At 37.0% G+C, this 57,671-nt stretch carries 52 protein-coding genes (2 of these 52 running past the window's edge); 35 read left to right on the top strand and 17 right to left on the bottom strand.

Annotation, left to right across the window (positions count from 1 at the left end):
• Nucleotides 1-551, bottom strand: the 5' portion of a protein-coding gene (locus tag GQR44_RS06345; protein WP_166370416.1) for a hypothetical protein. Its footprint begins 367 nt before the window's first position; 551 of the gene's 918 nt are visible here — the first part of the coding sequence; its start codon is at nucleotides 549-551; its stop codon lies off the left edge, out of view.
• Between the two features lie 147 nt (nucleotides 552-698).
• Between GQR44_RS06345 and GQR44_RS06340 the strand changes: the two genes are divergently transcribed.
• Nucleotides 699-1,655 (top strand): S49 family peptidase, encoded by a 957-nt coding sequence (locus GQR44_RS06340; protein WP_166370414.1) that lies wholly within the window; start codon nucleotides 699-701, stop codon nucleotides 1,653-1,655.
• A gap of 815 nt (nucleotides 1,656-2,470) precedes the next feature.
• Here the strand turns inward: GQR44_RS06340 and GQR44_RS06335 are convergent.
• A complete protein-coding gene (locus tag GQR44_RS06335) occupies nucleotides 2,471-3,928 on the bottom strand; it encodes an aminoacyl-histidine dipeptidase (protein ID WP_166370412.1) in 1,458 nt (485 codons plus the stop codon).
• 584 nt (nucleotides 3,929-4,512) lie between these two features.
• On the opposite strand from GQR44_RS06335, the gene carA reads away from it, so the two are divergent.
• The 11 genes from carA (at nucleotide 4,513) to GQR44_RS06280 (ending at nucleotide 17,793) form a co-directional block, all read left to right on the top strand.
• Nucleotides 4,513-5,661 carry a glutamine-hydrolyzing carbamoyl-phosphate synthase small subunit gene (carA, locus tag GQR44_RS06330; protein ID WP_205962982.1) on the top strand — a complete coding sequence of 383 codons (1,149 nt, stop codon included), beginning with the start codon at nucleotides 4,513-4,515 and terminating at the stop codon, nucleotides 5,659-5,661.
• Between the two features lie 54 nt (nucleotides 5,662-5,715).
• On the top strand, nucleotides 5,716-8,946 hold the full coding sequence (carB, locus tag GQR44_RS06325) for a carbamoyl-phosphate synthase large subunit (protein ID WP_166370408.1): 3,231 nt from the start codon (nucleotides 5,716-5,718) through the stop codon (nucleotides 8,944-8,946).
• A gap of 373 nt (nucleotides 8,947-9,319) precedes the next feature.
• Nucleotides 9,320-9,679 carry a hypothetical protein gene (locus GQR44_RS06320; RefSeq protein WP_166370406.1) on the top strand — a complete coding sequence of 120 codons (360 nt, stop codon included), beginning with the start codon at nucleotides 9,320-9,322 and terminating at the stop codon, nucleotides 9,677-9,679.
• A 3-nt stretch (nucleotides 9,680-9,682) separates the two neighbouring features.
• Nucleotides 9,683-10,714: a hypothetical protein gene (locus tag GQR44_RS06315; RefSeq protein WP_166370404.1), complete on the top strand. Its 1,032-nt coding sequence runs from the start codon at nucleotides 9,683-9,685 to the stop codon at nucleotides 10,712-10,714.
• 15 nt (nucleotides 10,715-10,729) lie between these two features.
• Nucleotides 10,730-10,900 (top strand): hypothetical protein, encoded by a 171-nt coding sequence (locus GQR44_RS06310; RefSeq protein WP_166370402.1) that lies wholly within the window; start codon nucleotides 10,730-10,732, stop codon nucleotides 10,898-10,900.
• Nucleotides 10,901-11,094: 194 nt separating this feature from the next.
• Nucleotides 11,095-11,499 carry a hypothetical protein gene (locus tag GQR44_RS06305; protein WP_166370400.1) on the top strand — a complete coding sequence of 135 codons (405 nt, stop codon included), beginning with the start codon at nucleotides 11,095-11,097 and terminating at the stop codon, nucleotides 11,497-11,499.
• Nucleotides 11,500-12,549: 1,050 nt separating this feature from the next.
• The gene (locus tag GQR44_RS06300) at nucleotides 12,550-13,116 is read left to right on the top strand and encodes a PepSY domain-containing protein (RefSeq protein ID WP_166370398.1); all 567 of its coding nucleotides are present in this window, start codon (nucleotides 12,550-12,552) and stop codon (nucleotides 13,114-13,116) included.
• Nucleotides 13,117-13,726: 610 nt separating this feature from the next.
• A complete protein-coding gene (locus GQR44_RS06295; RefSeq protein WP_166370396.1) occupies nucleotides 13,727-14,797 on the top strand; it encodes an extracellular solute-binding protein in 1,071 nt (356 codons plus the stop codon).
• Nucleotides 14,798-14,893: 96 nt separating this feature from the next.
• A complete protein-coding gene (locus tag GQR44_RS06290; RefSeq protein ID WP_166370394.1) occupies nucleotides 14,894-16,039 on the top strand; it encodes an ABC transporter ATP-binding protein in 1,146 nt (381 codons plus the stop codon).
• A gap of 4 nt (nucleotides 16,040-16,043) precedes the next feature.
• Nucleotides 16,044-16,919: an ABC transporter permease gene (locus GQR44_RS06285; RefSeq protein ID WP_166370392.1), complete on the top strand. Its 876-nt coding sequence runs from the start codon at nucleotides 16,044-16,046 to the stop codon at nucleotides 16,917-16,919.
• Between the two features lie 10 nt (nucleotides 16,920-16,929).
• Entirely contained in the window at nucleotides 16,930-17,793 is an 864-nt protein-coding gene (locus GQR44_RS06280) for an ABC transporter permease (protein ID WP_166370390.1), read from the top strand.
• Nucleotides 17,794-18,123: 330 nt separating this feature from the next.
• Here GQR44_RS06280 and GQR44_RS06275 read toward each other — a convergent pair whose 3' ends face one another.
• Together GQR44_RS06275 and GQR44_RS06270 are read right to left on the bottom strand one after the other, a co-directional pair.
• The gene (locus tag GQR44_RS06275; RefSeq protein WP_166370388.1) at nucleotides 18,124-18,702 is read right to left on the bottom strand and encodes a hypothetical protein; all 579 of its coding nucleotides are present in this window, start codon (nucleotides 18,700-18,702) and stop codon (nucleotides 18,124-18,126) included.
• Nucleotides 18,703-18,937: 235 nt separating this feature from the next.
• The gene (locus tag GQR44_RS06270) at nucleotides 18,938-20,485 is read right to left on the bottom strand and encodes an alanine/glycine:cation symporter family protein (protein WP_166370386.1); all 1,548 of its coding nucleotides are present in this window, start codon (nucleotides 20,483-20,485) and stop codon (nucleotides 18,938-18,940) included.
• A gap of 891 nt (nucleotides 20,486-21,376) precedes the next feature.
• On the opposite strand from GQR44_RS06270, the gene GQR44_RS06265 reads away from it, so the two are divergent.
• The 10 genes from GQR44_RS06265 (at nucleotide 21,377) to GQR44_RS06220 (ending at nucleotide 32,860) form a co-directional block, all read left to right on the top strand.
• Nucleotides 21,377-22,759, top strand: a complete 1,383-nt coding sequence (locus GQR44_RS06265) for a uracil-xanthine permease family protein (protein ID WP_166370384.1) — start codon at nucleotides 21,377-21,379, stop codon at nucleotides 22,757-22,759.
• Between the two features lie 588 nt (nucleotides 22,760-23,347).
• Complete coding sequence (potA, locus tag GQR44_RS06260) at nucleotides 23,348-24,454, top strand: spermidine/putrescine ABC transporter ATP-binding protein PotA (RefSeq protein WP_166370382.1); 1,107 nt, start codon at nucleotides 23,348-23,350, stop codon at nucleotides 24,452-24,454.
• Entirely contained in the window at nucleotides 24,438-25,310 is an 873-nt protein-coding gene (potB, locus tag GQR44_RS06255; protein ID WP_166370380.1) for a spermidine/putrescine ABC transporter permease PotB, read from the top strand. Before potA ends, potB begins: the two co-directional genes overlap by 17 nt.
• Nucleotides 25,294-26,064 (top strand): spermidine/putrescine ABC transporter permease PotC, encoded by a 771-nt coding sequence (gene potC / locus GQR44_RS06250; protein ID WP_166370378.1) that lies wholly within the window; start codon nucleotides 25,294-25,296, stop codon nucleotides 26,062-26,064. Before potB ends, potC begins: the two co-directional genes overlap by 17 nt.
• 2 nt (nucleotides 26,065-26,066) lie before the next feature.
• Nucleotides 26,067-27,098 carry an extracellular solute-binding protein gene (locus GQR44_RS06245; protein ID WP_166370376.1) on the top strand — a complete coding sequence of 344 codons (1,032 nt, stop codon included), beginning with the start codon at nucleotides 26,067-26,069 and terminating at the stop codon, nucleotides 27,096-27,098.
• A gap of 369 nt (nucleotides 27,099-27,467) precedes the next feature.
• A complete protein-coding gene (locus GQR44_RS06240) occupies nucleotides 27,468-28,865 on the top strand; it encodes an MBL fold metallo-hydrolase (protein ID WP_166370374.1) in 1,398 nt (465 codons plus the stop codon).
• Between the two features lie 380 nt (nucleotides 28,866-29,245).
• A complete protein-coding gene (locus tag GQR44_RS06235) occupies nucleotides 29,246-30,454 on the top strand; it encodes an acetate kinase (RefSeq protein WP_166370372.1) in 1,209 nt (402 codons plus the stop codon).
• A 625-nt stretch (nucleotides 30,455-31,079) separates the two neighbouring features.
• Nucleotides 31,080-31,799, top strand: coding sequence for a divalent cation transporter (locus tag GQR44_RS06230; RefSeq protein WP_166370370.1), 720 nt, complete (start codon nucleotides 31,080-31,082; stop codon nucleotides 31,797-31,799).
• Nucleotides 31,800-31,965: 166 nt separating this feature from the next.
• The gene (locus GQR44_RS06225; protein WP_166370368.1) at nucleotides 31,966-32,238 is read left to right on the top strand and encodes an acylphosphatase; all 273 of its coding nucleotides are present in this window, start codon (nucleotides 31,966-31,968) and stop codon (nucleotides 32,236-32,238) included.
• Nucleotides 32,239-32,269: 31 nt separating this feature from the next.
• The gene (locus tag GQR44_RS06220) at nucleotides 32,270-32,860 is read left to right on the top strand and encodes an AAA family ATPase (RefSeq protein ID WP_166370366.1); all 591 of its coding nucleotides are present in this window, start codon (nucleotides 32,270-32,272) and stop codon (nucleotides 32,858-32,860) included.
• A gap of 43 nt (nucleotides 32,861-32,903) precedes the next feature.
• On the opposite strand, the gene GQR44_RS06215 is transcribed toward GQR44_RS06220, so the two are convergent.
• Nucleotides 32,904-33,818, bottom strand: a complete 915-nt coding sequence (locus GQR44_RS06215) for an EamA family transporter (protein ID WP_166370364.1) — start codon at nucleotides 33,816-33,818, stop codon at nucleotides 32,904-32,906.
• A gap of 231 nt (nucleotides 33,819-34,049) precedes the next feature.
• On the opposite strand from GQR44_RS06215, the gene GQR44_RS06210 reads away from it, so the two are divergent.
• Nucleotides 34,050-34,538 carry a MarR family transcriptional regulator gene (locus tag GQR44_RS06210; RefSeq protein ID WP_166370362.1) on the top strand — a complete coding sequence of 163 codons (489 nt, stop codon included), beginning with the start codon at nucleotides 34,050-34,052 and terminating at the stop codon, nucleotides 34,536-34,538.
• Nucleotides 34,539-34,907: 369 nt separating this feature from the next.
• On the opposite strand, the gene GQR44_RS06205 is transcribed toward GQR44_RS06210, so the two are convergent.
• From GQR44_RS06205 to GQR44_RS06180, 6 genes are all read right to left on the bottom strand, one after another.
• A complete protein-coding gene (locus tag GQR44_RS06205) occupies nucleotides 34,908-36,632 on the bottom strand; it encodes an ABC transporter substrate-binding protein (RefSeq protein WP_166370360.1) in 1,725 nt (574 codons plus the stop codon).
• A 182-nt stretch (nucleotides 36,633-36,814) separates the two neighbouring features.
• Nucleotides 36,815-37,087: a DUF2160 domain-containing protein gene (locus GQR44_RS06200; RefSeq protein WP_166370358.1), complete on the bottom strand. Its 273-nt coding sequence runs from the start codon at nucleotides 37,085-37,087 to the stop codon at nucleotides 36,815-36,817.
• 9 nt (nucleotides 37,088-37,096) lie between these two features.
• Entirely contained in the window at nucleotides 37,097-37,897 is an 801-nt protein-coding gene (locus GQR44_RS06195; RefSeq protein WP_166370356.1) for a carbohydrate ABC transporter permease, read from the bottom strand.
• Nucleotides 37,898-37,916: 19 nt separating this feature from the next.
• Nucleotides 37,917-38,780, bottom strand: coding sequence for a sugar ABC transporter permease (locus GQR44_RS06190; protein ID WP_166370354.1), 864 nt, complete (start codon nucleotides 38,778-38,780; stop codon nucleotides 37,917-37,919).
• Nucleotides 38,773-39,876, bottom strand: a complete 1,104-nt coding sequence (locus GQR44_RS06185; protein WP_166370352.1) for an ABC transporter ATP-binding protein — start codon at nucleotides 39,874-39,876, stop codon at nucleotides 38,773-38,775. Before GQR44_RS06185 ends, GQR44_RS06190 begins: the two co-directional genes overlap by 8 nt.
• The gene (locus GQR44_RS06180; RefSeq protein ID WP_166370350.1) at nucleotides 39,869-40,969 is read right to left on the bottom strand and encodes an ABC transporter ATP-binding protein; all 1,101 of its coding nucleotides are present in this window, start codon (nucleotides 40,967-40,969) and stop codon (nucleotides 39,869-39,871) included. Before GQR44_RS06180 ends, GQR44_RS06185 begins: the two co-directional genes overlap by 8 nt.
• Nucleotides 40,970-41,550: 581 nt before the next feature.
• On the opposite strand from GQR44_RS06180, the gene GQR44_RS06175 reads away from it, so the two are divergent.
• Together GQR44_RS06175 and GQR44_RS06170 are read left to right on the top strand one after the other, a co-directional pair.
• On the top strand, nucleotides 41,551-43,452 hold the full coding sequence (locus GQR44_RS06175; RefSeq protein WP_166370348.1) for a sigma-54-dependent Fis family transcriptional regulator: 1,902 nt from the start codon (nucleotides 41,551-41,553) through the stop codon (nucleotides 43,450-43,452).
• 374 nt (nucleotides 43,453-43,826) lie between these two features.
• Nucleotides 43,827-44,357 carry a hypothetical protein gene (locus GQR44_RS06170; RefSeq protein ID WP_166370346.1) on the top strand — a complete coding sequence of 177 codons (531 nt, stop codon included), beginning with the start codon at nucleotides 43,827-43,829 and terminating at the stop codon, nucleotides 44,355-44,357.
• 111 nt (nucleotides 44,358-44,468) lie between these two features.
• On the opposite strand, the gene ald is transcribed toward GQR44_RS06170, so the two are convergent.
• Entirely contained in the window at nucleotides 44,469-45,587 is a 1,119-nt protein-coding gene (ald, locus tag GQR44_RS06165; RefSeq protein ID WP_166370344.1) for an alanine dehydrogenase, read from the bottom strand.
• Between the two features lie 173 nt (nucleotides 45,588-45,760).
• On the opposite strand from ald, the gene lrp reads away from it, so the two are divergent.
• Nucleotides 45,761-46,225, top strand: coding sequence for a leucine-responsive transcriptional regulator Lrp (lrp, locus tag GQR44_RS06160; protein WP_166370342.1), 465 nt, complete (start codon nucleotides 45,761-45,763; stop codon nucleotides 46,223-46,225).
• A gap of 58 nt (nucleotides 46,226-46,283) precedes the next feature.
• Here lrp and GQR44_RS06155 read toward each other — a convergent pair whose 3' ends face one another.
• Entirely contained in the window at nucleotides 46,284-46,919 is a 636-nt protein-coding gene (locus tag GQR44_RS06155; protein ID WP_166370340.1) for a hypothetical protein, read from the bottom strand.
• Nucleotides 46,920-47,324: 405 nt separating this feature from the next.
• Here GQR44_RS06155 and GQR44_RS06150 point away from each other — a divergent pair, with 405 nt between their 5' ends.
• Complete coding sequence (locus GQR44_RS06150) at nucleotides 47,325-48,965, top strand: bifunctional diguanylate cyclase/phosphodiesterase (RefSeq protein WP_166370338.1); 1,641 nt, start codon at nucleotides 47,325-47,327, stop codon at nucleotides 48,963-48,965.
• Nucleotides 48,966-49,011: 46 nt separating this feature from the next.
• Here the strand turns inward: GQR44_RS06150 and GQR44_RS06145 are convergent, their stop codons facing one another.
• Nucleotides 49,012-49,386, bottom strand: coding sequence for a VOC family protein (locus GQR44_RS06145; protein WP_166370336.1), 375 nt, complete (start codon nucleotides 49,384-49,386; stop codon nucleotides 49,012-49,014).
• Between the two features lie 1,007 nt (nucleotides 49,387-50,393).
• Between GQR44_RS06145 and GQR44_RS06140 the strand changes: the two genes are divergently transcribed.
• The 5 genes from GQR44_RS06140 to GQR44_RS06120 all read left to right on the top strand — a co-directional run bounded on the left by GQR44_RS06140 (nucleotide 50,394) and on the right by GQR44_RS06120 (nucleotide 53,537).
• Nucleotides 50,394-51,275 (top strand): GGDEF domain-containing protein, encoded by an 882-nt coding sequence (locus tag GQR44_RS06140; RefSeq protein ID WP_166370334.1) that lies wholly within the window; start codon nucleotides 50,394-50,396, stop codon nucleotides 51,273-51,275.
• Nucleotides 51,276-51,524: 249 nt separating this feature from the next.
• Entirely contained in the window at nucleotides 51,525-51,926 is a 402-nt protein-coding gene (locus GQR44_RS06135; RefSeq protein WP_205962987.1) for a phosphate-starvation-inducible PsiE family protein, read from the top strand.
• A gap of 63 nt (nucleotides 51,927-51,989) precedes the next feature.
• Nucleotides 51,990-52,457, top strand: coding sequence for a GNAT family N-acetyltransferase (locus tag GQR44_RS06130; RefSeq protein ID WP_166370330.1), 468 nt, complete (start codon nucleotides 51,990-51,992; stop codon nucleotides 52,455-52,457).
• A gap of 13 nt (nucleotides 52,458-52,470) precedes the next feature.
• Nucleotides 52,471-52,716: a Rho-binding antiterminator gene (locus GQR44_RS06125; RefSeq protein WP_166370328.1), complete on the top strand. Its 246-nt coding sequence runs from the start codon at nucleotides 52,471-52,473 to the stop codon at nucleotides 52,714-52,716.
• Between the two features lie 50 nt (nucleotides 52,717-52,766).
• The gene (locus GQR44_RS06120; protein WP_166370326.1) at nucleotides 52,767-53,537 is read left to right on the top strand and encodes a hypothetical protein; all 771 of its coding nucleotides are present in this window, start codon (nucleotides 52,767-52,769) and stop codon (nucleotides 53,535-53,537) included.
• A gap of 11 nt (nucleotides 53,538-53,548) precedes the next feature.
• Here the strand turns inward: GQR44_RS06120 and GQR44_RS06115 are convergent, their stop codons facing one another.
• Complete coding sequence (locus tag GQR44_RS06115; protein WP_240923572.1) at nucleotides 53,549-54,433, bottom strand: OmpA family protein; 885 nt, start codon at nucleotides 54,431-54,433, stop codon at nucleotides 53,549-53,551.
• A gap of 124 nt (nucleotides 54,434-54,557) precedes the next feature.
• Between GQR44_RS06115 and rnt the strand changes: the two genes are divergently transcribed.
• Both rnt and GQR44_RS06105 read left to right on the top strand, forming a co-directional pair.
• Nucleotides 54,558-55,166, top strand: coding sequence for a ribonuclease T (rnt, locus tag GQR44_RS06110; RefSeq protein WP_166370324.1), 609 nt, complete (start codon nucleotides 54,558-54,560; stop codon nucleotides 55,164-55,166).
• A 325-nt stretch (nucleotides 55,167-55,491) separates the two neighbouring features.
• Nucleotides 55,492-55,911, top strand: coding sequence for a fibronectin type III domain-containing protein (locus tag GQR44_RS06105; RefSeq protein ID WP_166370322.1), 420 nt, complete (start codon nucleotides 55,492-55,494; stop codon nucleotides 55,909-55,911).
• Between the two features lie 123 nt (nucleotides 55,912-56,034).
• Here GQR44_RS06105 and grxD read toward each other — a convergent pair whose 3' ends face one another.
• A complete protein-coding gene (gene grxD / locus GQR44_RS06100; RefSeq protein WP_028869912.1) occupies nucleotides 56,035-56,367 on the bottom strand; it encodes a Grx4 family monothiol glutaredoxin in 333 nt (110 codons plus the stop codon).
• Nucleotides 56,368-56,573: 206 nt separating this feature from the next.
• On the opposite strand from grxD, the gene sodB reads away from it, so the two are divergent.
• The gene (sodB, locus tag GQR44_RS06095; protein WP_028869913.1) at nucleotides 56,574-57,158 is read left to right on the top strand and encodes a superoxide dismutase [Fe]; all 585 of its coding nucleotides are present in this window, start codon (nucleotides 56,574-56,576) and stop codon (nucleotides 57,156-57,158) included.
• A 248-nt stretch (nucleotides 57,159-57,406) separates the two neighbouring features.
• Here sodB and cysZ read toward each other — a convergent pair whose 3' ends face one another.
• Nucleotides 57,407-57,671: the 3' end of a sulfate transporter CysZ gene (gene cysZ, locus GQR44_RS06090; RefSeq protein ID WP_166370320.1), read on the bottom strand. The gene runs 503 nt beyond the window's last position; only the last 265 of its 768 coding nucleotides appear in the window; its start codon lies beyond the right edge, outside the window; its stop codon occupies nucleotides 57,407-57,409.

Raw genomic sequence — 57,671 nt, 5'->3', positions numbered from 1 at the left:
AACCATAGATTGTGTATTTCATTTATTTTTTCAATTTCAATGTGGTTATCTGCAATGCGTAATGTTTTTCTGCGTAACTCTTTCTCTAATCGTTGAAACTTTTCTTCATAAGATTCTGCAATCATTTTAATTTGAGTATTTGCTTTCTTGGTGGTGTTAACGCGGATCTCATGTAATGATTTCCAACCAAATAATGCAACTAATGATGCGACACCAGCAATAACATAGAAGAAAAAGTTAACAGTTTGTTCTGCATAACTTAATGATTTATCAGCAACATTTAATTCTCTATCGGTAATTTCAATGGTGAGGCGACGTTCTAAATCTTGTAAATCATGTCGAGTGGCTTTTAGCTCATCAAGAATATAGCGTTCGACCAAGGCTTTTTCAGAAAAGCTAGGGGTTGCGGTATTATTGGTTTTTGATGCGACGGCAGCCAATGATTGCTCTTGTATTTCATTCACAGAGGCTTCATCTACTGATTTCACGTCCGCCCAGCTAACAGTTGAAATGATGCTGCAGAATGACAGTAACAGTGCTTTTCTTGACATGATTTCTTATTCCTTTGGATCTCTTTAAGTAATCTGAAAGTATGACCTATGTCTATATTTTTACAATAGCCAAGGGTAACATTTATCTTGAATTTACGATTAATTACGGGTTGAATAGCTAACCCATTCCTATAGTGAGAATCAACAATGCAAGAGCCTGAAAATAATCAACAAAAGTGGCTATCTGGTTTTATGAAAGAAACCTTCAAAGAGCAAAAAAGAACCCGTCGTTGGGGGATATTTTTTAAACTGTTAACTTTTACCTATTTATTTGTCGCACTTTTTTTATTTATGAACACGGGAGTGTTGGATAAAGAGAAGAAGAATCAACAACCTCATACCGCGATGGTGGTGGTGAATGGTGTTATTGCTGCTGATGAAGAAGCCAACGCTAATAATATTGCGAGTGCCTTAAGAGCGGCTTTTAAAAATGAACAATCAAAAGCGGTAATGTTAGTGATTAATAGTCCCGGCGGTAGTCCAGTGCAATCGGGTTATGTTAACGATGAAATAAAACGCTTACGTGGCATTTATCCTGATAAAAAACTATATGCTGTGATTGCTGAGTTAGGTGCGTCGGGTGGTTATTACATGGCGGTAGCAGCGGACCAAATTTATGCTGATAAATCTAGTTTAGTGGGTTCTATTGGTGTGACTGCATCGAGTTTTGGATTTGTTGACTTGATGGAGAAAGTGGGCGTTGAACGTCGTCATTATACTTCTGGTGAACATAAAGCATTTTTGGACCCTTTTTCACCGGCTAAAGCGGAGGAAGCTGAGTTCTGGCAAGGGGTGTTAGATAGTACGCATAAACAGTTTATTAAAGTAGTAGAAGAAGGCCGTGGCGACCGTTTAGTTAAGGATAATAAAGATCTTTATTCTGGTTTGATTTGGAATGGTGAACAAGCTTTAGCATTAGGGTTAATTGATGGTTTAGGTAGCCCCGGTTATGTTGCAAGAGAGGTGATTAAAGCGGAAGAGATTGTTGATTATTCATTTAAGGAATCAAAATTAGAAAGCTTTACTAAAAGCCTTGGTTTATCAATCGGTGAAGGTTTAGGAGAATTGCTTAGCACATCAAGCGGTTCGCTAACGTTAAGGTAAAGTGATTTTTAAACATAAAGCTAAAAGTGGCAAGGTTAAAATAACAAGCAATTAACCACGAAGGCAAGAAGAGTAAAGAAGGTAAGATCAAAGCCTTTATAAGTATTGCATTGATATTTAAGTCCGTTAGTTGTTTGGCCTTTATTTTTTAGCTTTTCTTCGAGCTCTCTGTGCAGTGCAGCGGCTTCGTGGTTGCTTTGGTTTTAAGATAAAAGCGAAAATCAAAAGATAAAGGCAATTAACCACGAAGGCACGAAGGGTGAAGAAGGTAAAATCAAAAGGTCAGTAATAAAAGCATTTAAGCTTTTTATACTTACTTAAGTTTTTTCACTGTTTAGCTTTTCTTCGTGCTCTCTGTGCAGCGGAGCGGCTTCGTGGTTGCTTTGGTTTTTAAGGTCAAAAGCGGTTGACCACGAAGGCACGAAGGGTGAAGAAGGTAAGATCGAAACCTTTTAAAGAATAAAAAAACTTACATCTTTTATATCCATTACTTTGAGGTTGTATCTTATTTTTGCTGTTTTAGCTTTTCTTCGTGCTCTTTGTGCAGCGTAGCGGCTTCGTGGTTGCTTTTGTTTTAAGATAAAAGCGAAAATCAAAAGATAAAGGCAATTAACCACGAAGGCACGAAGGGTGAAGAAGGTAAAATCAAAAGCTTTGTAAATAATGAAAAAGTTAAAGTTTTATATTTAATATCTTAGTTTTTTCAGCTTTATCCTACCTTTATTATTTAGCTTTTCTTCGTGCTCTCTGTGCAGCGTAGAGGCTTTGTGGTTGCTTGAGTCTTTTGAATCTAAACCAAGCAACCGCTTACTTATTTAATCAATAGCTTTTAGAGTGGCTTTTAATAGTGACCAGTAATTATCTACTGAGGCTATGTGTACTTTCTCATCGGGGCTGTGTGGGAATTTAATCGTCGGACCAAATGAAATCATATCCCAGTACGGGTATTTGTCGCTGAATAAACCACATTCCAATCCTGCGTGTATGACCATTGTTTTAGGCTTTTTATCAAATAAGCGTTGATACTCGTTCTCCATGGTTTTATATATTGTCGATTGCTTATTGGGTGTCCAACCTGGGTAATTTCCTTCCTTTGCTACGCGAGCATTGAACTGTTGAAAATGCTCTGCCATTAAATCGGCTTGATGTTGCTTGTCAGCTTCTACTTGTGAACGAACTAATACTTGAATGGCAAAATGATTCACCGCACCGGTTTTTTGTGTGATCACGCCTAAGTTACTTGACGTTTCTACTACATTAGGAAAGTTATCATCCATCGCAAATACGCCGTTTCTACAGGTCAGTAATGCTTTTAGTAAATTTTCATGACTACTGTGTGTTAAAACTGAACTCGGTAAAGCGCAAGATTTAATACTAAGTGTAAAATTACTCTCACTTTCTTTGAATTTATCATTAAGTTTAATTTTTAAGGTACTGATTACTGTATCAATACTATTTTGATATTGCTGATCACAAACTATTACTGCGGTCGCTTCACGAGGAATCGCATTGCGTAAGCTACCGCCGGAAAATGAAGAGATTAAAAAGGGTGCTGCGTCTAAGTCATCAAGTATCGATGCTAATTCTTTAATCGCATTGGCACGGCCTAAATTGATATCTACGCCGGAATGGCCGCCTTTAAATCCTGAAATAGTGATTTCATAAGCACTGTCTGCACTATCTGGTTCCATTTTTTCAAAGGGGAGCAATACGTTAACATTTACACCGCCTGCACAGCCCACGTATAATTCACCTTCTTGCTCTGAATCGGTGTTGATTAAAATTTTTCCGTTCAATACGCCTGCTTCTAAACCAAATGCACCGGTCATGCCTGTTTCTTCATCGGTGGTGATCAATACTTCAATAGGACCATGTTCTAAGCTGTCATCATCTAAAACAGCTAAACAAGAGGCCATACCTACGCCATTGTCTGCACCTAAAGTTGTATTGTCTGCACGTAACCATTCTCCATCTACAATTGGAATGATTGGATCGGTTAAAAAATCATGCACTTTATCGTTATTTTTTTGCGGCACCATATCTAGGTGACATTGTAGGATTACAGGGGTCTTGTCTTCAAACCCTTTAGAAGCTGATTTTTTAAGTATTAAATTGCCTATTTTGTCCATTTTACAGTCAATATTTTTTGATTGTGCCCAATTAGTAATCCAATCAGTTAATTGCTTTTCATGCTTAGAAGGATGAGGGATTTCGCATATTTTTTCAAAGAATGACCAGACTGGTGCAGCGTGATGTGATTGTAATTGTTGCATAAATAGACCTTTTACCACTTTAAAGAAGAATAACCTCAGTTTTACTTAGTTTGATTTTCAATCAATTTACGTTACAATAACATTGATCTAAATCAATTTATCTATTTTAAGTTAAGGAAGTTACCGTGTCAGAAGAAAATTTTAAAGACCCATATAGCCTACGTCATTTTCTTGGTTTATTGGTTGTGTTTTTGATCCCAACCTTGCCAGCTACTTTAACTTTAATTAAAGTACTGTCTTAAAAATCAAACGGTTATTGATTGATTAAACTATATTCAGTAACCGTTATTTCCCCCTCAACGCTACTCTTCTTTATCTCCACTGTCATTAATTTCTAGCTGTTCGAGCACTAAAATAAACGAAACTTGATCTCCGTAACTTTTCTAGCATTTGCTAACATATTTATAGCGATAAATGAATTGAGATTTATGTAATTTTTTTTACAAAAAATTAAAAATTAAATGGCCAACGTCACAGAAGATCTATAAAATACGCGGAATTTGCCAAATTTTACTATTTTCTGGTGAAAAAATGCTCTGCATGGCCTCACTCAGATTATATAAATTTTTATTTATTTGCTATTCATGGAGGTTAACTTGAGTCATTCTGCCATACTGGTATTGGAAGATGGGACTGTTTTTAAAGGCGTATCAATTGGCGCTCATGGGAGTTCTGTTGGTGAGGTTGTTTTCAACACGTCAATGACAGGCTACCAAGAAATTCTGACTGATCCATCCTATGCACGACAAATCGTTACACTCACTTACCCCCACATCGGCAACACCGGCACCAACGACGAAGACGAAGAATCCCCATCAATTCATGCATGTGGTCTTGTTATTCGTGATTTACCTCTTCTAGCAAGCAACTTCCGTAGTCAAGCATCTTTAAGCGAATACTTAACCACACGTAATGTAGTGGGTATTGCTGATATCGATACACGTAAACTAACGCGTATTTTACGTGAAAAGGGCGCGCAAGCAGGTTGTATTATTGCTGGTGAAAATATCGATGAAGCTGCTGCACTGGCACAAGCGAAAGCTTTCCCTGGCTTAAAAGGGATGGACTTAGCTAAAGAAGTGACAACTTCAGAATCATTTGAATGGTCACAAGGTAGCTGGACGTTAACAGGTGGATTACCAGAGCCCAAAACAGATTGTAAATACCATGTTGTTGCCTATGATTATGGCGTTAAACGTAATATTTTACGTATGTTAGCTGACCGCGATTGTAAGTTAACCGTGGTACCTGCACAAACACCTGCATCTGAAGTGTTAGCAATGAATCCAGACGGTATCTTCTTATCTAATGGCCCTGGTGATCCAGAACCATGTACTTACGCGATTGAAGCAATCCAAGAAATTCTAAAAACTGATATTCCAGTATTTGGTATCTGTTTAGGGCATCAGTTACTTGCATTAGCAAGTGGTGCAAAAACAGTGAAAATGAAATTTGGTCATCACGGTGCTAATCACCCTGTGAAAGATTTAGAGCGTGATGTTGTTATGATCACTGCACAAAACCATGGTTTTGCGGCTGATGCAGCAACCTTACCGGCAAATTTACGTGCGACGCATGTGTCATTGTTTGATGGTTCATTACAAGGTATTCATCGTACTGATAAAGCGGCATTTAGTTTCCAAGGTCATCCGGAAGCGAGCCCTGGCCCACATGATGCAGCGCCTTTATTTGATCACTTTATTGAATTGATTGAACAGTACAAAAACGCTTAGTTAATCAGAACACTTGTTTTCGAATACATAGAACAGATATTAAAGGTAATTCAGATGCCAAAACGTAATGACTTAAAAACTATCCTCATCATTGGTGCTGGACCGATTGTTATCGGTCAAGCCTGTGAGTTTGATTACTCAGGCGCACAAGCTTGTAAAGCGTTAAAAGAAGAAGGTTACCGTGTTGTCTTGGTAAACTCTAACCCTGCAACCATCATGACAGATCCAGAAATGGCCGATGCGACTTACATCGAACCCATTCACTGGCAAGTGGTTGAGAAAATTATCGCTAAAGAGCGCCCATGTGCAGTATTACCAACAATGGGTGGCCAAACGGCGCTTAACTGTGCATTAGAGCTTGAAGAAAAAGGTATTTTAGCGAAATACAATGTTGAAATGATTGGCGCAACAGCGGATGCAATTGATAAAGCTGAAGACCGTAGTCGTTTTGATAAAGCCATGAAGAAAATTGGACTTGAATGTCCACGTGCAGGTATCGCACATACAATGGAAGAAGCTTACGGTGTATTAGACATGGTTGGCTTCCCTTGTATTATTCGCCCTTCATTCACTATGGGTGGAACAGGCGGTGGTATCGCGTACAACAAAGAAGAATTTGACGATATTTGTTCAAACGGGTTAGACCTTTCTCCAACGAGTGAATTATTGATTGATGAATCATTAATTGGCTGGAAAGAGTATGAAATGGAAGTGGTTCGCGACAAAAATGATAACTGTATCATTGTTTGTGCGATTGAAAACTTTGACCCAATGGGGATTCATACGGGGGACTCAATTACCGTTGCACCTGCGCAAACACTAACAGACAAAGAATACCAACTAATGCGTAACGCTTCTTTAGCTGTATTACGTGAAATTGGTGTTGAAACTGGTGGCTCAAACGTTCAGTTTGGTATCAACCCTGCAGACGGCCGTATGGTTCTAATTGAAATGAACCCACGTGTATCACGTTCATCTGCACTAGCGTCTAAAGCAACGGGTTTCCCTATCGCTAAAATCGCTGCAAAACTTGCGATTGGTTACACGCTTGATGAATTGCAAAATGATATTACTGGCGGTAAAACACCAGCATCATTTGAACCAACAATCGATTACGTTGTTACTAAGATCCCGCGTTTTAACTTTGAAAAATTCGCAAACTCTAACTCGCGTTTAACAACACAAATGAAATCAGTTGGCGAAGTAATGGCGATTGGCCGTAACCAACAAGAATCATTACAAAAAGCACTTCGTGGTTTAGAAGTGGGCGCTGATGGTTTCAGCCCAATGGTTGATTTAAACGATGCTGGCGCAAAAGACAAAGTATTATACGAACTACGTGAAGCTGGTGCTGAGCGTATTTGGTACATCGGTGATGCATTCCGTTTAGGTATGACGATGGAAGAAATTCATAATATCACTATGATCGATAACTGGTTCCTGGTTCAAATCGAAGATTTAATCTTAGAAGAGAAAAAACTAGCTGAAGGCGGTTTACGTTCTTTAGATGCGGACACATTACGTAAATTAAAACGTAAAGGTTTTGCCGATAGCCGTATCGCTACTGTGATTGGTTCATCTGAAACTGAAGTACGTAAATTACGTGAGAAGTTTGATCTACATCCAGTTTACAAACGTGTTGATACCTGTGCTGCAGAGTTTTCATCTGATACGGCTTACATGTATTCAACATACGATGAAGAGTGTGAAGCTAACCCAACTGATAATGAAAAAATCATGATCATTGGTGGCGGTCCTAACCGTATTGGCCAAGGTATTGAGTTTGATTACTGTTGTGTACATGCAGCGCAAGCAATGCGTGCCGACGGTTACGAAACGATTATGGTTAACTGTAACCCAGAGACAGTTTCAACGGATTACGATACGTCTGACCGTTTATACTTTGAATCAATCACGCTTGAAGATGTGCTTGAAATCGTACGCGTTGAAAAACCTAAAGGTGTTATCGTGCAATACGGTGGTCAAACGCCACTTAAATTAGCTCGCGCACTTGAAGCCGCTGGCGTGCCAATCATCGGTACTTCACCAGAAGCGATTGACCGCGCTGAAGACCGTGAACGTTTCCAACAAGTAGTTGAGCGTTTAGGCCTTAAACAACCAGAAAACGATACAGTTACCACGCTTGAACAAGCAGTGACTTCAGCAACACGTATCGGTTATCCGTTAGTTGTACGTCCTTCCTATGTACTAGGTGGTCGTGCGATGGAAATCGTCTATGACGAAACTGATTTACGTCGTTACTTTAAAGAAGCGGTAAGTGTTTCTAACGAATCTCCTGTTCTTCTTGACCGTTTCCTAGATGACGCAATTGAAGTTGATATCGATGCAATCTGTGACGGTACTGATGTGGTTATCGGTGGCATCATGGAGCATATCGAGCAAGCGGGTGTTCACTCTGGTGACTCTGCATGTTCATTACCTGCTTATACACTAAGTGCTGAAATCCAAGACGAAATGCGTGGCTACATTAAGGCCCTCGCATTAGAGTTAGGCGTTGTTGGTTTAATGAATACACAGCTTGCCGTTAAAGATAACGAAGTTTACATGATTGAAGTAAACCCTCGTGCAGCACGTACTGTGCCGTTTGTATCTAAAGCGACCAGTGTGCCAATTGCTAAAATAGGCGCAAGTGTGATGGCGGGTAAAACGCTGAAAGAACTTGGTATTACTGAAGAAGTTATTCCACCGTATTACTCTGTTAAAGAAGTAGTATTACCGTTCAACAAATTTCCAGGCTCAGATCCAATCTTAGGCCCAGAAATGCGTTCAACAGGTGAAGTAATGGGTGCAGGTGCTACCTTTGCTGAAGCGTATGCAAAAGCTGAATTAGGTTCAACTAAAGAAGTACCTGAAATTGGCCGCGCCTTAATCTCTGTACGTAACAGTGATAAAAAGCGTGTTGCTAAACTCGCACAACAAATGCTGGACTTAGGCTTTGAACTAGATGCAACGCACGGCACCATGATCGTATTACAAGATGCAGGCATTCATGCTCGCCTTGTGAATAAAGTGAGCGAAGGTCGTCCGCACATTCTTGACCGTGTTAAAAACAGTGAATACAAATACATTGTGAACACAACAGAAGGGCGTGTATCAATTGAAGATTCACGTCAGTTACGTCGTGCAGCATTACGTTACAAAGTAAACTACACCACAACGCTAAACGGTGCATTTGCAACTTGCCGTGCTCATACTGCTGACCCAACAGCACCAGAAGCAACAGTAAGTTCAGTTCAAGAGCTACATAAACGCATTAATGGTTAATCATTAATTTGATAATCAATAATCTAGTTTAAATAGCTAACAAGAAGCCACTCAATTGAGTGGCTTTTTTTGGTTATTAGTAAGCGAATTACTTAAATTACTTACTAATAGCCAATATAAATACCTACAAATTTCCTTTCTAATAAGCAAGATATAAATCTACAAAACTAGATGCTTGTCACAATTTAAACTGTATTTTACATGTTTGTATGTGACCTAAAGTTGATATTGTGTCTGGTTTGGTTGAATAAAAGCGATAAGGGCCTAGGGTAAATTTATGGAGTGTCGTTGGAGAGTTTTTAGATAGATAAATGCATTTTGGACTATTTTGAAGAAACTTCTGTATATATCAGCTAAACAAAGGTCGATGAATTTGGCTATGTTTAAAGTTGGAGAGGGTATGAAAGTATTCTTATTTTTTATTGTAATAACTAGTATTAGTTCTTGCTCTGTCATCAAAGTATCTTCAAATGATGAAGTTAACATTACTCGAAAATTTGGGTTTGTTAATGTTATTAATGCTCCTAGTGAAGGTATGTATACCGAATATTATTTTGTCGGTATTGGTTTGGTAGATAATGACTTTGTAATCGGCTATCAAAATTCCAAAAAACTAAGTATGCCAAAAGATGCTTGCACTATCTTCATCGATAACAATTCCTATATTAAAAGCTCCACCCTGAATTACCTCAAAAAAATTAATTGCACCTTCATCTACCTAAATAAGGAGTAAATTATGAGCATAACACGATGCGCTTTAATTACCTTTTCATGTGTCAGCCTTATGGGGTGTTCACTGGGGCAGGATAGTATTTTATTTGTAACTAAAACGTCGGTTGCCATAGATATAGATACCAATCCACTTACGTTTGATGTCGGTTATGGTCGCTATGAAGGGAGTATTGCACCGGTCGCTGAAGATGGAGAAGTACTTCCTTTGTTATCAAGTGTTAATGCGGAAGGGAGTATTTCTTCGGGGGTCTTTGGAGCAGGAGTCTCACAAAATTTTGGGGTAGGTAATGCCGCTGTCATCATGAGTCAGTATTTAGGTTCGGAGTCGAATCCAATCAATAATCAATCAGTTGATTTTTCTCAACTTATTGATAAACCTGCCAGCATAAAAGGCACGATTAACGACGATAATAAACGTTACTTTTTTGGAACCAAAACAACACTGGGGTTTACTACAAGTTTTGCACCTGAAAGAGGTTATACACCAGACAGTATTGCGCTCGGATATAAACGGAAAGAGCTTGCTTATGTACCAATTAAGGAAAATTCAACAGCAGGTACGTTGTCAATTCCGTCCATGATAGCGACGACCGGTACCTCCCAAAACGCCGGGGTAAATGAATCTGGATTTTCAGTGACTCAGTTTTATGCAACGGGTAAAGCAGCTAGTTATTTAGCTGCGAATCCTACCATTAGAAACTCTGTTATTACTAAAATTATTGGTGATGATGAAGTTTCTGAAAAATTAATTGAAGCAGCTGAAAAAAAGGTTAAAACTGAAATTACTGCACAACGGAATTTAGGAAAAGAGGTTTCTTTAAAGGCCAATAATATCATTGATAATTTTTCTACTGATCAACAATTAGACACTGCACTTAAAGAAATGATTGAAATGGGGATTGCTCAACCCGATGAAAAATTCAGCAATAATATGTCCGTAGATGATAAAAAGTCACTGTTAAAAAATCAAACTGTATCTCTTGGCGATAAATCAACAATTGAGAAGATTCAGAAATGGTTATCTAATAACAGTTAATTAAAGGGGGTCATCATGCCTATTAATAATGTAGAAGTAGTTATTTCACAGCAAAGTAAAGTAGAAATTCAATCAGCGCTGGATATGATTAATGAACATAGTGGGGTAGTAAAAAAGTTAACAATAGAGGAGAGAATAGTTGACGGTATACCCGTATCTGTTTTAAAAATATTAGTTGAGACTTAGATGGTGTAGTAGCTGGGGAGAAGTCGTTATACTTTAAATATGCTAATTAGCAGATTGCTCAACGATTTATTATTTAATTTTAATGCTAAATAATTAATTATAATTGAGTGGTATTTATATTAAATAATTCTGCTTTTTATGCAGAAATATTAGTGACTACCAATTAGTACTAGGATGTAAGGAGATAAATTTTTATGCCTGAACTCGATATCGCATTTAAAATAAGCGATCAAATAATAACTTTTTGGCAGTTTTACGTTGCGGGTATTGCGAGTTTGGTTGGCTGGGTTTTTTCCAGAAATAATGCTTGGGCAAGACAAAAACGTATTGGCGTTGGTATATCTGCTGCCATCTTCTTATCGTTCAGTTTTGAAGCCTTATATAAAACAATTAACAGTTTGACAAAAATAGTTAATATTTTAGATTCCAAATGCACTGCTTCTATAGCTAATATTGATTACGAGGTATATAAAGCATCACTTGAAAGATTAGATCAGGGAGGCCTTTTATTAAACCTTGGCTTTCACTTATTAGCTGATTTTATTGTGCTTTATTTAATTTTTATTGTGTCAAAAAATGATCCTATAACTGGCCAATAAAATATACTTATAAATACATCGAACAGTCAAAATATTTTGACTGCTGATTCTCAGCCTTCCTGTATTACAAGAAAACCCTCTACTGATAGTTAATTTGCTTATTAAGTAGTTTAGCCATTTTATTTTGACTCATACCTGTTTCATTTAGTATATAAATCAGTCATTGTTATTCCTAAGTCGGTTGCTTATATGTTTTCATTTTGCATCTCTTTCAGAATAAAAAGTGATTAGTAACGATGCTCCTGACTGTTTTTTCCATCCATTCAAACTATGCATTTATGATCTGAATTCAAGCCATGAAAACAAAAAAATTCAATCAATTATTAACAGAAGTTCGTGCTTGCACCATTTGTGTATATTCAGCTCACACTTGTCATCGGGCTATAAGCTTTTGGCATAGCATTTAAATAATCTGAAAAAATCTTACCGAGATAGTCAAAAAACTGGGCTACTTATGGAGAGCAAGTTATGCCTTTTCCGCATCCCTGCCCGCGTAATAATATCTGGTTAAAGAAAAATCCATGGTTTGAAACAGAGGTATTAACCGTGTTGTAAAGTAGGGGGATAAATTACTGTTACTATATTTTTTAGTTTTATTGTGTTAAAGGTCATCAACGTATAGTCGTTATAGCCCATCAATGCTTTGTCCATCTCTGTGTGAACCTGAGTCGTCGATTGCATCACGATAAGAGCAGCGCACTCAGCCTGTAAACCGCTAGTAATTACCTATAGAAAGCTACTTTCCCTCTAATTTAATCAATTACTTACTGAAAATAGAATAATTTATTGAATCTGTATTGAATGTCAATTACTGTGCCCGCTTATACCAATGACGATAAATAGCGGTCTATTTTACTGGTTAAAATGGTGGATTTCTTGGTTATAAATTTAGTAAAGGGAACAACTGTTTGCGCCTTGAATTACGTTGTTTTTCCTAGGCGAAATCTAGATCACATACTTAACGTAATTAGTATTATTTAAATCCGTGGGCTGAAAATGAGTTGTTCTACAGCTACTTAAAGCAACAAAAAAGAGACAGAGAAAAGACTAATGGAAAAAATAAATCGTTCGCTATTAATTAAAGCACATACGTTACTTGCCGCTTTTATCTTACCTGTGGCAATTATGTTTTTTGTAACAGGTGCACTTTATACTTGGGGTATAAAAGGTGGAACTGAGAAAACGACCCAGGAACTACATATAAAAGAGCCAATTAAAGGAGGACTGACAGAGCTTGTAGCATTGGCAAAAAATGAATTACAAAAACAAGATGTAGGGTTGCCATCAGGTAATGCGAAAATTAAAAAAATAGGTTCTTCTTTTCAGCTAGAATGGAGTGGTTCAACCGTTAATGTTGTTTTAGCGCCTACATTTCAGCCTTTAATTATTACATTAACTATAGAAAATGCTAGCTGGTATCGACAGCTTGTACAGCTACACAAAGCAAAAGGTGGTACTCCTTTTAAAGTCTATGCGACTGCGTTTGCCATTGCTTTACTGTTACTAATTATCTCTGGTTTTTTGATTGCATTACAAATGCCAAAGTTACGGCAGCTAACACTCATTTCTGCTTTGCTCAGCATTGCATTATTTGTTGCCATGGTGATAAGCAGTTAAGTTTTTTATAAACAATATATTGATAACTTATTTCAAGTCTATGAACGTTTGCTATTTGTCATAACAACGCCATCTTTTGGCTATTTCACTTTATAGATTTAAGGAAGGGTCAATCAGGCTGCCACGCCGAGTTTAATTGTCGGTAGCCTGAATCTTGGATAGTGAGCAGTCAAGTTATGGGACGTTCTGGATGTGAAGTGCTGGAAATCTATAAACTTTGGTTGATGATTATTTACAAACTATCTTTTGAAGATGCATATTGTTGCACTTGGAGGTAGTTTGTTATGGCTCAATCTTGCTAATCACCAATTTCCCTGTCTCATATGCCTTTCTATCATGGTATTCCGCATGTGGTCACCATGCTTTGTTGTGTGGTGGAAGTCGTTACTTTATATGCCCTGTTCAACTTCTATCTTAGTCAATTGTTGTTAGTAATTAGTGCATTTTTATCCAATTCACCTCTAATCTATTATCTCTCGTTAGTTGATGGAGGTCTTATCTTTGACATAAATATTACCTCTGTCATGTTTATGTCATACTATTTTGCTTATATTGATTCTCTTATTTGGTATTACTTTTTTAGTTATAACAGACATCTATGGAGAGAATAATGCAAATTTCAAATTGTAAGTCACTAATTGCAGTCGGTTTTACCTTATGTATAACAGCACAATCTGTTAATGCGGAAACATTACGGTTACTCACTTGGGGTGGTTATGCGCCAAAAACCGTTGTAGATATGTTTAAAGCTGAAACTGGCATCGATGTTGAGGTGACTAAATCTAATAATGAAGACATGATTGCCAAGTTGTCTGCTACCCGTGGCGGCGGTTTTGACCTAGCTCAACCTAGCCAAGATAGAATAGCCAGCGCACAAGCTGAGTTTAATATCTATAAACCGATTGATTTATCAAAAATTGATAAGAGTTTATTTGTGGCTAGTATGTTGGATTCCACATTACAATCGTCGATATATGATGGTAAATCATATGGCGTTCCGCACATCTGGGGTACTTCTGGTTTAATTGTTAATTCTGAAAAAGCAGCCGATGTAAAAGATTATACTGACCTATGTAACGATGCTTATATGGGCAAAGTCACTTATCGTTTAAAACGTCCTACTTTAATAGCTTTTGCCTTTTCTATGGGCTTAGACCCATTTGCTGCTTATAACGATCCTGCAGAATATGAAAAAATTATGCTAAAAGTGCAGGATAAGCTAATTAGTTGTAAAGGTAACGTTAAGGCCTATTGGTCCGGTGGCGATGCGATGAAAAACTTAATGCGTACTGATGAAACTGTTGCTGCAATGGCTTGGGATGCTGGCGGCTGGCAATTACATGATGACAATCAGGCGATCAATTTTATTGCGCCAACGTCGGGTGCATTAGGCTGGATAGATGCATTTGTAATACCACGTAAAAGTAAAAACGAAAGCGCTGCTTATAAGTGGATAAATTTTGTAATGCAACCAAAAATAGCGGCGATGATCACCGACGCTGCAGGCAATTTTACTGCGTCTAAAGGAGCTGATGAATTTGTTAATGCGCCATTGAGAGCTAAGTATCAATCAAGCTTTGATACTGCGTCAATTGATAACATTAAGTGGTATCCACCGGTGCCTGCTGGCTTAGAAATGATTGAAGGTAAAGTATTAGACCGCGTTAAAGCAGCAAAATAGCATTCAGTATTTTAATTAGCATTAATTAGGTGTAACTTTGGTTGCACCTAAATTTTTTTATTGTAAAACCCATTCAATTATTAATTAGGAACTCATTTGCTTAATCATACGGATTTTGATTTGCAGTGCACTGATCTCGTTAGACAATTTGATGATTTCACTGCCGTTGACCAAGTTTCATTTGCCATCCCAAAGGGCAGTTTCTTTTCTATTCTAGGGCCTTCTGGCTGTGGTAAAACCACTCTGCTGCGTATGTTAGCTGGATTTGACGACCCGACATCGGGTGATATTTTTATCAAAGGTAAATCGATGATTGGCGTTGCGCCTAATAAGCGCCCGGTTAATATGGTTTTTCAGCACTTAGCACTCTTCCCTAATATGAATGTGTCAGAAAATATTGCCTATGGTTTGCATCGCCAAGGGATTAATAAAGTTGAAATCAAACATAAAGTAGAGCAAGTGTTAGCGCGTGTTAACCTTAGTGGCAGTGGCGAAAAGAAAATAGCACAATTATCTGGCGGACAAAAACAGCGGATAGCGATTGCGAGATGCTTGGTGCTGAATCCTGATGTTTTGTTACTGGATGAACCTTTAGGCGCCTTAGATCTGAAGTTGCGTGAGCACATGAAAGTAGAACTAAAAAAACTACAACAGGAATTCGAAACCACTTTTGTCTATATTACCCATGACCAATCGGAAGCGTTAGTGATGAGCGATCAGGTTGCGGTGATGAATCATGGCCAATTTCAACAAGTAGGTGATCCTCAGCAGTTATATTTTCAACCAGATAATGCCTTTGTAGCAGGTTTTGTTGGTGATAGTAATAAGTGGTCAGCTAAGGTAATGGATATTTTATCAGATTCATTACAGGTAAAAACAGTATCAGGCTTAGTGCTACAAGTACAAAAACCTGAGACTAAAACGTTTATTATTGGTTCAGAGGTTGAGGTGTTTATACGCCCTGAAGCTATCCATATTTCACCGATGTTAGAATCTAAAGTAGAAAGTACTCAATTACAAACGAATCAATTACATACTAATCAACTACATACCAAAGTGAACAATATTTTATTTGATGGTGCAAATAGTCAGTTGTTAGTAGAAGAGCAAACCTCTAGCGAAGAGATAAAAGTGAAACTACCACAAACTGCTGAATTTATGCACTTAAAGAAAGGCGATAAATTACAAATTTCATTTCCTATGCAGCAAGTTAACGTTTTTCCTAAAATACAGGACAAATGAATAGATGGCCATTAAAGGAAAATCAAACACACCGCTTAAATTAGGCTTACTGTTACTGCTTTGCCCGTTATTACTATGGCTAGTATTGTTAGTTATTTTGCCGCAGTTGACCATGCTGAATATTTCATTGCAAGAGCGTGTTGCACCACGCATCTATGAATATGGTTTGAGTAACTATATTGAATTTTTTACTGAGCCTCTTTATTGGAACACTTTTCTGCGCACTGCTGTGATGTCAATAATTGCCACTATATTAACGTTAATCATCGCTTTTCCAATCTCTTACTACATCGCAAAGATGTTACGAGGTCGTGCCAAGGGCTTGTTGTTGGTGCTTTGTTTGGTTCCATTTTGGGTGAGTGAGTTAGTCAGAACTTATGGCTGGATGATTCTGTTACGTGAAAGTGGTGTGATCAGCTCTTTTCTACAATATATAGGCTTTACGGAAGGGCCGATTGAGTTTCTATATACCGATGCCACCATTATGTTAGGGCTAGTTTATAGCAGTATGCTGTTTATGGTTGTGCCGTTAACATCTACCTTAGAAAGTCTTGATGATAGTTATATTGAAGCGGGATATGACTTAGGCGGCAACGGATTATCTGTGTTTTGGCACATTATTGTGCCGCATGCTAAACCTGCCATCGTATCTGGCTGCATTGTGGTCTTTATGCTTACGCTGGGTAATTATTTAACGCCTATTTTATTGGGTGGTAAATCAAGTTTATGGTTCACTGAGCAAATATTTACGCAATTTATTACGCGGTTTAATTGGCAACAGGGCTCGGCATTTGGTGTTCTATTGTTAAGTATTTCTTCTTTGATTGTTTGGCTTGGGTTGAAACTTAGCCGTCAATCATTCAGCAAAGTGATGTCCTAGGAGACTCTGTATGATCCCATCGATTCCGCAGTCAGCACTGTTTAAGTCTAGTTTTAGGATATATGCTTTTATATTTTTTACTTTTTTAATGGCTCCTTTAGTGGTTGTTGCTGTATTTGCGTTCAATGACAGTATGTTTCCCTCTCTCCCTTGGCATGGTTTTACTTGGGATTGGTTTTTCTCTGATCAAGAGCCGATGCTAGGGTTATTTCACGACCCTCAGCTATATCAATCAATTGCAACCAGCTTTCTAGTTGCAACTTGCACGACGGTTTTGGCTGTTGCGTTAGCAGTCAATAATGCTTTTTTGTTTGAACGGGCAACATTTCGAGGAAAAAGTGTTTTATATATGTTGATGTTATTACCTTTGGTAATACCTGGAGTTATTTTAGGCGTATCGATTTTAATCATGAGTTCAAGCATTGCTAATTATTTTGATGATGTATGGGCAATCGATATTGAATTGTTGAGGCCAGGTTTAACATTGGTAGTAATTGGTCAATTTGCTTTTATTACTACGATTTGCACCTTAATTGTAGCTGCCAGATTGCGCAGCTTTGATTTAAGTTTAGAGGAAGCTGCTTTGAACTTGGGAGCCACTAAATTACAAGCAATACGTACAATTACTATTCCGTATTTATTACCTGCAATTATTGGCGCTGCCGTGATCAGTTTTTTAATGTCTTTTGAGAACTTCAATACGACTCTGATGTTAGTTGGCTCGGATAGCCCTTTAACCATCACGCTTTATGACCGTCTAAGAGAGGGCGCGACACCGGTGATTAATGTTGTTTCATTATTGTTAATGTTAGCAAGTGTGGTATTGGCATTAGGTAATTACTTTTTATCAGGTCGGAAAAGTACTGCTGAATAAAAAAAGTGGGTGCTTTTCTTCCGTGTAAGGTGTCTTCAGTGAAAGGTAAAAGTTGTCAGGTTAGTCGTTGGTCGCCATATTGAATCAGGCTTTAAAAGCTTTACTCTGTTTGGCATTTTATTGCGATTCTGCCTGTTAGAAGCGTTTGAATTTTATTCGCTATAGTTTTGCGTTATCGGCGGTTAACTTTCTTAATCTAAAAAATGAGCAAATAAAGTCATACTCGACTTGTTGTAACATTGTCTAATAATGTAATCGCTCATAAGGGATTACATTAATCATTACACTGATACAATTAATCACTCATCTGACACAGGGAGTGTGATGCACTTATAAAATAATTTCTCTTCGACAGTCATTTACTTCCACTCCTAAAAAAGAGCCTAATAACTCAGCGTCTTGTAGTAACTGCTGTTGATCGTTATGGTTTAAAATATTAATTCTTCGTCCATGTTCAGTTAATAAATTCAATTCATAACAGGCGTAGTTTAATGCATGTTTACGTTGAATAATTTTGTTATTTATTTGTATAGAGGTAATGTTTTGGAGTTTAACGTCGCGGTCTTTATGGTTATTAAACACACCGGTTTTTCGATCAAAACTGACTCGACTCATAAATGGTTGAATTAATGATATGCCGAAGGTGCTTATTGCGATACCAAATCCCCCAAGAAAAATGGCAAAGTCATATTTGCTTAAAACCATTAATTGGTAACTTGCAAGGCTCATTAAAAATACCCCCACAACAATGTAAACGACACAAAATAACATGGCAGTGATAGTCGGTCGCAAAAAAGCAATATCATCAATAACAACCACCTTATGTGATAAAAATTTAGGGCCGTCTCGCAGTAATGGACGCGTTAAATCAATTGTTACTGTTTCCGTTTCGTTATCATTCTCGTTCATATACCTTCCTTGTATATCGTCTGTAATAGCCAACGCTGAAAGAAATAAAATACACTTGCTAATCTTTATTATGTAGAAAATATATACAAAATAAGTAGTGAGTATCCTATACAAAAAAACTCACCGAAGTGAGTTTTTTATTAAATACGGTTAACAAAAACCGTTAATAAACCGTTAATAAACCGTTAATAAACTGTTTTATGCTGACTGCTTTACAAAGATCAGTCAGTGTAGTTTATTTTGTATCGTATGTTTTTATTTCGCCAGATTTAACACGAGCAATAAATGAATGTAATTCTTTTTTCACGATTGGCATTAAGAAGTATAAACCAATGATATTGAAGATAGACATTGCAAATAAAGCTGCATCAGAGAAGTCAATAACAGCGCCAAACTGGATGGTCGCACCAAGAACTACAAATAAACAGAAAATAACCTTGAAAATAAATTCTGTTGATTTACCTTCACCAAATAGGTAAGTCCATGCTTTCAATCCATAGTATGACCAAGAGATCATTGTTGAGAATGCAAACATGATAACTGCTAATGCTAGTAAGTATTTAAAGACGCCTGCAGTTTCAGTAAATGATGCGGCTGTTAATGTAACACCTGTTAAACCACTGCCATCAAAAGGTGCAACATTTAATCCTGCAATGATGATGACTAATGCCGTCATGGTACAAATAACAACAGTATCAATGAATGGTTCTAATAAAGATACAAGACCTTCAGTGATAGGCTCTTTAGTTTTAACTGCGGAGTGAGCAATCGCTGCGGAACCGACCCCTGCTTCATTGGAGAAGGTCGCGCGTTTTAGACCTTGAATTAATGCACCAATGAAACCACCAACAACACCGGCTCCGGTGAAAGCACCTTCAACGATAGAAGCAAAAGCAGGACCTACTTGCTCAATATTTACAACAATAACAATAAGTGCCATGCCTACATATAACGCAGCCATCCATGGAACAACTCGCTCAGTTACCGATGCAATTGAAGGCATACCACCAACAATTACTGAAAATACTAATGAAGCCAGTACAATACCAGTAATAACACCATATTCACTTGGTACGTCAAAGGCATACGTTAACATTGCATGTGCTTGGTTTGCTTGGAACATGTTACCAGCACCTAACGTTGCTAAAATACACATTAATGCAAAACCAACCGCTAATATTTTACCTAAACCACCGAGGCCTTTTTCACTTAACCCTTGGCTTAAGTAATACATTGGACCACCAGATACAACACCCGATGGTAAAATAGTTCTGTATTTTACACCTAAAGTACATTCACAGAATTTAGACGCCATGCCCAGAAGACCACATAAGATCATCCAGAAAGTTGCGCCCGGGCCACCAATTGCAAGTGCGACACCAACACCGGCAATATTACCAAGACCAACAGTACCTGAAAGGGCCGTTGTTAATGCTTGGAAGTGAGAAACTTCGCCTTCTTCTTTAGAGTTGGGATCTGTATATTTACCTTTTATAATATTAATCGCTAGTCCAACACGTTTAAACTGTACAAAGCCAAAATAGATAGTGAAGATCAAGGCTGCTACTAATAACCAACCAACGATTAATGGAAAGCTTGCTTCGCCAATAGGAACACTTTTAAATATTAAGCTAACAAACCAACCTGTGTAATCACTAAAAAAACCATCAACTGATTGACTTAGAGAGTTAACCGCTTGTCCAAATCCACTCATTTCTTCAGCCAAAGCATTGGCGCTAAAGGCTAATAGAAAGAAGGGTATAAATTTTCGTGTTTTTATCATGTTTATTTCCTTATACATGTTAATTTCCTTATATAAAATATGCAGAGAGATTAGTTGTTTAAAGTCAAAGCATATTCAGCATAAATAGTGTAAATGATTTAAGCCAGTGTTATTGACTATTTTCTTTGATTTTTATGGATTAAAAATCAGTTTCAACCAATATAGATGTTAAATTTAGGTTAAAGTTTTGTTTATTCTGTTGTGTGAGGCTGAACAGTCTGAATCTAAACTATTGTGAAGTTGAACTGGATTTAGCCGATTCACCGTTAATACCATACATCGCTTAATGCTGTTTCGCTAACCCTATTAAATATGTTTTCATCTTAGAACTGATTGTCTTAATGTTAGTTTTAATATAAAACCTGTTTAATTAAAAGGTATAAGCCTGACCTTAAGCTCACCAAGTTATGTATATAAGTTAACAATCTGCAATTGTTTTAACCTTCATCTTACAGCTATCATTTGTTAACAATTTAATAACATTATTTTATTGTATTACATTGATATCTATTGATTATTTCCCAGAGTATTTTCACTATTGTTTGCTATTTATCAAAAGCGAATTAAAATAGCGCCGGATTTAAACCACTTTCATTTCTCCTGATGTTGGTCTGGTTCTGAGTAACAGCAATCACAGAATTATCCAGCCTTCACAGATAGGTGCCCATTCAGCGCATTCTGTAGGGATCAAGAAATACTCACTACCATTTAAATATTTTATTTGTTAGAAAAATTAACCTCAAATGACGCACTCAAAAATCACATCAATCGCTATCGGTGCTTTTTGGCTATTGTTCCTTGCTCTTTTATTTGCAACTACAAGCGCGATAGATGAGGTGATTAATTTTACAAAAATAGTTAAAAGGTAAATATACCAAGGATACAAACACCATGCTTGAACAGCATAGTAAGACTAAAACACAACGAAATTCTGATCTTATATATCGTTTAGATGATCGTCCGCCACTGCCTGAAACACTTTTTGCAGCGACTCAACATTTATTAGCTATGTTTGTTGCAGTGATCACTCCCTCTTTAATTATATGCCAAGCATTGGGTTTACCTGCCAGCGATACTAATACCATCGTTAGCATGTCGTTATTTGCATCCGGCATTGCTTCTTTTATTCAAATTCGTACCTTTGGTCCGATAGGCTCTGGCTTATTATCAATACAAGGTACTAGTTTTAATTTTTTAGGTCCGATCATTGGTGCTGGCTTAGCGCTTAAAGCGGGTGGTGCCGATATTAGTACTATGATGGCTGCTATTTTCGGTACAATTCTATTTGCCTCATTAACCGAAGTATTTATCTCCCGTGTGCTACAACATACGCAACGCATTATTACACCGCTTGTATCAGGCATTGTTGTTACGCTGATTGGTCTGACATTGATCCAAATTGGTTTAACCTCCATGGGAGGGGGTTATGCAGCGATTGAAGATGGTAGTTTCGGTAGCCTTGATAATTTAATGCTAGCGGGAACAGTATTAGGCTTTATTGTGTTATTGAATCGCGTAAAGCATCCTTATTTACGTGTTTCATCGATCGTTATTGCCATGATAGCAGGCACGGTATTAGCTTGGTTTATGGGTATGTTAAACACAACGGATGCGCCTGAAACAGCTTTAATCGCAGTTCCGTCGGTGATGCAATATGGTTTAGGCTTCGATTGGGGATTATTAATTCCCTTGGTGATTGTATTTGCGGTGACGTCATTAGAGGCGATCGGAGACATAACAGCAACCTCTGAAACATCTGAGCAACCGGTTTCTGGCCCACTTTATTTGAAACGTATAAAAGGCGGTGTATTAGCAGATGGTTTGAACTCGGCTATCGCTTCGTTATTAAATAGCTTCCCTAATTCTACCTTTAGCCAAAACAACGGAATTATTCAGCTAACGGGTGTAGCAAGTCGTTACATCGGTTATTTTGTGGCGGGTATGTTGGTGTTACTTGGTTTATTTCCTGGTGTTGCTAACTTAGTACAATTAATTCCTGAGCCAGTATTAGGTGGAGCGACGGTGGTTATGTTTGGTACCATTGCTGCTTCAGGTATTCGTATCATTTCTCGTTGTGATCTGGATCGCCGTGCTATTTTAATCATGGCTCTATCATTTTCAATGGGATTAGGCATTGGGCAGAACCCTGAAATTCTTCAGTTCATGCCGGACTGGGTGAAAAGTATTTTATCTTCTGGGATGGCGGCGGGTGGTATTACGGCGATATTCTTAAACTTAGTTTTACCTGAAGAACCAAAGCAAAACAAAGATTAAAACAAGTTTGTAACTTGCTATCGACAACCGTATTGCTACCTGATTAACAGCAGTACGGTTTCATTTAATTATTTATCTATTTTGTACTATACCTCTCACACTATACCTACTTTCTCTATATCTATTTCAAACTGTACCTATTCCACTTAATCCTCATTTCGCTCTTTACGTATTCAACTCGATAGCGCAATACCAAATATTAACGGTTAATTTATGTACTGCTGTTATGAGGTATATTAATTGTGCACTTATTCACTTCTCATATGGTTAAGCACGATTAATCTCAGACATTGCTCCAATTCAATAGTGATAAAATGATTGTATTTGTCGATTTTATTTATAAAAATTTTTGTTTGTTTTTTAAACATTTTACTGTAAATAATAGTGCGAAAATAATTTGTTATTTGCTTTGATTTTTTATTGAGTTTGATTGATATGTAGGTACAATCGCGCCGATTGTGATCTACGTTAAAGATTGCAACATGAACAAAATAAAGACTTGTTTTTAATGTGAGTTCTTAAGCGCTTAAGCGAAAAACTTAAGATGATGTTAACTGCCATTATGGCTATATATTTGGAATATTGAATGTGACTGGGTGCCAACCTCTTTTACAACTTTCTGGGGTCAGTAAAACGTATGCCGATAATACGGTTTTAGATGCGTTAGATCTTACAATTTACGACGGTGAGTTTCTTACCTTATTAGGTCCATCAGGCTGTGGTAAAACGACAGTGCTACGTATTATTGCTGGTTTTGAAAAAGAAGACCAAGGGCAAGTAATGCTTGATGAAAAAGATATCTCTATTCTTAAGGCTGAACATCGCCCCGTGAATACCGTGTTCCAAAGTTATGCTTTATTTCCTCATATGACAGTGTATGACAATATCGCGTTCGGTTTGATCATGCATAAAGTACCCAAGGCAGAAATTAATGACCGTGTACTTGAAGCATTACGTATGGTGCGTTTAGAAAGTTTTGCTCAGCGTAAACCACATCAATTATCCGGTGGACAACAACAACGTGTGGCTATTGCGCGCGCTGTGGTTAATCGCCCGCGTTTATTATTGTTAGACGAGTCGTTGAGTGCGCTTGATTACAAATTACGTCAAGAAATGCAAATAGAGTTAAAGCGATTACAACGTCAACTTAACATCACCTTTGTTTATGTTACGCACGACCAAGAAGAAGCGTTGTCGATGTCAGATCGCATCGTGGTATTAAACAAAGGCAAGGTACAGCAAATTGGCACTCCGCGTGAAATCTATGAAACGCCGGTCAATCTCTTTGTGGCACGCTTTATTGGTGAAATTAACCAATTTGATGGTCATGTGGTGCGTCGCATTGATGAAAAACACGTTGAAGTGGTTGCTGAAGGTGCTGATTGGGTTGTGCAAACGGATTATCCTTTTGTCGCGAATGACAAAGTACACGTATTACTTCGCCCTGAAGATGTACGCTTAACTAAACCTGAATTAGCGTCGAATACTGTGCACATAGAAGGGCATATTCACGAATGTAACTATAAAGGGAAAACCTTAGATTCTTATATTCGTTTATCTACTGGCACCAATGTGATTGCCAGTGAGTTTTTTGATGAAGATGATCCCGACTTTGACTACCGCTTAGGTCAAAAAGTCGCATTGCAATGGATAACCGGTTGGGAAGTGGTATTGCCATATGAACAAACAATTTAATCAGTTTCGTTTTTGGGCTATTGGTCTTGCTACAAGCTGGCTAGCACTGTTTGTTCTAGTGCCGAGCTTGATGGTTTTAGTGACCAGTTTCTTAACTCGTGATGCTGATTTTTTAATACAGTATAAATTTAGCCTAGAAGGTTGGAAAAGCGTTTTCGATCCGACCTTTATTGCATTGTTGTGGGATTCACTGTCGATGTCGATGATAACAGCTGTGATCTGTTTAGCCATCGCCTATCCTTTTGTGATGTGCTTGATGTCATTACCAAAACGCTGGCGTGGCATTGTGTTGTTTCTGTTAATTGTGCCATTTTGGACAAATTCTTTGGTACGTATTTATGCGATCCAATTTTTGTTAGGTAAAAAAGGCTTAATTAATGAAGCACTGCAATTTATCGGTTTGATTGATAAACCATTGGACATGTTATATAGCCAATTTGCGGTTATTTTTGGTCTCAGTTATATCCTGTTACCTTTTATGATATTACCTATTTATTCCTCTATGGAGCGATTAGATTTTAAATTGTTAGATGCGGCTAAAGACCTCGGTGCGAGTGCAAGCCAACGTTTAATGCGCATTACTTTACCATTAACACTGCCGGGTATTATTGCCGGGTGTTTGATGGTGGTTTTGCCAGCCATGGGCATGTTTTTTGTGGCGGATTTATTGGGCGGTTCAAAGCATGCGTTATTGGGCAATGTCATTAAGAACCAGTTTATACAAACACGTGATTGGCCATTTGGTGCCGCATTGAGTATTTTAATGATTTTATTATTATCATTTATGCTTTGGCTTTATTACCGAGCGACAAAAATGTCGAATCGCGAAGGGGGCATCAATGACTCGAATTTTTAGATTAGGGTTTATCGGGCTAGTACTTTGCTATGTGTACACACCTATTTTTATTTTAGTGGTTAACTCTTTTAACGAGTCTCGCTACGGTAATAAATGGAGTGGTTTTACCTATAAATGGTACGAGAAGTTATTTGAAAATGATTCGTTAATGGAAGCGGGTTGGCACACCTTACAAGTTGGATTGACCAGTGCTACAGCTGCAACTGTGATTGGTACTTTAGCGGCAGTTGCATTACAACGTTATCGTTTTTATGGTAAAGGTGCGGTCTCTTCGCTGGTGTTTGTAAGCATGTTAACACCGGACATTGTGATGGCGATTGCCTTACTTATTTTATTTGTTACTTTGGGTATTGAACTCGGCTATATTTCGCTTTTAATTGCACACATTACTTTCTGTTTGCCATTTGTGATCATTAGTGTTTTCTCTCGCTTAAAAGGCATGGATATGTCGGTCACGGAAGCAGCGCGCGATTTGGGGGCTAACGAATGGCAGGTGTTTAGTAAAATTATCCTACCAATGGTATTACCAGCGGTAGCATCGGGTTGGTTGTTAAGTTTCACGTTATCCATCGATGATGTGATTGTGAGTTCCTTTGTAACGGGGCCAGGCTATGAAATATTACCACTTAAAATATATTCCATGGTCCGTGTTGGTGTGTCGCCAGAGGTTAATGCTATCTCTACTTTACTCTTTGTTGGGTCAGTAGTCTTAATTGTAATATCGCAGCTATTGCTACGTAAAAAAGGAAATTAATAATGAAAAAATGGTTAACAGTAACCGCCGCAATGATGCTTAGTTTTTCAGCAATTGCAGAAGAAAAAGTCGTGTTGTATAACTGGGCTGATTACATTCCAGATAAAGTACTTAAATCGTTTACTAAAGAAACGGGCATTAAAGTTGAAGTGGCTACCTTTGATAGCAATGAAACTATGTTCGCTAAATTACAATTAGTGAACGGTAAAGGTTATGATTTAGCGGTGCCTACAACCTTTTTTATCGAACGTTTAAAACGTGCTGATCTTATACAGCCTATTGATAAATCTAAATTAAAAAACCTGGGTAACTTAGATCCAAACTTATTGGATCAAGCTTACGACCCAGGTAACAAGTACAGTATTCCATATCTATGGGGCAGTACGGCTATTGCGGTTAATACGGATGAGATGAATTCATCATCAATTACGTCGTGGAAAGACCTTTGGAAACCAGAATTTAAAGATCAAATCCTGTTATTAGATGATGTTCGCGATATCTTTTTAATGGCATTAAAAGTGAAAGGCTTTGAAAACAATACCACTAATGAAGACGAAATTCGTCAAGCTTATGAAGCACTAGTTGAGTTATTACCAAACGTGAAATTATTCTTGTCTGATTCACCAAAAGGGCCGCTTATTCAAGGTAATGTACCGATGGGCGTTATGTGGAATGGTGAAGCTTACATGGCACAAGTTGAGTTAGGTACGGTTGATTACATTTACCCAAAAGAAGGTGTTACTTTGTGGGTAGACAGTCTTGTTATCTCTAAAGGCGCTGAAAATGTAGATAATGCACACAAGCTTATTGACTATATATTGCGTCCTGAAATTGGAAAAATGATTATTGAAGGTGTAGGTAATTCAACCCCTAACTTAGGTACTATCCCTTTGTTAAGTGATGAAATGCGTAATAACCCAATGGTTGTACCGCCAGCTGATGTTATTAAAAACGGTTCGTATCATAGTGACTTAGGTGAAGCGAATGCTATCTATGAGAAATACTGGCAAATGCTAAAACAAACTAAATCATAAAGGTTGTAAATCTTAATAATATTTTTACACCTTAATTAATTAAACCGCTCAACGAGCGGTTTTTTTATGCTTAATATTATTGTTATTACTGCAATAAAGGATCTCGCTTATTTAACCTTTCTATCGGATTCCTCTTTTTAGCCTTTTACTTACCTTTTCAATCTTTCATCCATCTCTTTTAATTAAATGATTGAATAGCAAAATTGCTAACAGGCTATCAACTTTACACCTACTTATGCGCTATGGTCATTATTAGATATTACAAAAAACTATATAAAAAACTATAGCTGTTAAAGCTAGTTAATGTCTTTAGCCGCTAAGTTATTGAGTCTCAAAAATCTGTAAACAAGTTCATAGAGGAGGTGTTTTATGGCTTTTATTCAATCATTTGGTGCAGCTGAAACAGTAACTGGTTCATGTCATCTCTTACAGCTTGAAAATGGGCCAAATATATTAATTGATTGTGGTTATTTTCAGGGTGAGGGTGAAGAAAAGACCTATGAACCTTTCGATTTTGATCCTAAAAGCGTCAATATTATCTTAGTCACGCATGCTCATTTAGACCATGTAGGACGCATCCCTAAACTCGTTAAAGAAGGCTTTGATGGCAAGATTGTAGCTTCTCGTGCCACCATGGATTTAGCTGAAGTGGTGCTAATGGATAGCGCTAAAATTGCCGAAGAAGATTACAAATTGGCTTTTAAAAAAGCAAAACGGTCGGGTACTGAAAAAAAAGTTCGTCCCCCTATCTATACTATTGATGATGCTAAAGCAGTATTTGATTTAACCATTCAATATGCACAACATAATAAAAGTATTCAACTGACTCCTAATGTGAAGGTGACGTTTCGCCAGGCTGGACACATTCTCGGTTCAAGTACAGTGCAAGTTGATTTTGAAGAAGCTGGCACAACTAAGTCGGTGGTTTTTTCTGGTGACTTAGGCGGCCGTAAAGATTTAATCATGCCTGAACCTAGTGTTATTAAACAAACCAATGCGTTATTTATTGAGTCAACTTATGGTGACCGTAATCATTGTGGTTTAAAAGAGACGGTAGATGAGTTTAAGGAAATTGTAATTAATACCTTAAACAATAAAGGCAATGTCTTGATCCCGTCATTTGCTATTGAACGTTCGCAAGAAATTTTATTGTTATTAAAGCAAATGTATTACGACAAAGAGTTACCACAATGCCAAGTCTTTTTGGATTCTCCAATGGCGATGCGCGCCACGCAAATTTATACCGCTCATCACCATGAGTTGAATGAATCAGCCAAACAACTACTTGATCGTGATGGCAGTGTATTTGACTTCCCTTATTTACAATATGCTTTAAAAAGCAATGAATCGATACTCATTAACAAAATAGAAAGTGGTTGCATCATTATCGCAGGTAGTGGCATGTGCACGGGAGGACGGATATTACATCATTTAAAACATCGTTTATGGGATGAAACGAATAGTGTCATATTTGTTGGGTATCAAGTTCAAGGGACGTTGGGAAGGAAGTTAATAGACGGAGTGGATTCGATTCAGCTTTACCATGAAAATATTAAGGTAAATGCAAAAATACATAAAGTGAATGGTTTCTCTGCTCATGCCGACCAACATGACCTTTTAGGATGGATCAGTGAATTTGAAAAAATTGAACATGTGTTTTTAATACATGGTGAACCAGATAAACAAAGCATTTTTAAACAAGCAATAGAAGAACAACTAAATATACCAACACATATTGTGCGTTACGCAGAGAAAATTAACATTTGATTTCAAGCTTTGTTTTATTGATGGAGTTGTTTTATATCAATTATTTAGTTCTATTTTGGCAAGTTTGGTGCAGCTAAACGCTGCACCAGTTATTATTTTTTTATATTAATTTAATCTAATCTTATGTAAACCCTTCTTACGCCTCATTTTTATTGGATAACCTCTATAAATCGTTCTTTAAAAGAAGGAATATGCTTTAGAAACTATTTTTTGTGATCTATGTCCTTCACGTGTATGCTTCGCACCTCTGATTTGGTGGTAGTAAAAACAAGGGCTCTGTCTGTTGTTATTATTTTATAATGCCAAAAAATACAACTTTTAAAGAGTTGAAATAACTTTTAGCTCTAACCCTTTATTTTTGTGATAAATAGGATATAAAAATGGACAGCAAGCTAATCCTTGTACTTAACTGTGGTAGTTCTTCTTTGAAATTTGCCATTATTGATGCCGTTACTGGTGATGAAAAACTTTCTGGTCTTTCTGAGTGCTTGCACTTAGATAATGCAAGTATTAAATGGAATTTAGAAGGTGTAAAAGGTAAAGCTGAATTAGGTGCGGGTGCTGCCCATGATGAAGCATTAACTTTTATTGTAAATGAAATCCTTTCGTTAAACCCTGTATTAAAAGAAAACTTATATGCTATTGGCCATCGTATCGTACACGGTGGTGAGCAGTTCACTGAATCTGCTGTTATCACTGACTCTGTTATCCAAGGTATTGAAGATTGTGTGTCATTAGCGCCTTTACATAATCCAGCTCATTTGATCGGTATTCGTGCAGCTCAACATGCACTGCCTTTATTAAAAAATGTGGTTGTGTTTGATACTGCTTTCCACCAAACAATACCTGAAGAAGCTTATTTATATGCACTTCCGTACAAACTTTACCGTGATAATGGCGTTCGTCGTTACGGTATGCACGGTACTAGCCATTACTACATTACATTACAAGTTGCTGAAGTGTTAAATAAACCTGTTAATGAGTTAAATATCATCAACTGTCACTTAGGTAACGGTGGTTCTGTTTGTGCTATTAAAAACGGTATTTCTGTCGATACGTCAATGGGTATGACGCCGTTGGAAGGCTTAGTAATGGGAACGCGTTGTGGTGATTTAGATCCTGCAATCATTTTCCACTTACATGACGAATTAGGTTACAGCATGGAAGAAATTCACACTATGCTAACAAAAGAGTCTGGTTTATTGGGATTAACTGAAAATACATCGGATTGCCGATTTGTTGAAGATAATTACCAAAAAGATAAAGCCGCAACTCGTGCTATGGATCTTTACTGCTACCGCTTAGCTAAATATATTGCAAGTTACACTGCTGCTTTAGATGGACGTTTAGATGCTGTTGTATTTACAGGCGGTATCGGTGAAAACTCTGCTCCAATTCGTCAATTAACATTAGCGCGTTTAGGTTTATTAGGCTTTAAAGTGAATGAACAAGAAAACCTAGCAAACCGTTTTGGTAAATCATCTAATAAAGGTATTATCAGCGAATCAGGTAGTACAGTCGCGATGGTTGTTCAAACTAATGAAGAATGGGTTATTGCAAAAGACACTTTACGTTTATTGACTGTTTAATAAATTAAATAGTTAAAAGGTAATAGTTTAACGACTCAAAGGCCATTTTTAAAATACCTACCAGTTAATTGCTGGTGGGTATTTTTTTGTCTTTTTTCTGTGGATTGTAGTGATGCTATTACTTATAGGGACAATGTGAGCTTTGAGTTTTTTAATGCTATTTATGTTCTATTGATGAAATTGGCGACTTTAAACCATTACATTTTTTGGCTTAGATTCAAGATTTAAAACTCATATTAAGGAGGAATTATAACAACCTCGATTTCATCATCTATAGCGTATAATTATATAAATGTTTAAATATTTAAGCTTAATTGAATAATATTTTAATGCCTATAATTCTGCTTCTGGACTATGCGTTAAACGTTATTGTAAAGCCTAGACTCAACGAATAAATATATTATTTATCTGCTTAGTTGTTATGCACTTCAATGTTAAATCCGCTAGATTAATTAATTCCTCCATTGTAATTATTAAAATGATCTACTGCTTGCTTGTAAAGTTCGTAAAAGGGAGCACTATCTACATTAATTTACGTTGTAAATTAAGTCATTGTTTCTATGAAAAAACTTAGTTATCTTACCTAATATCATTGCTATTACTTAACCTTTATCGAGGAGAAACGATGGATCTGTTAGTGGTTGTTATCATTTCTACATTACTCGCTGGCTTGGCGATGGCACTTGGTGCTGTTATTGCTTATGTTGAAAATATAAAAAACCAATGGATTGAAGAAGAATTCAGACATAGTGTGATGGCTTTTGGGGGCGGGGCGCTATTATCTGCTGTTGCGTTGGTATTAGTCCCGGAAGGCATTGTTAATTTTAGCCCTGTAGCGGCCTGTGTTTGGTTTATTATCGGTGGGCTGAGTTTCATGGGCTTGGATATCTACCTTAAGAAAATTAATACTCCAGCCAGTCAACTTGCAGCCATGCTATCGGATTTCATTCCCGAATCGATTGCGCTTGGTGCTGCTTTTGCGATAGGCAATAGTAATGCCTATTTATTAGCTGCATTGATTGCCTTACAGAACTTACCTGAAGGTTTTAGTGCCTATCGAGAGTTAAATTCAAGTGCCGACTATAAGCCCAAAAAAATCATTCTGATGTTTTGTTTAATGGCGATGCTTGGGCCCGTTGCAGGCGTTTCAGGGTACCTTTGGTTATCTGAGTATCCAAAGGCTATTTCTGCCATTATGTTATTTGCTTCCGGCGGTATTTTGTACTCTATATTTCAAGATCTTGCACCACAAGTTAAATTAGAAAAACATTGGGCTCCACCGATTGGCGCCGTATTAGGCTTTGTATTGGGTATGTTTGGGTTAATGGTGACTTCTGGCAATTGATGAAGGTTCGATATGATAGTGTTTTTAAAGTTGTTGACCTGTAACATTATGATATATAAACACTGATTGGATGTTATTAAAACAAATGTGCGTTGTGGCTAAGTTTATCTTACCGAAGATGTTTATGCTTATATATAAATAAGTGTTGGTTATAGGGGGAATTAGAGTGGATAAAATTGGATGCAAAGTGATTGTTTCTGGGATTGTACAGGGGGTTGGTTTTCGTTATTTTACTAGCATGGAAGCCCGCCTTTATAATCTAATGGGGCATGCAAAAAATTTACCCAATGGTGACGTTGAAGTGTTGATGTATGGTCCTCCTGAAAAAATAGATAAAATGTTGGAATGGCTTAAAACTGGTCCTAAAACAGCGCGAGTGAGTGGTACTGTGGTGAGTGATGTACCTTATCAGAAAACGACCAATTTTCTCGCTTGTTAACGGCTATATCCTCTACGCAAAAGGAAGTAAAATGAAAAGATTGATCCTTGTCACTTCACCACCAGCGAGTGGCAAAACATATATATCTAAACAGTTAGCAAAAGCGTTAAAACATGTGGTGTATTTAGACAAAGATACATTAATCGTGTTGTCACATCAGATTTTTAAAGTCGCAAATGCAGAAGTTAATCGAAGCTCGGAATTTTTTGAACAGCATATTCGTAATTTTGAATATGACGCTATATTAGCCTTGGCGATGGAGGCGTTAGAGTATGACGATATTGTGTTAATTAATGCGCCATTTACGCGAGAAATAAGAGATACCACTTTTGTAGATAATTTAAAAAATAAGCTTGCTGAAAAAAATGCACGCTTGACTGTGGTTTGGGTGATCACCGATGTTGATGTCGTAAAGAACCGTATGATTGAAAGGAACTCACCAAGAGATACTTGGAAATTACAAAACTGGGATGAATATATTAAAGATGTAGATTTCTCAATCCCAATGAGCATCGATAATCCTGATGTTATCGATGACTTATTATTATTTCGAAATTCAAATGATCAGCAGTACCAAGCTTCTTTACAGGAAATATTATCTGTTTTAGAAGCAACATCATAACTTAGTAAACCTTATGTACTGCATAAGGTTTACCTTTTCTTATCTATTTTACCGTTGATAATGTTGACACTTGCGCACTGTTAAGTGTTTTTCTTTGTCTGTAATTCGCAAATAAAGGCGATAATAAAGAGGTCAGAATAATTGCCGCCATCAGAGAGTACTGGTGTAAGTTAAAAGACTCTCCCATTAATAGTAAACCCATTAAAATCCCCGCAATCGGGTTACTCACGCCAGCAAAAGTAAATTCAACCACTGTCATACGACTTAATAACCAAACATATAACCCATAAGCTAAAGCTGTATTCAACAATATTAACCATGATAAACCTAGGATATTGAGGCTGCTGATATTGCTAATCGCATTAATATACTGCGCCGGATAAATCGTTGCTTGAAGCGCTGCTAATATGGCAAGTAAACTACCACCTAGAATGAGCTGCCAAGATAATACTGTCCACCAATGGATCCGATTACTTAAAGACTGGGTTAAATTGCTTCCAATCACAATACACCCAATAGCGGTTAACATGGCGACTAAGCCGACGCTATTTAACTGTAGTTTTTGCGGGTCAAATAGCTGCCAAGCTAATATTACCAATAATGCGCCTGACATGAGTTGTAATTTAGCGGGTTTCTTTTTATTAACAAGCCAATGAAAACACATGGCAAACACTGGTACATAAACCATACCCATTGCCGAGATAGCAGACGGCAAGGTCTGTGCCATGATAAAGAGTAGCCCAAAAAATAATGCAATATTAATCGCGCCTAAACGTAACAAAACCACCCAGTCTTTACCCTTAGGTAAACTAGGCTTAATAAGCAATAAAAGTAACCCTGCTGGTAAAGCACGTATTGCACCTAGTAATAAAGGAGGCCAGCCTTCAAGGCTATATTGTGTCACAGCGTAGGTTGTACCCCAAAAAAAGGCGGCAGCCATCGCTAAAATTATATTCATGTTTGTATCTCTTTATCTTTTAAGCTAATTGCAATAAGTAGTCGTTTAAATATGTTTTGAGTAAAGTATCTTTACATAAAGGGAAAAGGATTTTGCACTTGTTTTTACTTCTTGTAAAGTATCTTTGCATTAAGGTATATTTAAATCGAAAATTAATTATTAAAGCACAAATAAACCCACCCTAATTAAATGATGCTACTGCGTTTAAAAAGAGTAATAAAGAGGCTTACCTTGGATAAATTAGACCTTGTGGTTGAACAATGGAAAAATGAAAAACCACATTTAGATACCACGTCAATGTCATTAATTGGGCGTTTATTACGTATCAGTAAACATATTGAAACACGCATCACGCAATGCCATAAAAGCTTCGCATTAACCTTAGGTGAGTTTGATGTATTAGCTGCACTAAGGCGCTCTGCAAATCACACTTGTTTAACTCCCTCTGAGTTGAGTAGCGCGTTGTTATTAACATCGGGCGCGATGACAAATCGCTTAGATAAACTTGCAGAAAAAGGGTTGATCAATCGTTGTCATAGCGAGGAGGATAGACGTAGCGTGACTGTCGCCCTTACAGATAACGGTAGGGAGTTGATTGATCGAGCCATTGAAGTTCATGTCACTGTCTTAGATGAATTAAGTTCAGCATTAAGTGCAGATGATAAGCATTTACTTAACGGTGGATTAAACAAGTGGCTGACACAGTTCGAAGTTGAGTAATGCTCAACATTGGCGATTTTGTACCAGTATTCTGGCGAGTATAAGAGTGCTTTTAGCTGTATTTTTTGCACTGTGATTTTGCTCTATTGTTACGTTAGTGCTGGCTTAATAGGTTAAATTTCTATTATCAAGTTCTTATTATTAAGCTTCTGTTATTAAGTTCCAGTCATCCATCAAATCTCTATTAACAAATTCCTATTATGAAATTTTAGCGACAAATAACTAATCCATAAAAAAACCGCTCACTAGGAGCGGTTTTGAGAGAATCATCGTTCGCTTTTATTGTTCATTTCATTGGATCTTAACATTGAACTGAAAAATCGTTCTGACAATGGTTTTGAACAACCTGTAGCTAAGTGTTATCTGCAGTTAACCTGCAATCAAATCTTTATAAGCGATAGTTTTACCTTGTGGTTTTTCATTAGGTAATTTAGCTTTAGGTGATCCAGGTTGGTCTAACCAGTAAGACGCATCTTTTTCTGGATTTAGTACCGGTCCACATTCACCTTGTGCTTTACTTCGCTCTAGACGTGCCATCACTTTATCTTGCGCTTTAGCTAAACCATCCATTGCTTCTTGTGCTGTCTTTTCACCGCTTGCAGCTTCTGCAACATATTGCCACCATAACTGTGCAAGTTTAGGATAATCCGGCACGTTAGTGCCCGTTGGTGTCCATTGTAAACGTGCTTGGCTACGATAGAACTCAACTAAACCACCCAGTTTAGGTGCTGCATCTGTCATTGCTTGTGAATTAATATCTGATTCACGAATTGGTGTTAACCCAACTAATGTTTTCTTCAGTGACACTGTTTTAGAGGTCACAAATTGTGCATATAACCAAGCTGCTTTTCTTCTATCAACAGGTGTTGAATTTAAGAATGTCCATGCACCGGCATCTTGATAACCTAGTTTCATGCCTTCTTCCCAGTACGGACCACGTGGAGAAGGGGCCATGCGCCATTTAGGTGTGCCATCTTCATTTACCACTGGTAAACCTGGTTTCACCATGTCAGCCGTAAAGGCGGTATACCAGAATATTTGTTGTGCGATACTACCTTGTGCAGGTACTGGACCTGATTCACCAAAGGTCATACCGGCAGCTTCAGGTGGCGCGTATTTTTTCAACCATTCTACGTATTTTGTGGTTGCATAAACGGCCGCAGGACCATTGGTTGCACCACCACGAGAGACGCTTGAGCCTACAGGGTTACAGCCCTCTACACGAATACCCCATTCATCCACGGGAAGACCATTTGGTAGACCTTTATCACCAGCGCCTGCCATAGATAACCATGAGTCAGTGAAACGCCAGCCTAACGAAGGATCTTTTTTACCGTAATCCATATGCCCATAAATACGTTTTCCGTCAATCTCTTTGACTTTTTCAGAGAAAAACTCAGCAATATCTTCATAGGCAGACCAGTTTAATGGCACTCCTAATTCGTAACCATATTCACTTTTAAAGCGTTTTTTAAGATCAGGACGTTCGAACCAATCGGCACGGAACCAGTACAGGTTAGCAAACTGTTGAGTAGGTAGTTGATAAATTTTCCCATCGGGCCCAGATGTAAAACTTAAACCAATAAAATCTTCTATATCTAAGGTTGGAGAGGTAACGGCCTTGCCTTCTCCCTTCATAAAGTCACTAATAGGTACTACTTTTCCATAGCGGAAGTGCGTTCCTATTAAGTCTGAATCGTTCACATAAGCATCATAGATATTACGCCCTGATTGCATTTGGGTTTGTAGTTTTTCAACTACATCGCCTTCTTGAATTAAATCATGGTTTACTTTGATACCAGTAATTTCATAAAACGCTTTGGCTAGCTTTTTAGATTCATATTCATGAGTGGTTAGTGTTTCAGAAGCAACATTAATTTCCATGCCACGGAAAGGTTTGGCGGCTTCAGTAAACCAGCTCATCTCTTCCATTTGTTGTTTGTTAGTTAATGTTGATGGTGTAAATTCTGAGCCGATCCAATCACTTGCTGAGTCACTGTATTGATCTGCTAATGCTAAGCTACTGCATCCTGCTATCATGATAGCAACGCTTAAGCGGCCAAGTTTAAATACTGATTTCTTTTTATCAAACATTCTCTGAGTCCTTTTATTAATTAAAGTGCTGATAGTAATCGCCTTAATTAAGAGATCTATTTTACTGCTTTAAATTACGATCAATTCTTTAATACTATTACTATTGTCATCTATTTAATGAAGGCACCTAACGGTGCATAAAACATCCTTTTTGTAAGACCTAAGATACTCTGTTTACCATATCACCCCCATTTCATTACAATGAGCAACCAAATAATGGCTACTGTAAAGGGCAGCCAGATAGTCACTTCCGTAAATCCGATAAACCCTAAATGAATAAATGCGGCGCTTAATAAACTGATAAACAGTCTGTCACCACGTGTTGTCTCTATTGGAAAAAATCCTTTCCTTGCGATACAAGGGCTTACAATTTCCCAATAAGTCATTCCTATTAAAATACAAGCAATCCCAATAAAGAATAATGCTGAAGGTGTTGTCCATGCCATCCAACTCATACTGTTCTCCTATACACGGCCAAGAGCAAAGCCCTTCGCCACATGATTTCTAACAAACCAAATTACTAATACACCCGGTAAAATTGTGAGCACACCGGCGGCGGCTAATACGCCCCAGTCGATACCAGATGCGCTGACGGTTCTGGTCATAACTGCTGCAATTGGTTTTGCACTTACAGAGGTTAATGTTCTCGCTAGTAATAACTCAACCCAACTAAACATGAAGCAGAAGAAAGCCGTTACTCCGATCCCTGAGCTAATTAACGGGATAAAAATTTTGGTAAAAAACTTAGGAAAACTGTAACCATCAATATAAGCAGTTTCATCAATTTCACGTGGCACACCGGACATGAACCCTTCTAAAATCCAGACCGCTAACGGCACGTTAAATAAACAGTGCGCCAGTGCAACACCAATATGGGTATCAAATAATCCCACCGATGAATAAAGTTGAAAGAAAGGTAATAAAAATACGGCTGGTGGTGACATTCGATTAGTCAATAACCAAAAGAACAGATGCTTATCCCCGATAAAACGAAAACGTGAAAAAGCATAAGCTGCTGGTAGAGCAACTAATAGAGTGATCACCATATTCAGCGATACGTAATAAATAGAGTTGATGTAACCCATATACCAGCTAGCATCGGTAAAAATAGTCATGTAATTAGCGAATGTGAATTCATTTGGCCAAAAGGTTAATGTGCCTAATATCTCTTGGTTGCTTTTAAAAGACATCATCAATAACCAATATAGGGGCAATAGCAAAAACAGAATGTACACGCTAAGGCCAATTGTTTTTTTCTTATTCATAAATCCGTCCTTATGCTGATTATTTGTTGTCACTATGTGTCATGGCGGTGTAGAACAACCAACTCACTAACAAGATGATCAAGAAGTAAATGATCGAGAATGCACCCGCTGGACCGATATCAAATTGTCCTACCGCCATTTTAGTTAACGCTTGGCTTAGGAAGGTCGTAGAGTTACCAGGGCCGCCGCCGGTTAATACAAAGGGTTCGGTATAAATCATAAAGCTGTCCATAAAGCGCAATAACACACCTATCAGTAATACACTCTTAAGCTTAGGGAGTTGTATGTATCTAAACACTGCCCATGCGGATGCTCTATCAATACTCGCAGCTTGGTAATAAGCGTCGGGAATGGCGCGTAATCCTGAAAAAGACAGGAGTGCAACCAAGGATGTCCAATGCCATACATCCATTAATAAAACCGTTAACCAAGCATCAATGGGGTTTGCTGCATAGTTATAATCAATACCTAAGGAGTTTAAAGCCCAGCCAAATAAGCCAATATCTGCACGTCCAAATATTTGCCAAATCGTGCCCACTACGTTTAATGGAACCAGTAGAGGCAAAGCCAGTATTAATAAACTGATCACGGACCACTTACCTGATTTGGGCATCATTAATGCCACGCCAATACCAAGTGGGATTTCAATTAACAGCACTGACCCGGAAAAAATAAACTGCCTGACTAAGGAATCTTGCAGCCGTGAGTTATTGAGAATTTCTCGATACCATTCAGTGCCTACAAAGTAGCGAGTACTGACATCAAAAATATCCTGCAGTGAATAGTTCACAACCGTCATTAAAGGCACGATGGCACTAAAGGCAACCAATATAAAAACAGGTAATACTAGGAACCATGCCTTATTCGAATGGGGTTTATTCATGGTTGTTCTCCTTTTCAACAAGAAATTCGTCGATGTATAACATTAACCATTGTTCAGGAAAGCTAATAAAAGTACTTTTATGAGGGACTTTTTGGTCCTCCTGTAAGCGCGCTTTAATTGATACACCTGCGAGCGTTAACGTTACAATTTTATAAGTCCCTAGGTCTTCAACAAACTCAACACTTGCTTCATGCGCTTGTGAGTTCGGTTTGTCCCAAACGTGCACAAATTCAGGTCTAATACCTAATTTAAGATTATTGGAGGTACTGTGTTGTAGTGCTTTTTTCTCTGCATCACTGAGTGGAAAAGCGATGTTGTCAAAGCAAACGCCTTCTTTACAGCGTTTGACTTCAAGGAAGTTCATGCCGGGACTACCGATAAAGTAACCCACAAAAGTATGGTTAGGTTGTTCAAATAATTCACGTGGAGTACCAAATTGAACTACCTGACCGCCATACATGAGGGCTATTTTATCGGCAAATGTTGAGGCTTCTAATTGATCATGGGTGACATAAACCATAGTGGTTTTAAATTTTTCATGGATCTGTTTTAATTTGCGACGTAATTTCCATTTTAATTGTGGGTCAATCACGGTTAATGGTTCATCGAACAAGATCGCAGAAACATCGTCTCTTACCAAACCACGGCCCATTGATACTTTTTGCTTTTCATCAGCAGTGAGGTTCGCAGCTTTTTTGCTCAAAACATCGGTAAGTTCTAAAATTTCTGCTATTTCAGTCACTTTGGAATTTATTTTGGCTGCACCCGTGCCCATATTACGTAGTGGGAAAGCTAAATTATCAAATACACTCATGGTGTCATAGACCACTGGAAACTGGAAAACTTGTGCAATATTACGATCTTGAGGGGGAATTTCGTTAACGCGAACGCCATCAAACAATACATCACCTTCAGAAGGTTTTAACAAACCTGAAATGATATTAAGTAAGGTTGATTTACCGCAACCAGAGGGGCCTAATAGTGCAAATGCACCACCATCATGCCAAATATGATCCATCTGTCTAATTGCATATTCAGGTGGGTTTGCACTAGTGTCATAGCTATGTGCTAGTGATTTTAAATGAATCTCAGCCATGGAAGTGATCCTCTATTCTGCGACTAGATGCTTGGATTAAATCTCCATCCTTTTCAAATACATTTAGTTTGTGGGTAGGAACATAGATTTTAATTTTTTCATCTACGTGGTAGCTATGAACGCCGGATAGGTGCAATACCATTTGAAAGTGTGCGTTTCGAACGTGTAAGAATGTTTCTGAACCACTGATTTCGGCTACTTCAACCTGCACTGAAATTTCTAAATCATCATCATTTTTAGGCAAGAGGCTTAAATGACTAGGTCGTATTCCAAATTGGTATTCGCCTGCAGACAGCGTATTTAACTCTGAAGTTAATGGGAAATGCACCATATTATCAAAGGTCACTTCATTTTCAGTAATATGCCCTTTGATCATATTAATAGGCGGTTCATTGAATAAGGTGGCGGCAATGACATTGCAAGGTGAGTGATAGGTTTCTGCTGTCGGGCCTGTTTGAATTATTTGGCCCTCATGCAAAATAGTGGTGGTACCGCCTAAAGCTAATGCTTCGTTGGGCTCAGTGGTCGCATACACGGCAATAGTATTTCGTTGAGCAAATAATTCACGCATTTCAATACGTAATTCTTCACGTAACTTATAATCTAAATTTACTAATGGCTCATCAAACAAAATAAGATCTGCATCTTTAATCAAAGCTCGAGCCATTGCGGTTCTTTGTTGTTGCCCACCAGAAAGTTCAAGAGGTAAGCGTGATAAAAAAGGCGTAATGCGTAACATTTCAGCTATTTCCATCACTTTCTCTTTAATACTTTTCTCTGACTCTTTTGCTAAGCGCAGTGGGGAAGCAATATTGTCGTACACACTCATATTCGGGTAATTAATGAATTGTTGGTAAACCATAGAAATATTACGTTTTTGTACCGATACACCTGTCATATCAATACCGTGCATAAGGACGCGACCAGATGTCGGTTTTTCTAATCCCGCCATCAAACGCATTAAGCTTGTTTTTCCAGATAGGGTCCGCCCTAGTAATACATTAAAGGATCCAGGCTCAAAGGTTAGGTTTGCCTGATTAATGTAATACTGGCCATCTACTATCTGTGTCACATTTTCCAACGTCAGGGACATAGCGCGATAATCTCCATTTAGTTATAAAGAAATAAAACAAGGGGGTGTTCAATTTCACTATTTATTAACATCAATGGGGTATAGCGAAATCCATGCCAAAGTTTAAATTCAACGTAACAATATGATTTTAAATGTTTAATTTGTTTTTTAAGGTTTTTTAAAAAGTGTTCAAATTTTCATGGAATGAGCGGTTTGTTAATAATGTGAACAAATTGTTAACACTATTAAGTGATCTGGGTCGTTTAATACCTAAATCGCCCTTAATGACGCATGGTTATTATTTTGAGGAAAGATCAATATATTATGAAACTGGAACTTTTTATTTTTAAGTTATTGTTTTTAATTGATAATTTAGGTATTGGCGTAGAGTGATTGAGTATTTAGGATAAATAGAGAAGGGCTCCTGAATAATGTCTGCCATCGCAAAATGCAGCTTTACCCTCCTGTTTGTTATATTTATGTGATCGAAAATCTGTCTTTGTAAAAATTTGTAATCATACTGTGCTTCCTGAAAATTTTGGTACCTACATTTTTTATTCTCTATACAGGTATGCCATTCATATAATGTAAAAGGTAATGCTATGACACGAGCTGCAGCTGAATTTATTGAACATGAAGCACTAATTGCAAACTCGTGGCAACGTTGTCGTGAGTCTGGGTTGTCACATAATTCACATCCAGATGTTGAGCATTTAGACAGAGGCGAATTATCGTCATCGCTTGAGCAGCATCATCTATTACTTGAAACTACACACTATGAAGTATTGCCGTTTTATGAAAATTTATTGGCTAACAGTAATAGTCAGGTCATGCTAGCAGATGGCCATGGCAGCATTATTAAAAGTTGGGGTGAACAACGTTTTAAACCCCAACATAAAGCGTTGTTTACGCCGGGGGCAAATTGGCAGGAGTTGTCTTTAGGCACTAATGCTATTGGTACCGCTTTAGAAACAGGTAGCATTGTGCAGATTAATCATGACGAGCACTTTTTAATTGCGAATCGTTTTATGACGGGGTCTGCCGCTCCTATTTATGGTGTAGACAGAGAAATGTTAGGTGCCATCGATATTTCAAGTGATACCTATTTACCTGAATGGCATACCTTAGGCATGGTTAAAATCATGTCGCAAGCGATAGAAAACCAGCTGATCATCTCGCACTTTAAAAATAATCATTATATTTTACGTATTAATACAAGTGCAGAGAATATAGATAGTCAGTGGTCTGCACTCATTGTTTTTGATGAAACTGGGCTGATTATTTCTGCTAATCGTCGTGCTGAATTAGTACTTTGTAGTGATTTGAAATTGGTTAATATTACAGACATTTTTGAAATAAATATTAGTCAGTTATTAAATCAACCGGAAGATTTTCAAGTGCCGTTGATGACTAAAAAGCAGTGTCGAATGCATGGTGTTTTACATAAGCCCCAGCAAGTTGCACCGCGAGTTTTAGACTTTAGAAGTCTAGCGCCAGACCATCATAAGTTGCATGTTTCTGAGCAACATAAATTTAAACTGGATGAACTTAATTTAGGTGATCCAACCCTAGCAAAGGCTATTTTACAAAGTAAAAAAATTGTAGATAAAGATATTCCTATTTTGATCCGTGGAGAGACTGGAGTAGGGAAAGAAGTGTTTGTGAAGGCTTTGCATTATTCAAGCCTGCGCCATAAACATAATATGATCACGGTAAATTGCGCTTCTATTCCACAGGACTTAGTCGAGTCTGAATTATTTGGTTATGAAAAGGGCGCTTTTACAGGGGCGAATAATAAAGGCTATATCGGTCTAATACGTAAAGCCGATAAAGGTACGTTATTCTTAGATGAAATTGGTGACATGCCACTTAATGTCCAAGCGAGATTATTAAGGGTATTACAAGAAAGGCGGGTCAACCCACTAGGCAGTACTGAATCATATCCCGTTGACTTCAAACTAGTTTCAGCAACTAATTGTAATTTAAAAGAGGCGGTAAAAGCCGGCACTTTTAGACAAGATTTATATTACCGAGTCAGCGGGTTAAATATTGAATTACCCGCTCTACGAGATCGCACTGACCGTCGAGCTCTGATTCAATTTCTACTTAATTATTATGCTGAAAATAAAAAACAGGCCTTGATCACTGAACGCACTATGCAGCGCTTTTGTCAGCATCCTTGGCCGGGTAACATCAGACAGTTGGTGAGTGTGATTCAGATTGCTCAAGCAATGTCAGAGGATGAAGCCATTGATTTACAATACTTACCCGATGACTTTTTTGCCGATATGGAAGATCAACTTAATGACAATGTCAGCGCATTAATGGTTGATAATACGGCGGTAAGTAGCGAGCCAGATGAATCGATTAAACTTGAAGGTGATGATAGAGATATTGTTAATTTATATCAGTCTTTAAGTTGTAATATTTCTAAAACAGCTTTGGAGTTAGGGGTTAGTCGTAACACCGTGTACAAACGTTTACGCGATTGTGGCCATAAATGAACTTTATTTATGTTCGTATGGATAGCCAGATCGATTTTTAAGTAGGCTTGTTATATACCTACTCCGCTAAAAAGCAGATCAGTCTAGTTGCTTCAAATACATCATTTCTGCACTAGAAATTTTGGAAAAAAGAACAGCAATTTTTGTCTTGAATTCATCCATTTTTTTGGTCGATATTTGTTCACATGCTTAATGGAATAAGTATTACCTCAAGAAATTGATACTCAAGTAAGATTGTTTTTGTACTGACGAAGCTAGCTGTACTTACTTAAAAAATAATTAACTATGGGGTCTAGTATTTCTTACTAAGTAACAGTGTAACTACTATACATGCAGCATGTACGACTGCATTAATTTTTAAACAAAGGAAACTTATGATGAAGCAAATATTAATACTTACTTTTACGACTTTCTTATTAGCCGCTTGTTCAAATGTGCCTAACCTTGATGATTATGCTCATGATCCCGATACCATGTGGGAGCAAGGTAAAAAACAATCCAATAAGGGAGAAAAATTAATTATTAAAGGGGAAAAACTGCTGGAACAATCTCGCCAAGAGTTTCGAGAAGGTGAGGAATTGATTCAATTGAGTAGCGATGCGATCCTTAAAGCCAGACAAGATTATCAACTAGAAGCAACGCGTATTGGTGATTCTACTAGTCCTAAAGAAATTGAGTTTGAAGCAGATAGATTAATCTTTATTGGTGAGAAATGGGAAGATGCCATTGATGATGTAAAAAAAGGTAACGCTATGGTAGAAAAATCTAAACAGCGACAAACTAAAGCACAAGCATATATCAAAGAAGGTCGCGAAGCGGTTGAATTAGGAAGTAATTTTATTCGAAATAGCCAACGTTTAAGATTAAGTATTCCACTTTTAGATAGCCCCAGTAAAGCCGACTAAGGGCAAAAATCACTGTGTCCGCTTAGTTTAGACGGTTTAAGTCGTTAGCATAAAGCCCCTCGATGCTTATCAATAGCGCAAGGAGCTTTAATGCTATTCTCATAACGCTACCTAAACTGCCAGCGCTGTTGCAGCTGAAACATAGTGTAGCTGGTGGGCTATGGCTACACTTTCACAGGTTAATTGACCATTAATGACATTTAGCCCTGCTAATAAACCCTGATCATTTTGTAATGCACCTTTATAACCTAAGTTGGCTAGTTTAATAATGTATGGCAGGGTTGCATTATTGAGTGCAAACGTTGAAGTACGCGCAACTGCACCTGGCATGTTGGCGACACAATAGTGAACCACTTCATCAACAATGAAAGTAGGATCTTGATGAGTTGTTGCATGTGAGGTTTCGAAACATCCACCTTGGTCAATCGCTACATCGACAATAGCTGAGCCTGGTTTCATTTTAGCGATATGCTCTCGTGTTACTAGTTTAGGTGCAGCGGCCCCGGGAATTAATACCGCACCAATAACAAGGTCCGCGGCTAATACTTCGGCCTCCAGTACATCTGTTGTTGAATAGAGAACCTTAACTCTGCTGCCAAATTGAATATCTAAATTACGTAGTGTATTAATATTACGGTCTAAAATAGTCACGTCTGCACCTAAGCCGACTGCCATTTGAGCTGCATTATTACCCACCATACCACCACCAATAATCACTACTTTTGCAGGGGAAACGCCTGGTACGCCGCCTAACAACATACCACTTCCTTGATTTGATTTTTCTAAGGATTGTGCGCCAGCTTGGATCGCCATACGTCCCGCTACTTCTGACATCGGTGCTAAGAGAGGTAAACCACCTTTTGTATCAGTGACTGTTTCATAGGCGATACATACTGCTTTTGAATCAATTAAGTCCTGCGTTTGTGGTAGGTCAGGCGCCAGGTGTAAGTAGGTAAATAGAATTTGTCCTTCACGTAACATTGCACGCTCAATGGCTTGAGGTTCTTTGACCTTCACAATCATATCAGCCTTGGCAAAAATAGTATTCGCTTGATCTTCAATGCTTGCGCCTGCTGCAATGTAATCTTGATCAGTGAAGCCAATCCCGTTACCGGCATTTTTTTCAACAGTGACAGTATGGCCATTTTGCACTAACTCACGCACACTCGCTGGCACCATACCAACACGATATTCATGATTTTTAATTTCCTTAGGTACACCGATATGCATAATTTTTTCCTTTCAATGTTAATGAAGTTGATTGTTAGGCGACTACAAATAAATATTTGATAGAAATAGTATAAACAATTGAAAAAAGTTATATTCACTACTTATATGAATATAATCCTTTTAAAGTATTCTTAATAAGAGAATAAAACTATTTAATAGCAAAGGTGTGGTTGATGTCACTAGATAGAGTTGATCGTAATATATTACGAGAATTACAGAAAAATGGCAGGATCTCTAATGTGGAGCTTTCTCAAAAAGTAGGTCTAAGTGCTACGCCTTGTTTGGAAAGGGTGAAAAGATTAGAAAAGCAAGGGGTTATCAAGTCTTATACTGCGTTGTTAGACCCTCAGTACTTAGATTCATCGTTACTTGTTTATATCGAGCTGACATTAAAACGATCTAGCCCGGATGTTTTTGAACGCTTTAATAAGGCTGCAACACAACTCGACTCTATTTTAGAATGTCACTTAGTGTCCGGTGATTTTGATTATTTATTAAAAACACGTGTCGCGGATATGTCAGCATATCGTAAAGTCCTTACAGAAACCTTACTATTATTACCCGATATAAAAAATTCAAAAACTTATGTGGTGATGGAGGAAGTGAAATATTTAACGTCAATTAATGTGCCTAATTAATTAACGTTACTTTCTAAATGCTTTCATTTATTAGAGACGCCATAAAATATTGTTTTAGCTAGTTATAAAGTGCATTCACATCGCCATTTAAGATGCTTTTGTTGATTCGCTGTAGGCTACTTTGTGCCGTCTCTAATACTTGCTGCATGTTTTCATAACAACGACGTTCATTTTTTCCATAAGCGAGGAAGTTTAATGTCACTTGATAACCCATGCCTCCGCTATCTAGACCGTCCCCTAATGATAAATAGCAAGTCGGTGATGTTGATAAGCATATTGCGCCGGCTTTAAATCCAGGTTTTATGCTTGAAACCTGAATTAATAGATTATTAACTAACCATTGAATACTTTTTTGCTGACAATTTTCTGGCAAGTCGCGAAATAAAATCATCAAGCGGCCGCTGCATTTTTTTGCAAAGGGATATTGCTGATCGGGGTTATTCTCAACATCAGTAAATGTGCAATCATTACTTTCCAGTAAGGATTTTGTACTATTTATCCACTCAATTAACGAATAAAATGTTTCTGTAAATACCCACTTCTTAAAAGGAATAAGATCTTCTAATGTAGTTCGAATCAAATCAGGCCTTTTTTTAAAATCGATATAAATAAACTGTTTATTTTCTACCATATGAGTCCACGGATGAGACCTTAAAGTGCTGTTGTCGATTTGCTCGGATACAAATGCATCCATATCTATTCCTTTTAAAGTTACTTGTTATGGTTGTACTTGATATTAACAGTTATCTTTACGGAGCTATATAACAGATTAAACGCGAAACACGTCATGCTTTAAAAAAGTGGTAAGTTTGCTTATGAAAAGGAAACTATATTTATTAAATCTAGCTCAAAGCGTTTGCAAAATTTAGAAACTGTTACTATTTATATTTTAACGATGACATTGCTAGTTTTTATTTTGATGACTACACTGTGCAGCAATTTATCTGGCATAAAAAATCTTTTTATTATCAAACAATAATGATAAATAAAGGTTAATGGTCACTAATTATTAGTAGTCATTGTCTGATATACTTAATACAAAATTATCTAAAGGCTTAGTATAAAGTCTGTAATTATTAAAAAGTTGGTGAGTTGTACTATGACAAATAATCGAAAAACATTATTAGCGGCGTTAACCATTCATAATGGCACTATTATGGATTGTAACGAGGCTTTTACTGAGCTATTTGGTTTCACTACTCAACAACTAAAGCATGTGCCTATTGAAAATAAACTAGTGCTTTCAGAAAATAGTGAATTTACTAATTTACAAACATTATGTATTGCGGCGATGGCAACGGAAGAGGGGCTCTTTACTACCGCTGGGATGTTTAACCATTTACATTATGTTGTCGGTGTTAAATTACACTGTGTCGCTCAAGATAATAATACTTTCACATTACATTTTTGCATCGCAAAAAATAAATCAATTGATCCAATCTCAGAGTTACCTAACGGGTGGGCGTTAACTTCTAGAATTAACTATGTAATCAATAACAAGTGCCTCACCTTGAAACAGTTGGTGTTGATTATTATTGAAGTCGATAATTTTTCGACGATTAATTACCGTTATGATTATTTGGTAGGTGACCAATATTTAGTGATGTTAGGTAAGCGGTTACAGCAATCAGCCAAAGATTTTGGCTTTGTTATTCGCTATTCAAATGCAAAATTTGCTATTTTAATAGAAGATCATAACAACTTATCCTCACAGCAATTAATGAATAAAATAGAGTTGATTTGCAAGCACCTCTGCTCAGATTTAATTAAACCTATCGCTATTTCAGCTGACATTGAAATAAATAAACCTTTTAGTATAGGAGTTAGTTCACCGGGGTTTGAATATGATTGCTACCATTCTATGCAGATAGCTGCAGAAACCGAAAAACAAAAAGCCAGAAGATACAGTGTTAATAAATATTATATTGCGCCCCCTGTGCCGACCGATGAATTATTAAATAAAAAGTTAATTACCGATGCATTACCCTTGGCAATAGCCCAAGATAAAATACAGCTACATTACCAACCTCAATATGATATCAAAACTAATAAACTGATTGGTTTTGAAGCGCTATCTCGCTGGTATGACGAATCATTAGGGTACATTGCTCCTGATATTTTTGTTGCTATAACGGAAGACATTGGGTTGCACTTCGAATTTGATCTCTGGGTTTTTGAGAAAGCTTGTAGGCAATTAGTTAAATGGAAAATAGGCGCTATTGTAGTGCCACGTATTGCGATTAATGTGTCCTTTAAAACAATGGAAATGAGTACATTTATTGAACGTATAAAAGTTATTCTCGATCAAACTGGTTGTCCAACGCACTTGCTTGAATTAGAAATAACCGAAACGAGTTCTATCACTAATGCCAGCATGCTTTCGGCTAATATGTTACAGATTAAAGAGTTAGGGATGTACATTTCCATTGATGACTTTGGGACAGGTTATTCATCATTAAGCTTGATTCGAAATTTTTATTTATCGATTGATAAATTGAAACTAGACCGTAGTTTGATCGATAAAGTTTGCCATACACAATTGGATAAAAACTTTGTAAAACATATCATCAAACTCGGAAAAATATTAAAAGTAGCAGTACTAGCAGAAGGAGTAGAAACCCAGCAACAATTGGACCTGTTGATAGAATTAGGTTGTGATTATGCACAGGGGTATTACTTTTCAAAACCTGTACCCCTTGAAGAAGTTCCTGCATTAATTCATGCCAGTGAATGCGTTTAAGTGCCTTGTAGTGCACTTTTATTAACATTTACTGATTATTTTTGATTCAAAAAACCACTGATATATTCAATTTGTTGCCATCAAGATCACGAGCATAGGCACCATAATAATCTGGATGATAATCTCGTGGTCCGGGTAACCCTTCATCGCTACCACCACATTTTAATACCGCCGCATGGAAAGCCCTTACTGACTCAGGATCTGGAGCAGAAAACATGACTTGTGTGCCATTACCAAATGTCGCCTGTTGTTTATTAAACGGTAAGATTAAGAAGAATGTCACTTTGCCATCTTTACCCGCATAACCTCTTTCTTGCTCATCAGATACGATACAAGTCATTCCAATTGTGGCTAATACTTGATCATAAAAAGCACCGGAAGTTACTAAGTCATTGGTACCAATACATACACCAGAAAGCATATTTTTTCCTTAAAGTCATAATGAAAATTATTTGAAAGTAACTTATTTAAAAGTAACCATTACCTACCTATACCCGTTATCAATCGAGATGCTTTATTCAGTCGTTAGCTTGGACAGCAAGGCGTAACATGATGACAATAGCTAGTCCTTATCGAATGTTGCAACGCTGAATTGCTTTTCGAGCTAACGACCCACAGGGTAAGTTGTGAGGCAAGCATCTTCGTTGTTAGAAAGTATTGATTGAACTAGTTAGATCTTCAACTTCCTGCCTAGAAGCTACTCACCTCACAACTTGCTGAACTTTGCATGTTGAATGGTAACGGGTATCTATTGCAGCTATAAGTATTTTGTCACTTTATTAAGATAACAAAGTGTAATGTCATTTTAAATCGATTGTTAAGGAATTTTTGGCAATTTAACTATCAAGCTGTCTATATGTATTTATGGGTGTGTAAGCATTAATTGCAAAGTTTACTTACAGGTTTAACAGGTTGATGGAATAATAAGCGGTTATAATATAAAAACCTAATATATGTATTTTTTCCTTTTAGATTAACGATTTATGGTATAAATTTTAGCCCTTCATTTTTTAAGATAGTTAAATAAGCAAGCCGCCATGTGGATGCTGTTAGACAAAGTTAGACAAATGTTAGGCAGCTAACGAGTACTTATATGCATACTTAATGAAGGCAAAGACCCTGTAAATATATATTACTGGTTAATCTCGCTTTTTAGACCTTGTAAAAGGTTAGGTTTACCGAGCATATGTTGTCTTTCATGTGTTTTACAGTGGCTTATTGCTCTTTGAGATAAAGCGACAACGGTTTTATTACAGCCCCAAGCAAACACATATTAAATAGCAAAATATCAGTTGTCCTTAAGTGAATGAAACTTTATTGCCTCTTTAATGCCTTATCGAGTCAATTTACTAATATCTTATAGTGCAGTATCCATATTCAAAAAATACAATTATATGTCATTCATAAAAACGAGCCAAAGGGTTGTTCATGATATCAAATCACCTTAATAAACTTAGAGGGCTGCATGCTGCGTTAGATAATCTGCAGTCATTTGTTTATATAAAAGATACTGAATCAAAATATATTTACGCTAATAAATACACTCTGGACTTATTTAAATGTGCAGCTGAAGATTTGCATTTAATTCGAGATCAACAATTATTTTCCCCTGAAATAGTAGAAAAGTTAAGAGAAATAGACTTGAAGGTTTTGTCTGGTCAGGAAACTAGAGAAGAAATTACTATCAATGAAGATAGTGCTGATAAGAAAGTTTACCTTGAAGTGAAAACACCTCTCTATTCAGAAACATTACCTAACCTCATTATCGGTATCTTAGGTATTTCGACGGATATTACTTACCAAAAAAAATTGGAAGAGAAAGCACTAACATTAGCGAAAACAGACGCACTAACCAATTTAATCAATAGATTGGAACTTGATTCAGTGCTTGATTTACAAATAGAGCAATCAAAACGTTTTGCACACCCATTGAGTATTATTATGTTAGATATCGACCATTATAAAAAAGTTAATGATAATTTTGGACATCTGGTTGGTGATCAATGCTTAGTTGAAATGGCTTCTATTTTAAAAAATAATGCGCGTGTTATTGATACTGTAGGCAGGTGGGGAGGAGAAGAGTTTTTGATTATCTGTAACGAAACTGATTTAAATGGTGCGTTAAAACTAGCAGAAAAACTAAGAGAGGCAGTTGAAAATAATCAGTTTAAAACGGTGAATCATATAACTGGAAGTTTTGGTGTCGCAAGCTTTAAAGCCGAAGATACAATTGATACGTTAATAAATAGAGCGGATCAGGCATTATATAATGCAAAACAGCAAGGCAGAAATAGAGTGGCAAGCTTGTAAATTCATTATATTTTACATACTGAACAATTAGCGACAGAAAAAATGAAACACGTACTAAAGTTAACCATAGACAACCACCTCCGATAAAAGCAATCAGCTATAAAATAAGCAATAGTGTATTACTAGGTTCAAAAATCAGTAATGCTTAATCTGACAAATAAGGGCATGCATTTATCAGTTGTATCTAAGCTGAATTCAAGAATAGAATAGAGCACTTCATTATTACAATTCGTTTCAAGGAGTATTCCACTGTTAAAGGTTAAGAAAGCAGGATATAGAGCGTTATCCTTAGTCGAGCATATTGGGTTATTCGTTATTGCATTATTAACCGTGGTTGCCATGGCGAATGAAGTCTGGATAGTGATTTCTAACGGAGAGGTAACATTGTCGGATTTACTCCTTCTGTTTATTTATTTAGAAGTCTTTGCGATGGTGAGTTTATATTTAAAATCAGGGCGCTTGCCTGTACGTATGCCACTCTATATCACCGTCGTTGCATTAGCGCGATATATGATTTTAGATATGAAAAATTTGGACACAATAAGAATGTTAGGGTTATCTGCATCTATTCTGATTATCGTATTAGCCATACTAGTCATTAGATACGGCCATATAAAGTATCCATATGGTAATACAGACAAAAATTTATAAACAACTTTTTATATGTGAGATATTAAATAAAGCTGGCATGTAGTGTTACAGCAACGAGGATATATGAAAATAGTCGAATATACTCCGCAACATTCTGCTGAAGTGGCTGATGTTTTATATGCTGCAGTACATGCGATACAAGAAGATCTTTACTCACAAGCACAAAGAAAGGCTTGGGCTGCGAGTATCATTGATAATAATAAATGGAAAAAGCGCTTGTTGATTAGCAAACCATACTTATTGCTTATCGATAATAAAATAGCTGGATTTATTGAATTAGATTCAAAGGGATACATTGGCTGTCTCTACGTTGCACCTACTATGCAAAGAAGAGGCGTCGCATCTTCATTATTACGGTATATTTGTATTGTTGCTGTTGAAGCCGGTCTAAAACGTTTAACCGTCCATGCATCGCTTGTCGCTAAACCCTTTTTTGAAAAATTTTATTTTGAGGTTGAGGCTGAAAACAAAGTAATGCGTGAGGGTATAGAACTGACTAATTATAGTATGTACAAGTCACTTTCCGTATAAAAGGACAAGTAGCATGATAAGTTGCGAACATTACGACACCATTGAAATAGTATGCATGTATCATTACCCGATCAAAATTAGGTTAAAAACAGGAAAAATACTTGAAGGAGTTGCCATTGATACTGGACGTAATAGTGGCAGAGAAGAGTGCATTAAAATGAACATTGATAGTGTTGAAAGTTATATTGTGTTGGATACTATTTCTACACTCGAAGTTACTATTAAGAACCCGCATTTGGGCAGTATTTCTTTTACTTGATAGTAATGCTAGTTCTTCTTTTATCTACTTCATCTAGGAATTAAGCTGTCATGAATAGAGAAGCTTTACCAATGGAAGGTTCTTTTGTTGTTGAACAAAAAATGATTGATGGGGTGTTATTAGTTGTTAAAGAAACTGATCAATTAAGATGGTTTGAATACGGAGGTTTCTCTATACAATCGGTGATGAATAAGCATCTTTCGACGCAAATTCTAACGCCAGTTTCTCGGTCATTACTGCTATTTTTACTCTTTAAAAAAACGCCACTTTCAATTTTAAATTTAGGGTTGGGGGGAGCTGCTTTAGAGCGTGCATTAGTTACCATACCAAACTTGACATTGAGCGCCGTTGAGGCTTCACAATCAATTATTGATATGGCGACAAGTTACTTTAATTTACCCAAGCAAGTGAAGGTTTTTTGTCAAAAAGCGGAGCAATATATAGATCAGACTACTGAGGTTTATGATGTGGTTATTTGTGATTTGTTTATCGGCGAAAAAAGCCCTGACTTTTTATTTTCCTCTAACTTTTATGAGCAGATTGCGAATATAACCACTGAGCAAGCTGTACTGATGATCAATATTCAAGCAGATACAAATCAAGAGTTATTCAATACTTTGTCGGCAATTAAAAAACAATTTCCTCATATAGCTTTGGTTGAATTTACAGATTACAGCAATATTGTGCTTATATGTAGCTTACAAAAAATCCCTGATTTATCGATACTGGTCAAGGACACAACAGAACTCACTCAATCTATATTATTTGATATCGACAAGCTGCTTGATAAAGTGATTTATATAAATAGTGAAACATCATGATCCAATACGCGTTATATCTCTTCTTTCTCAATTGAAATAACCACTCGTCTATTTTGTTCTCTGCCAAGTACGCTTCTATTATCGGCAATATGGTGTTTTTCACCAAAACCAGAGACTTTAATTTTATCGTTATTAAATCCTATTTCCGATAAATATTCTTTTATCGAGTTGGCTCTTTTTTCAGATAACACCCTATTGGCATTAATTTCACCGTAACTATCAGAGTAACCCGACACCAAAATAACATTGATCGTTTCATCGTGCTTTATGTAATCACCAATCATTTTTAGGCGTTTTTTAGAAAATTGCGTTAATAATGAGCCATCTTTTTTATAGTGTAAAATACTGTAAGAAATATCATCAAAATTGTAGGGTAATAAACGTGAGATACAATTATTAAAGTCATCATAACTTTTATTAAAATTGATTGAAGAGAGTCCGACACTAATCATCTGATTATTGTTGTACCAATCATGAAAATAAAAGGTTGGGTATTGACCTCTTTCAAGTTCATTTAGCATGCGCCATGCACTTTGTCTGGTCACGTAACCATCAAACTGTTGATGGAATGTGACCGTGTCAATTAGTTCAGGTGCCGCACCTGGTCGCCATTGTGGAGGCACGGATTTTAATTGCACAACTTCAGAGGTTGGCATTGCTCGTCGACTGTCTAGCTTGAAATCTAAATTGATTTTTTTACTCGCTTTGACCACAAAGTTAGCCTGACCATAACGAGGAATAGGGTGTTCAAGAGTGCACTGTATCGGTGATGAACTACTCAAATACCAGTTAGAATTATCCAAACCTGCATTGTACTGCTTATTAGCAGAAAGCGCTGGCATAGCTGTCATCATTAGTAGTAAAGGATAAATATTTTTTATTGTAATATTTTTCATAGTTGCTCGATATTTTTAAACACTGCTTCATATATCGGCAGAGGGATAAATATCTTTAGTAAAATTATGCGATTTTTACCACTTTCTGGCATAATCCTCAGACTTTATTTAATAGTGAGATGAAATGGATAACCAATTAGCAGCGCGTTTCAGAGGGTATTACCCAGTTATAATTGATATTGAAACATCAGGATTAGATCCTCATTGTCATGCGATTTTAGAAATCGCGGCCATTTTTCCTGAAATGGATGAGCAAGGGTACTTAAATAGCGTGGATAAAATTCATTTCCATGTAATGCCATTTGAAGGCGCTGAATTAGATCCTAAGGCGCTTAGCTTTACAGGAATAGACCCTTTTAATCCTTTACGTAACGCTGTTGATGAGCGTGAGGCATTAACCGAGATTTTTAAAAAAGTGCGTAAATATCAAAAATTGAACGATTGTAATCGTGCCATTATTGTTGCTCATAATGCCTCATTCGACCAAGGTTTTATTAATAAAGCAACCGACCGTTGTAAACTGAAGCGTGTCCCTTTTCATCCTTTTGCTTCATTTGATACCGCGAGCATGGCTGGATTAACATTAGGTCAAACAGTATTGGCTAAAGCCTGTGCAGAGGCGGGAGTTGATTATAATAATAAAGAAGCACATTCTGCTCTCTATGATACTGAAGTCACCGCAGAACTATTTTATTACATGGTTAATCGTTATAAAGCATTAGGTGGCTGGTAATAAGCAATTATTTTTAGTTTAAATGCAAAATAATTTAATTAATTTTAGAACTCTTTATATTTCAATATATTAACCATGTTAAATATAATTGTTTGATTTAAATGTGTTGTTTATATTTATATTTTTAATTTTAAGTTATTGATTTTTTTGTTTAATGTTGTTTTTTAAGTGAATTTTTAATCCTCATTTTGATGTTTTTTGTTTTTCATTGAATCTTTTGTCATCTATAGGGTCCATAGGTACTGGAAATTAATTGATCGTTTAGTTTGGTCTTAATTGTATATAAATGGCTCTATAAAGGTATTGTGTAAAAGTGATGAAGATAATGATGAAAAAAATAAAATGGTGTAAATTGTTTGCTTTAATGATCTTACTGCCATTAGCAGGTTGTGCGGTAGATGTTGATGAGGAAAATGCCGAAGCGTTGGCTAAGGCAGAATTAGGTATTGAAAAGCAAGTTGATGGTTCTGAAGTAGGTGGTCGCACTAATAATGCAATTGATTTGTTGCCAGACTATATTTCCATTGAAGTACATTGGGAAGATCTAGCCGATAATGAAGAAGGTTTTTTGATTGAAAGAAGTACCAGTGAAAGTGGCGATTTTATATTACTAACTGCCTTAGAGATGGATAAAACGACTTATTTAGATGAAAAAGTAAAACAAGGTAGTACTTATTGCTATCGCATTGGCGCTTATAATAATGTTGGTGTTGCTTATTCAGATGTGAGTTGCAAAAGCAGTTGAATAGTATAGTTGGAGATAGGTAAAGGTTTCAAGTAGATATAAAGGCTAGCACAACCAAGATTGTGTTAACCTTTATAAACTCATACTGCTTAGGTAATATTTAAGCAGTATGATGCTTAATAATTACTCTGCTGCGTTTGCTTTTTCAGCTGCGGCTGTAATTAACGGTTGTAATTCACCTTGTTGGAACATTTCTAAGATAATATCGCAACCACCTACAAGCTCGCCTTCTACCCATAATTGAGGGAAAGTAGGCCAGTTAGCATATTTTGGTAGTTCAGCACGAATATCAGGGTTTTGTAAGATATCAACGTAAGCAAAAGGTTGTCCACATTGCATTAATGCCTGTGAAGCTTGCGAAGAAAAACCACAACTTGGTAATTTAGGCGACCCCTTCATGTATAACAAAATTGTATTTTCGTTTAATTGTTCTTTGATTTTATCTAAAGTTTCCATTATTTTTCCTCTAACGACAGCATATTATTAATTAATTGCACATTATATCAGTTGTAAGCGTGCAATCTTACTATGAATTTGCGATTATTCTACCATAGATAAAAAATGATCTAGCTCAATTTTTGTTGTGGCTTTTTATTCATAAAGAAAGTATAAATGGTCGCTAAAATTGATATCCCCCTCAGCCTCTATTAGGAGAATTTAAAATGGCTTTTGAATTACCAGCATTACCTTACGCAAAAGATGCATTAGAACCACACATTTCAGCTGAAACGTTAGAGTTTCACCATGGTAAGCACCACGCTACTTACGTTGCTAAATTAAACGGTTTAGTTGAAGGTACTGATCTTGCTGAAAAATCTTTAGAAGAAATCATTAAAACTTCTGAAGGTGGCGTTTTTAACAATGCTGCACAAATCTGGAACCATACATTTTACTGGAACTGTTTAGCGCCTAATGCTGGCGGTGAACCTACGGGCGAACTTGCAGCTGCTATTGATGCAAAATTTGGTTCTTTTGCTGAATTCCAAGCACAGTTAAATGATAAAGCTGTTAACAACTTTGGTTCTTCATGGACTTGGTTAGTTAAAAAAGCAGATGGTTCATTAGAAATCGTTAATACATCAAACGCAGGTACTCCATTAACTGAAGAAGGTACTACACCACTTCTAACTGTTGATTTATGGGAACATGCTTATTACATTGATTACCGCAATGTACGTCCTAACTACCTAAATGGTTTTTGGGCATTAGTTAACTGGGAATTTGTAGCTAAGAACTTCGCTGCTTAATTACCTATAAACTAAGCTGGAAGTATCGAGCATCGTCTTATTAAGGCGATGATTGATATTTTTAGTTTGTCATTGATGGAACTATTTCATTAATGGACATCGAATATAAACCTATCCTGATCGAATGATCAGGATAGGTTTTTTTGTATGTGTAGTTTGTATGTGTAGTTTATATGTGTCATTTAATAATGACACTAACCATTATCAATCGTCATGGATTAATAATGGTTGAACTCTATTCTTGAGGTTTATTGATCTATAGTTAGTGCTTGATTTTTATAGATATCAACCCAAGCAGCGGTTGCACCACAAACAGCAATGGGCATAATAATAAAGTTTAAAATAGGTAACGTAGTGCAGAGGCTAATTACCATTCCAAAGGTAATATTTTTACCGTAGCGTTTTCCTAAAATGGTGCGCATGCTAGTAAAAGAAACTTTATGATTGTCAAAGGGGTAGTCAGCGTACTGAATTGCCATCATCCATCCTGCAAAGATAAACCAAATAATAGGC

Origin of the sequence: Psychromonas sp. SA13A (genome assembly GCF_011378715.1) — a bacterium.
In the GTDB taxonomy this organism is placed as follows: domain Bacteria; phylum Pseudomonadota; class Gammaproteobacteria; order Enterobacterales; family Psychromonadaceae; genus Psychromonas.
The sequence above is the reverse complement of the archived record's forward strand: the minus strand, read 5'-3'. Positions and strand labels throughout refer to the sequence as shown.

Excerpts from the sequence above, each read along its gene's own strand:
- GQR44_RS06300 (WP_166370398.1), top strand. The coding sequence starts at position 12,550 with ATGGAAAAAATAAATCGTTCGCTATTAATTAAAGCACATACGTTACTT.
- GQR44_RS06280 (WP_166370390.1), top strand. The coding sequence starts at position 16,930 with ATGATCCCATCGATTCCGCAGTCAGCACTGTTTAAGTCTAGTTTTAGG.
- sodB (WP_028869913.1), top strand. The coding sequence starts at position 56,574 with ATGGCTTTTGAATTACCAGCATTACCTTACGCAAAAGATGCATTAGAA.
- GQR44_RS06155 (WP_166370340.1), bottom strand. The coding sequence starts at position 46,919 with ATGGATGCATTTGTATCCGAGCAAATCGACAACAGCACTTTAAGGTCT.
- GQR44_RS06275 (WP_166370388.1), bottom strand. The coding sequence starts at position 18,702 with ATGAACGAGAATGATAACGAAACGGAAACAGTAACAATTGATTTAACG.
- ald (WP_166370344.1), bottom strand. The coding sequence starts at position 45,587 with ATGCATATCGGTGTACCTAAGGAAATTAAAAATCATGAATATCGTGTT.
- GQR44_RS06150 (WP_166370338.1), top strand. The coding sequence starts at position 47,325 with ATGACAAATAATCGAAAAACATTATTAGCGGCGTTAACCATTCATAAT.
- GQR44_RS06170 (WP_166370346.1), top strand. The coding sequence starts at position 43,827 with ATGATGAAGCAAATATTAATACTTACTTTTACGACTTTCTTATTAGCC.
- GQR44_RS06175 (WP_166370348.1), top strand. The coding sequence starts at position 41,551 with ATGACACGAGCTGCAGCTGAATTTATTGAACATGAAGCACTAATTGCA.
- GQR44_RS06270 (WP_166370386.1), bottom strand. The coding sequence starts at position 20,485 with ATGATAAAAACACGAAAATTTATACCCTTCTTTCTATTAGCCTTTAGC.
- GQR44_RS06335 (WP_166370412.1), bottom strand. The coding sequence starts at position 3,928 with ATGCAACAATTACAATCACATCACGCTGCACCAGTCTGGTCATTCTTT.
- lrp (WP_166370342.1), top strand. The coding sequence starts at position 45,761 with ATGTCACTAGATAGAGTTGATCGTAATATATTACGAGAATTACAGAAA.
- GQR44_RS06340 (WP_166370414.1), top strand. The coding sequence starts at position 699 with ATGCAAGAGCCTGAAAATAATCAACAAAAGTGGCTATCTGGTTTTATG.
- GQR44_RS06130 (WP_166370330.1), top strand. The coding sequence starts at position 51,990 with ATGAAAATAGTCGAATATACTCCGCAACATTCTGCTGAAGTGGCTGAT.
- GQR44_RS06140 (WP_166370334.1), top strand. The coding sequence starts at position 50,394 with ATGATATCAAATCACCTTAATAAACTTAGAGGGCTGCATGCTGCGTTA.
- GQR44_RS06105 (WP_166370322.1), top strand. The coding sequence starts at position 55,492 with ATGATGAAAAAAATAAAATGGTGTAAATTGTTTGCTTTAATGATCTTA.
- GQR44_RS06305 (WP_166370400.1), top strand. The coding sequence starts at position 11,095 with ATGCCTGAACTCGATATCGCATTTAAAATAAGCGATCAAATAATAACT.
- carA (WP_205962982.1), top strand. The coding sequence starts at position 4,513 with ATGGAGGTTAACTTGAGTCATTCTGCCATACTGGTATTGGAAGATGGG.
- GQR44_RS06190 (WP_166370354.1), bottom strand. The coding sequence starts at position 38,780 with ATGAATAAACCCCATTCGAATAAGGCATGGTTCCTAGTATTACCTGTT.
- carB (WP_166370408.1), top strand. The coding sequence starts at position 5,716 with ATGCCAAAACGTAATGACTTAAAAACTATCCTCATCATTGGTGCTGGA.
- GQR44_RS06285 (WP_166370392.1), top strand. The coding sequence starts at position 16,044 with ATGGCCATTAAAGGAAAATCAAACACACCGCTTAAATTAGGCTTACTG.
- GQR44_RS06220 (WP_166370366.1), top strand. The coding sequence starts at position 32,270 with ATGAAAAGATTGATCCTTGTCACTTCACCACCAGCGAGTGGCAAAACA.
- GQR44_RS06195 (WP_166370356.1), bottom strand. The coding sequence starts at position 37,897 with ATGAATAAGAAAAAAACAATTGGCCTTAGCGTGTACATTCTGTTTTTG.
- GQR44_RS06120 (WP_166370326.1), top strand. The coding sequence starts at position 52,767 with ATGAATAGAGAAGCTTTACCAATGGAAGGTTCTTTTGTTGTTGAACAA.
- GQR44_RS06310 (WP_166370402.1), top strand. The coding sequence starts at position 10,730 with ATGCCTATTAATAATGTAGAAGTAGTTATTTCACAGCAAAGTAAAGTA.
- rnt (WP_166370324.1), top strand. The coding sequence starts at position 54,558 with ATGGATAACCAATTAGCAGCGCGTTTCAGAGGGTATTACCCAGTTATA.
- GQR44_RS06125 (WP_166370328.1), top strand. The coding sequence starts at position 52,471 with ATGATAAGTTGCGAACATTACGACACCATTGAAATAGTATGCATGTAT.
- GQR44_RS06185 (WP_166370352.1), bottom strand. The coding sequence starts at position 39,876 with ATGGCTGAGATTCATTTAAAATCACTAGCACATAGCTATGACACTAGT.
- potB (WP_166370380.1), top strand. The coding sequence starts at position 24,438 with ATGAACAAACAATTTAATCAGTTTCGTTTTTGGGCTATTGGTCTTGCT.
- GQR44_RS06295 (WP_166370396.1), top strand. The coding sequence starts at position 13,727 with ATGCAAATTTCAAATTGTAAGTCACTAATTGCAGTCGGTTTTACCTTA.
- grxD (WP_028869912.1), bottom strand. The coding sequence starts at position 56,367 with ATGGAAACTTTAGATAAAATCAAAGAACAATTAAACGAAAATACAATT.
- GQR44_RS06245 (WP_166370376.1), top strand. The coding sequence starts at position 26,067 with ATGAAAAAATGGTTAACAGTAACCGCCGCAATGATGCTTAGTTTTTCA.
- GQR44_RS06315 (WP_166370404.1), top strand. The coding sequence starts at position 9,683 with ATGAGCATAACACGATGCGCTTTAATTACCTTTTCATGTGTCAGCCTT.
- GQR44_RS06230 (WP_166370370.1), top strand. The coding sequence starts at position 31,080 with ATGGATCTGTTAGTGGTTGTTATCATTTCTACATTACTCGCTGGCTTG.
- GQR44_RS06145 (WP_166370336.1), bottom strand. The coding sequence starts at position 49,386 with ATGCTTTCTGGTGTATGTATTGGTACCAATGACTTAGTAACTTCCGGT.
- GQR44_RS06235 (WP_166370372.1), top strand. The coding sequence starts at position 29,246 with ATGGACAGCAAGCTAATCCTTGTACTTAACTGTGGTAGTTCTTCTTTG.
- GQR44_RS06215 (WP_166370364.1), bottom strand. The coding sequence starts at position 33,818 with ATGAATATAATTTTAGCGATGGCTGCCGCCTTTTTTTGGGGTACAACC.
- GQR44_RS06180 (WP_166370350.1), bottom strand. The coding sequence starts at position 40,969 with ATGTCCCTGACGTTGGAAAATGTGACACAGATAGTAGATGGCCAGTAT.
- GQR44_RS06115 (WP_240923572.1), bottom strand. The coding sequence starts at position 54,433 with ATGAAAAATATTACAATAAAAAATATTTATCCTTTACTACTAATGATG.
- GQR44_RS06205 (WP_166370360.1), bottom strand. The coding sequence starts at position 36,632 with ATGTTTGATAAAAAGAAATCAGTATTTAAACTTGGCCGCTTAAGCGTT.
- GQR44_RS06265 (WP_166370384.1), top strand. The coding sequence starts at position 21,377 with ATGCTTGAACAGCATAGTAAGACTAAAACACAACGAAATTCTGATCTT.
- GQR44_RS06200 (WP_166370358.1), bottom strand. The coding sequence starts at position 37,087 with ATGAGTTGGATGGCATGGACAACACCTTCAGCATTATTCTTTATTGGG.
- GQR44_RS06240 (WP_166370374.1), top strand. The coding sequence starts at position 27,468 with ATGGCTTTTATTCAATCATTTGGTGCAGCTGAAACAGTAACTGGTTCA.
- potC (WP_166370378.1), top strand. The coding sequence starts at position 25,294 with ATGACTCGAATTTTTAGATTAGGGTTTATCGGGCTAGTACTTTGCTAT.